The sequence below is a fragment of the Nocardia sp. NPDC055029 genome, from assembly GCF_053608525.1.
On the sequence record NZ_JBSGVQ010000007.1, the window covers coordinates 112309 to 166909 of the forward strand.

General features: G+C 69.2%; 57 protein-coding genes (2 of these 57 running past the window's edge). 26 read left to right on the forward strand and 31 right to left on the reverse strand.

Annotation, left to right across the window (positions count from 1 at the left end; translation table 11 throughout):
• A protein-coding gene (locus ACWF9G_RS09210; protein WP_452514672.1) for a multicopper oxidase family protein crosses the window boundary here: on the reverse strand, window positions 1–346 show its start. 1139 nt of this gene lie to the left of the window's left edge; 346 of the gene's 1485 nt are visible here — the first part of the coding sequence; it begins with the start codon at window positions 344–346; its stop codon lies beyond the left edge, outside the window.
• A 158-nt stretch (window positions 347–504) separates the two neighbouring features.
• Here ACWF9G_RS09210 and ACWF9G_RS09215 point away from each other — a divergent pair, with 158 nt between their 5' ends.
• The 4 genes from ACWF9G_RS09215 to ACWF9G_RS09230 all read left to right on the forward strand — a co-directional run bounded on the left by ACWF9G_RS09215 (window position 505) and on the right by ACWF9G_RS09230 (window position 4179).
• A complete protein-coding gene (locus tag ACWF9G_RS09215; protein WP_452514673.1) occupies window positions 505–1650 on the forward strand; it encodes a sensor histidine kinase in 1146 nt (381 codons plus the stop codon).
• Window positions 1647–2285, forward strand: coding sequence for a response regulator transcription factor (locus tag ACWF9G_RS09220; RefSeq protein WP_452514674.1), 639 nt, complete (start codon window positions 1647–1649; stop codon window positions 2283–2285). The genes ACWF9G_RS09215 and ACWF9G_RS09220 overlap by 4 nt, the downstream gene beginning before the upstream one ends.
• Window positions 2286–2380: 95 nt before the next feature.
• Window positions 2381–3010 (forward strand): NAD(P)-dependent oxidoreductase, encoded by a 630-nt coding sequence (locus ACWF9G_RS09225; RefSeq protein WP_379308266.1) that lies wholly within the window; start codon window positions 2381–2383, stop codon window positions 3008–3010.
• A 122-nt stretch (window positions 3011–3132) separates the two neighbouring features.
• Window positions 3133–4179 (forward strand): alpha/beta hydrolase, encoded by a 1047-nt coding sequence (locus tag ACWF9G_RS09230; protein ID WP_379308265.1) that lies wholly within the window; start codon window positions 3133–3135, stop codon window positions 4177–4179.
• Here the strand turns inward: ACWF9G_RS09230 and ACWF9G_RS09235 are convergent, their stop codons facing one another.
• From ACWF9G_RS09235 to ACWF9G_RS09245, 3 genes are read right to left on the reverse strand one after another with little or no spacing between them, the layout of a single operon-like run.
• Window positions 4180–5061: an amidohydrolase family protein gene (locus tag ACWF9G_RS09235; RefSeq protein ID WP_452514675.1), complete on the reverse strand. Its 882-nt coding sequence runs from the start codon at window positions 5059–5061 to the stop codon at window positions 4180–4182. It lies immediately after the preceding gene.
• Window positions 5058–6101, reverse strand: a complete 1044-nt coding sequence (locus ACWF9G_RS09240; RefSeq protein WP_452514676.1) for a nucleoside hydrolase — start codon at window positions 6099–6101, stop codon at window positions 5058–5060. The genes ACWF9G_RS09235 and ACWF9G_RS09240 overlap by 4 nt, the downstream gene beginning before the upstream one ends.
• Before the next feature lie 58 nt (window positions 6102–6159).
• On the reverse strand, window positions 6160–7374 hold the full coding sequence (locus ACWF9G_RS09245) for an FAD-dependent monooxygenase (protein WP_452514677.1): 1215 nt from the start codon (window positions 7372–7374) through the stop codon (window positions 6160–6162).
• 103 nt (window positions 7375–7477) lie between these two features.
• Between ACWF9G_RS09245 and ACWF9G_RS09250 the strand changes: the two genes are divergently transcribed.
• Window positions 7478–8047, forward strand: coding sequence for a TetR/AcrR family transcriptional regulator (locus ACWF9G_RS09250; RefSeq protein ID WP_452514678.1), 570 nt, complete (start codon window positions 7478–7480; stop codon window positions 8045–8047).
• Between the two features lie 34 nt (window positions 8048–8081).
• Here ACWF9G_RS09250 and ACWF9G_RS09255 read toward each other — a convergent pair whose 3' ends face one another.
• Window positions 8082–9461, reverse strand: coding sequence for a CoA transferase (locus tag ACWF9G_RS09255; protein ID WP_452514679.1), 1380 nt, complete (start codon window positions 9459–9461; stop codon window positions 8082–8084).
• 16 nt (window positions 9462–9477) lie between these two features.
• Between ACWF9G_RS09255 and ACWF9G_RS09260 the strand changes: the two genes are divergently transcribed.
• Window positions 9478–10230, forward strand: coding sequence for a thioesterase II family protein (locus ACWF9G_RS09260; RefSeq protein ID WP_452514680.1), 753 nt, complete (start codon window positions 9478–9480; stop codon window positions 10228–10230).
• On the opposite strand, the gene ACWF9G_RS09265 is transcribed toward ACWF9G_RS09260, so the two are convergent.
• Entirely contained in the window at window positions 10211–10591 is a 381-nt protein-coding gene (locus ACWF9G_RS09265; protein WP_452514681.1) for a DUF2784 domain-containing protein, read from the reverse strand. The two genes, ACWF9G_RS09260 and ACWF9G_RS09265, sit on opposite strands and share 20 nt — an antisense overlap.
• 74 nt (window positions 10592–10665) lie before the next feature.
• Window positions 10666–12096: an SDR family NAD(P)-dependent oxidoreductase gene (locus ACWF9G_RS09270; protein WP_452514682.1), complete on the reverse strand. Its 1431-nt coding sequence runs from the start codon at window positions 12094–12096 to the stop codon at window positions 10666–10668.
• 46 nt (window positions 12097–12142) lie between these two features.
• Here ACWF9G_RS09270 and ACWF9G_RS09275 point away from each other — a divergent pair, with 46 nt between their 5' ends.
• Window positions 12143–12883 carry a TetR/AcrR family transcriptional regulator gene (locus tag ACWF9G_RS09275; RefSeq protein WP_452514683.1) on the forward strand — a complete coding sequence of 247 codons (741 nt, stop codon included), beginning with the start codon at window positions 12143–12145 and terminating at the stop codon, window positions 12881–12883.
• Here the strand turns inward: ACWF9G_RS09275 and ACWF9G_RS09280 are convergent.
• A complete protein-coding gene (locus ACWF9G_RS09280; RefSeq protein WP_379308255.1) occupies window positions 12880–13239 on the reverse strand; it encodes a hypothetical protein in 360 nt (119 codons plus the stop codon). The two genes, ACWF9G_RS09275 and ACWF9G_RS09280, sit on opposite strands and share 4 nt — an antisense overlap.
• Window positions 13240–13492: 253 nt before the next feature.
• On the opposite strand from ACWF9G_RS09280, the gene ACWF9G_RS09285 reads away from it, so the two are divergent.
• Complete coding sequence (locus ACWF9G_RS09285; RefSeq protein ID WP_452514684.1) at window positions 13493–14194, forward strand: hypothetical protein; 702 nt, start codon at window positions 13493–13495, stop codon at window positions 14192–14194.
• 3 nt (window positions 14195–14197) lie between these two features.
• Here the strand turns inward: ACWF9G_RS09285 and ligD are convergent, their stop codons facing one another.
• From ligD to ACWF9G_RS09300, 3 genes are all read right to left on the reverse strand, one after another.
• On the reverse strand, window positions 14198–15199 hold the full coding sequence (gene ligD, locus ACWF9G_RS09290) for a non-homologous end-joining DNA ligase (RefSeq protein WP_452514685.1): 1002 nt from the start codon (window positions 15197–15199) through the stop codon (window positions 14198–14200).
• Window positions 15196–16275, reverse strand: coding sequence for an ATP-dependent DNA ligase (locus tag ACWF9G_RS09295; protein WP_452514686.1), 1080 nt, complete (start codon window positions 16273–16275; stop codon window positions 15196–15198). Before ACWF9G_RS09295 ends, ligD begins: the two co-directional genes overlap by 4 nt.
• 125 nt (window positions 16276–16400) lie before the next feature.
• Window positions 16401–16793, reverse strand: coding sequence for a cold shock domain-containing protein (locus ACWF9G_RS09300; RefSeq protein ID WP_379308251.1), 393 nt, complete (start codon window positions 16791–16793; stop codon window positions 16401–16403).
• Window positions 16794–17069: 276 nt separating this feature from the next.
• On the opposite strand from ACWF9G_RS09300, the gene ACWF9G_RS09305 reads away from it, so the two are divergent.
• The gene (locus ACWF9G_RS09305) at window positions 17070–18536 is read left to right on the forward strand and encodes a condensation domain-containing protein (protein ID WP_452514687.1); all 1467 of its coding nucleotides are present in this window, start codon (window positions 17070–17072) and stop codon (window positions 18534–18536) included.
• On the opposite strand, the gene ACWF9G_RS09310 is transcribed toward ACWF9G_RS09305, so the two are convergent.
• The 6 genes from ACWF9G_RS09310 to ACWF9G_RS09335 form a co-directional block, all read right to left on the reverse strand.
• Complete coding sequence (locus ACWF9G_RS09310; RefSeq protein WP_452514688.1) at window positions 18537–19856, reverse strand: pyridoxal-phosphate dependent enzyme; 1320 nt, start codon at window positions 19854–19856, stop codon at window positions 18537–18539.
• Window positions 19856–21268: a decarboxylase gene (locus ACWF9G_RS09315; RefSeq protein ID WP_452514689.1), complete on the reverse strand. Its 1413-nt coding sequence runs from the start codon at window positions 21266–21268 to the stop codon at window positions 19856–19858. The genes ACWF9G_RS09310 and ACWF9G_RS09315 overlap by 1 nt, the downstream gene beginning before the upstream one ends.
• Window positions 21265–22518 carry a heavy-metal-associated domain-containing protein gene (locus tag ACWF9G_RS09320; RefSeq protein ID WP_452514690.1) on the reverse strand — a complete coding sequence of 418 codons (1254 nt, stop codon included), beginning with the start codon at window positions 22516–22518 and terminating at the stop codon, window positions 21265–21267. Before ACWF9G_RS09320 ends, ACWF9G_RS09315 begins: the two co-directional genes overlap by 4 nt.
• Before the next feature lie 31 nt (window positions 22519–22549).
• On the reverse strand, window positions 22550–23827 hold the full coding sequence (locus ACWF9G_RS09325; RefSeq protein ID WP_452514691.1) for an aminotransferase class V-fold PLP-dependent enzyme: 1278 nt from the start codon (window positions 23825–23827) through the stop codon (window positions 22550–22552).
• A gap of 73 nt (window positions 23828–23900) precedes the next feature.
• Entirely contained in the window at window positions 23901–24335 is a 435-nt protein-coding gene (locus ACWF9G_RS09330) for a CBS domain-containing protein (protein ID WP_379308288.1), read from the reverse strand.
• 88 nt (window positions 24336–24423) lie between these two features.
• A complete protein-coding gene (locus tag ACWF9G_RS09335) occupies window positions 24424–24657 on the reverse strand; it encodes a hypothetical protein (RefSeq protein WP_379308245.1) in 234 nt (77 codons plus the stop codon).
• A gap of 363 nt (window positions 24658–25020) precedes the next feature.
• Between ACWF9G_RS09335 and ACWF9G_RS09340 the strand changes: the two genes are divergently transcribed.
• Window positions 25021–25245 carry a DUF397 domain-containing protein gene (locus tag ACWF9G_RS09340; RefSeq protein WP_379308287.1) on the forward strand — a complete coding sequence of 75 codons (225 nt, stop codon included), beginning with the start codon at window positions 25021–25023 and terminating at the stop codon, window positions 25243–25245.
• Between the two features lie 18 nt (window positions 25246–25263).
• On the forward strand, window positions 25264–26148 hold the full coding sequence (locus tag ACWF9G_RS09345; RefSeq protein ID WP_452514692.1) for a helix-turn-helix domain-containing protein: 885 nt from the start codon (window positions 25264–25266) through the stop codon (window positions 26146–26148).
• Between the two features lie 12 nt (window positions 26149–26160).
• On the opposite strand, the gene ACWF9G_RS09350 is transcribed toward ACWF9G_RS09345, so the two are convergent.
• The 4 genes from ACWF9G_RS09350 to ACWF9G_RS09365 all read right to left on the reverse strand — a co-directional run bounded on the left by ACWF9G_RS09350 (window position 26161) and on the right by ACWF9G_RS09365 (window position 28288).
• Window positions 26161–26418, reverse strand: a complete 258-nt coding sequence (locus tag ACWF9G_RS09350; RefSeq protein ID WP_189028143.1) for a hypothetical protein — start codon at window positions 26416–26418, stop codon at window positions 26161–26163.
• A gap of 348 nt (window positions 26419–26766) precedes the next feature.
• Complete coding sequence (locus ACWF9G_RS09355) at window positions 26767–27423, reverse strand: NAD(P)H-binding protein (protein ID WP_452514693.1); 657 nt, start codon at window positions 27421–27423, stop codon at window positions 26767–26769.
• A gap of 33 nt (window positions 27424–27456) precedes the next feature.
• The gene (locus ACWF9G_RS09360) at window positions 27457–27951 is read right to left on the reverse strand and encodes a DUF2599 domain-containing protein (RefSeq protein WP_452514694.1); all 495 of its coding nucleotides are present in this window, start codon (window positions 27949–27951) and stop codon (window positions 27457–27459) included.
• Window positions 27952–28039: 88 nt separating this feature from the next.
• Window positions 28040–28288 carry a hypothetical protein gene (locus tag ACWF9G_RS09365; RefSeq protein ID WP_452514695.1) on the reverse strand — a complete coding sequence of 83 codons (249 nt, stop codon included), beginning with the start codon at window positions 28286–28288 and terminating at the stop codon, window positions 28040–28042.
• A gap of 3 nt (window positions 28289–28291) precedes the next feature.
• On the opposite strand from ACWF9G_RS09365, the gene ACWF9G_RS09370 reads away from it, so the two are divergent.
• The 4 genes from ACWF9G_RS09370 to ACWF9G_RS09385 all read left to right on the forward strand — a co-directional run bounded on the left by ACWF9G_RS09370 (window position 28292) and on the right by ACWF9G_RS09385 (window position 32750).
• Window positions 28292–28480 carry a hypothetical protein gene (locus ACWF9G_RS09370; RefSeq protein WP_452514696.1) on the forward strand — a complete coding sequence of 63 codons (189 nt, stop codon included), beginning with the start codon at window positions 28292–28294 and terminating at the stop codon, window positions 28478–28480.
• Window positions 28481–28570: 90 nt separating this feature from the next.
• On the forward strand, window positions 28571–29800 hold the full coding sequence (locus ACWF9G_RS09375) for a lipase family protein (protein WP_452514697.1): 1230 nt from the start codon (window positions 28571–28573) through the stop codon (window positions 29798–29800).
• A gap of 236 nt (window positions 29801–30036) precedes the next feature.
• A complete protein-coding gene (locus ACWF9G_RS09380) occupies window positions 30037–31398 on the forward strand; it encodes a lipase family protein (protein ID WP_452514698.1) in 1362 nt (453 codons plus the stop codon).
• Between the two features lie 164 nt (window positions 31399–31562).
• Window positions 31563–32750 carry an esterase/lipase family protein gene (locus ACWF9G_RS09385; RefSeq protein ID WP_452514699.1) on the forward strand — a complete coding sequence of 396 codons (1188 nt, stop codon included), beginning with the start codon at window positions 31563–31565 and terminating at the stop codon, window positions 32748–32750.
• A gap of 63 nt (window positions 32751–32813) precedes the next feature.
• On the opposite strand, the gene ACWF9G_RS09390 is transcribed toward ACWF9G_RS09385, so the two are convergent.
• Complete coding sequence (locus ACWF9G_RS09390; protein ID WP_379308236.1) at window positions 32814–34037, reverse strand: PucR family transcriptional regulator; 1224 nt, start codon at window positions 34035–34037, stop codon at window positions 32814–32816.
• A gap of 210 nt (window positions 34038–34247) precedes the next feature.
• Between ACWF9G_RS09390 and ACWF9G_RS09395 the strand changes: the two genes are divergently transcribed.
• Window positions 34248–34724, forward strand: a complete 477-nt coding sequence (locus ACWF9G_RS09395; protein WP_379308235.1) for an HAD-IIIC family phosphatase — start codon at window positions 34248–34250, stop codon at window positions 34722–34724.
• 102 nt (window positions 34725–34826) lie between these two features.
• Here the strand turns inward: ACWF9G_RS09395 and ACWF9G_RS09400 are convergent, their stop codons facing one another.
• Complete coding sequence (locus tag ACWF9G_RS09400; RefSeq protein WP_452514700.1) at window positions 34827–35708, reverse strand: sigma-70 family RNA polymerase sigma factor; 882 nt, start codon at window positions 35706–35708, stop codon at window positions 34827–34829.
• 81 nt (window positions 35709–35789) lie between these two features.
• Between ACWF9G_RS09400 and ACWF9G_RS09405 the strand changes: the two genes are divergently transcribed.
• Window positions 35790–36134: a DoxX family protein gene (locus tag ACWF9G_RS09405; RefSeq protein WP_452514701.1), complete on the forward strand. Its 345-nt coding sequence runs from the start codon at window positions 35790–35792 to the stop codon at window positions 36132–36134.
• Between the two features lie 36 nt (window positions 36135–36170).
• Here the strand turns inward: ACWF9G_RS09405 and ACWF9G_RS09410 are convergent, their stop codons facing one another.
• Window positions 36171–37760, reverse strand: coding sequence for a GMC family oxidoreductase (locus ACWF9G_RS09410; protein WP_452514702.1), 1590 nt, complete (start codon window positions 37758–37760; stop codon window positions 36171–36173).
• A 153-nt stretch (window positions 37761–37913) separates the two neighbouring features.
• The gene (locus ACWF9G_RS09415) at window positions 37914–39404 is read right to left on the reverse strand and encodes an FAD-dependent oxidoreductase (RefSeq protein ID WP_452514703.1); all 1491 of its coding nucleotides are present in this window, start codon (window positions 39402–39404) and stop codon (window positions 37914–37916) included.
• 182 nt (window positions 39405–39586) lie between these two features.
• Here ACWF9G_RS09415 and ACWF9G_RS09420 point away from each other — a divergent pair, with 182 nt between their 5' ends.
• Complete coding sequence (locus ACWF9G_RS09420; RefSeq protein WP_452514704.1) at window positions 39587–40078, forward strand: glutathione peroxidase; 492 nt, start codon at window positions 39587–39589, stop codon at window positions 40076–40078.
• A gap of 206 nt (window positions 40079–40284) precedes the next feature.
• On the opposite strand, the gene ACWF9G_RS09425 is transcribed toward ACWF9G_RS09420, so the two are convergent.
• A complete protein-coding gene (locus tag ACWF9G_RS09425) occupies window positions 40285–41703 on the reverse strand; it encodes an MFS transporter (RefSeq protein ID WP_452514705.1) in 1419 nt (472 codons plus the stop codon).
• Window positions 41704–41839: 136 nt separating this feature from the next.
• Between ACWF9G_RS09425 and ACWF9G_RS09430 the strand changes: the two genes are divergently transcribed.
• Both ACWF9G_RS09430 and ACWF9G_RS09435 read left to right on the forward strand, forming a co-directional pair.
• Window positions 41840–42580 carry an SDR family oxidoreductase gene (locus ACWF9G_RS09430; RefSeq protein ID WP_452514706.1) on the forward strand — a complete coding sequence of 247 codons (741 nt, stop codon included), beginning with the start codon at window positions 41840–41842 and terminating at the stop codon, window positions 42578–42580.
• Between the two features lie 84 nt (window positions 42581–42664).
• Complete coding sequence (locus ACWF9G_RS09435; protein ID WP_452514707.1) at window positions 42665–43495, forward strand: SAM-dependent methyltransferase; 831 nt, start codon at window positions 42665–42667, stop codon at window positions 43493–43495.
• Window positions 43496–43514: 19 nt separating this feature from the next.
• Here the strand turns inward: ACWF9G_RS09435 and ACWF9G_RS09440 are convergent, their stop codons facing one another.
• The 3 genes from ACWF9G_RS09440 to ACWF9G_RS09450 form a co-directional block, all read right to left on the reverse strand.
• Window positions 43515–44249 (reverse strand): Crp/Fnr family transcriptional regulator, encoded by a 735-nt coding sequence (locus ACWF9G_RS09440; protein WP_452514708.1) that lies wholly within the window; start codon window positions 44247–44249, stop codon window positions 43515–43517.
• 103 nt (window positions 44250–44352) lie between these two features.
• Complete coding sequence (locus ACWF9G_RS09445; protein ID WP_452514709.1) at window positions 44353–45573, reverse strand: globin domain-containing protein; 1221 nt, start codon at window positions 45571–45573, stop codon at window positions 44353–44355.
• Entirely contained in the window at window positions 45573–46043 is a 471-nt protein-coding gene (locus tag ACWF9G_RS09450) for an RrF2 family transcriptional regulator (protein WP_452514710.1), read from the reverse strand. Before ACWF9G_RS09450 ends, ACWF9G_RS09445 begins: the two co-directional genes overlap by 1 nt.
• A gap of 843 nt (window positions 46044–46886) precedes the next feature.
• On the opposite strand from ACWF9G_RS09450, the gene ACWF9G_RS09455 reads away from it, so the two are divergent.
• Complete coding sequence (locus ACWF9G_RS09455; RefSeq protein WP_452514711.1) at window positions 46887–47531, forward strand: TetR/AcrR family transcriptional regulator; 645 nt, start codon at window positions 46887–46889, stop codon at window positions 47529–47531.
• A gap of 72 nt (window positions 47532–47603) precedes the next feature.
• On the opposite strand, the gene ACWF9G_RS09460 is transcribed toward ACWF9G_RS09455, so the two are convergent.
• A complete protein-coding gene (locus ACWF9G_RS09460) occupies window positions 47604–49631 on the reverse strand; it encodes a PHA/PHB synthase family protein (protein ID WP_452514712.1) in 2028 nt (675 codons plus the stop codon).
• Between ACWF9G_RS09460 and ACWF9G_RS09465 the strand changes: the two genes are divergently transcribed.
• Both ACWF9G_RS09465 and phaZ read left to right on the forward strand, forming a co-directional pair.
• On the forward strand, window positions 49619–50827 hold the full coding sequence (locus tag ACWF9G_RS09465; RefSeq protein ID WP_452514713.1) for a PucR family transcriptional regulator: 1209 nt from the start codon (window positions 49619–49621) through the stop codon (window positions 50825–50827). The genes ACWF9G_RS09460 and ACWF9G_RS09465 overlap by 13 nt on opposite strands.
• 28 nt (window positions 50828–50855) lie before the next feature.
• A complete protein-coding gene (gene phaZ, locus ACWF9G_RS09470; RefSeq protein ID WP_452514714.1) occupies window positions 50856–51683 on the forward strand; it encodes a poly(3-hydroxyalkanoate) depolymerase in 828 nt (275 codons plus the stop codon).
• A 76-nt stretch (window positions 51684–51759) separates the two neighbouring features.
• Here the strand turns inward: phaZ and ACWF9G_RS09475 are convergent, their stop codons facing one another.
• Window positions 51760–52353, reverse strand: a complete 594-nt coding sequence (locus tag ACWF9G_RS09475) for a TetR family transcriptional regulator (protein WP_452514715.1) — start codon at window positions 52351–52353, stop codon at window positions 51760–51762.
• A gap of 151 nt (window positions 52354–52504) precedes the next feature.
• On the opposite strand from ACWF9G_RS09475, the gene ACWF9G_RS09480 reads away from it, so the two are divergent.
• The 3 genes in view from ACWF9G_RS09480 to fabG are tightly spaced (at most 29 nt apart) and all read left to right on the forward strand, a layout consistent with a single transcriptional unit that may run on beyond the window.
• Window positions 52505–53725, forward strand: a complete 1221-nt coding sequence (locus ACWF9G_RS09480) for an acetyl-CoA C-acetyltransferase (RefSeq protein ID WP_379308649.1) — start codon at window positions 52505–52507, stop codon at window positions 53723–53725.
• Entirely contained in the window at window positions 53722–54477 is a 756-nt protein-coding gene (locus ACWF9G_RS09485) for an SDR family oxidoreductase (RefSeq protein WP_379308650.1), read from the forward strand. The genes ACWF9G_RS09480 and ACWF9G_RS09485 overlap by 4 nt, the downstream gene beginning before the upstream one ends.
• A 29-nt stretch (window positions 54478–54506) precedes the next feature.
• Window positions 54507–54601 carry the 5' portion of a 3-oxoacyl-ACP reductase FabG gene (gene fabG / locus ACWF9G_RS09490; RefSeq protein WP_452514716.1) on the forward strand. It continues 664 nt past the right edge of the window, so only the first 95 of its 759 coding nucleotides appear in the window; the start codon lies at window positions 54507–54509; its stop codon lies off the right edge, out of view.

Consider the following 54601-nt stretch of genomic DNA (forward strand, 5'->3'; position numbering starts at 1 on the left):
GCATCCCGTGCCAATGCACCGAGGTCGGCTCCGGGAGATCGTTGACGACGGTGACCGCGACCTCCTCGCCTCGCCGGGCCCGGAGGGTGGGGCCGAGCACCGACCCGCTGTAACCCCAGGTCGGTGTGCGGGTGCCCGGCAGCATCTCGGTGCTCCCGGTCCGCACGCGCACGCTGAACCGCCGGACACCGTCGGCGCCGACGGTCGACGGTGCCGGCGGCGGAATCGGCAGCGGACGCGTTGCCGTCCCTGCCGAACCCGGCGCCGGGGGCCGGATCGAACACCCGGCCGCATAGGCGACCGGGACGAGGGCGAGGCCGGTGAGGAATCCTCGTCGCGAGACCACATGTGCTCCTTGTCTGTGCGGGAACCTCCAGCGTCGACCGGCCGCGACCTCGGCAACTCCGCCCAGCGGCCGGACCCCGCCGGACCGAATCCGGCCGCGCGGCCCTTGCGGACGCGCCGATCGCGTGCTAGCCGTGCTCCGTCACCTACCGTGGGTGCGTGATCGACATCAGCGCACACCGGGATCCACGGCGGCTCCTGCGCTGGCTGCCGCTGGTGCTGATCCCGGTATTGCTGCTGGCCAGCACCTACCCGGGGCAGTACCGGGTGCCTGCGCACTACTGGGTGCTCGCCGTCACCGCGGGTGTGGTGTTCCTCGCCGGAGCTCGGTGGCCGCTGGCGGTGTCGATCGTGCTGTCCGCGCTCGCGGTGCCGATGCTGCGCACACCGGCCTGGGGCGTGTCGGGCCTGGTGCCCTATCTCGGTGCGGTGGCGCTGGTCGATGTCGTCGCGCGCACGCATCGGCGCGGCATCGTGTGGGTGGCGACGGGGTGCTGGGCGGCGGCCGTCGTCCTCGGGCGGGTCGGCCTGCACGACACGTCCATCGGCCGGGCGTCCACCGTCGTCGAGGCCGTGGCGTATGTGGGGCTGCCGCTGCTGCTCGGGCTGTACCTCCGTGGTCAGCGAGACCTCACGGAGAACCTGCGGATGCGCGCGGCCGAGGCCGAAGCGCGAACCCGCGTCGACGAACGCGCGGCCATGGCGCGGGAACTGCACGATGTGGTCGCCCACCACATGGCCTCGATCATTCTGCGCATCTCGGTCGCCGGACATGTTGTGCGGGAAGCAGATCCGCGCATCGTCGCCGTTCTCGACGATGTCCGCGGCACCGCGGCCGACGCGCTGGCCGACATTCGCCGCTTCCTCGCGGCGCTGCGTGATCCCGCGCTCGGGACGGTCTCGCTGGTCGAAGCCGACGCGGTCGTCAGCGAGGTCACCGCCGCGCTCACCCGGGCCCGCGCCGCCGGATTCACCGTCGAGGCCGACATCGGCACCGAACTCGCCACGCTCGACGCGATGAGCAGACTCACGCTGTTGCGGCTGGTCCAGGAATCGCTGACCAATGTCATGAAACACGCGGATCGCGGTGTGCCCGTGCGATTCCGGATCGGCAAGCGCGACGACGGCATCGGCATCGAGGTGGTCAGCGGCGGCCGCGACACCCCGGCACCGCCGGGACACGGCATCGTCGGGATGCGCGAACGGGTCGCCCTCGCCGGCGGTAACCTCTCCGTCGGCGCCGACGCCGGGCACTGGGTGGTGCGAGCCTGGCTGCCCGTAGCGGTGCGGGGAGCCGACGCGTGATCACGGTGCTGCTGGTGGACGACCAGCGTCTGGTGCGGGCAGGCCTGCGGATGCTCATCGAGGACACCACCGACCTCGCCGTCGTCGGTGAGGCGGCCGACGGCGTGGAGGCGGTGCGGCAGTTCGCCGAACTCGCGCCCGACCTCGTCGTCATGGACCTGCGCATGCCCGGCGTCGACGGCGTCGCGGCCACCCGGCGGATCCTCGCCCTGTCGCCGCGCGCGAAGGTGCTCGTGCTCACCACCTTCGACGACGACGATCACCTGTTCCCCGCCCTCGCCGCCGGAGCCGCAGGGTATTTCGTCAAGGACACCGACCCCGAGGTCCTGCTCGACGCCATCCGCCGCACAGTCGACGGCGACCTGCTGTTCTCGCCTATCCTCCTGCGCCGCCTGGTGAACCGGGCCATCGAAGCCCGATCGGCTCCCGACCCGGTCCCCGCACCCGATCTGACCGCTCGCGAGTTCGACGTCCTGCGCCTGGTCGGCGAAGGGCACGGCAACCAAGAGATCGCCGACCGCCTCCATCTCGGCGTGAGCACCGTCAAGACCCACATCGCGAACCTGCTCGAGAAGACCGGCACCGACAACCGGGTCCGCCTCGCCGTCTACGCCTCCAAGCTCACCGGCCACTGATATCTCAACAGTGAGATACATCATGATTAACTAACTCAATATTGAGATATATTCGACGTGTCAGTGAGTCGGGTTGTCGCACAGGAGGATTGATCATGCGGATCGCGGTGTTCGGAGCGGGTGGCGCCGTCGGCGGCAGGGTGGTGGCCGAAGCGGTGGCGCGTGGGCACGAGGTGACCGCGGTGGTGCGGCGGGCTGTGGAGATGCCGGACGGCGTGCAGGTGCGCATCGGTGACGCGGGGTCCGCCGACGACGTCGAAAAGCTGAGTGCCGGTCACGATCTCGTGATCGCGGCGACGCGGCCCGCGGCCGGGCGCGAGACCGAACTGCCGGTGGTCGCGGCGGCGATGCTCGACGGTGTGGCCCGCAGTGGTGTGCGGCTGCTCGTCGTGGGCGGTGCGGCGACGCTGGCGGTGCCAGGCGCCGGGGCATTGCTGCACGAAACCCCGGACTTCCCCGCCGAACTCGCCGCGATCGCGCAGGCCTGCGCCGAACAACTCGCCGCGTGCCGAGCCGATGTGGAGGCCGACTGGACCTATCTGAGTCCGCCCGCCGAGCTGGTTCCGGGTGAACGCAGCGGGAGCTACCGGGTCGGCGCCGACGAACTGCTGGTCGACGTCGACGGAGTGTCGACCATCTCGATGGAGGATTTCGCGGTAGCCCTGCTCGACGAGGCGGAGCGCCCGGTTCACCGACGTGCGCGCTTCACGGTGGCGGCGTCCTAATTCGCCCAGGTGTCATTGTTTCTGGTGACGAATCGGTAAGGAACCGGTAACGGTGATGTGATCTCTGCCGATACTGGGACCGACCGCACTGAGTGGTCGGTTTTCAGTAGGAGGCTCGATCGATGAGGTGCCGCGGCGCGGTCTCGGCGTTGGTGGCGGTGCTCGTCGCCGTGGGTTCGACAGTGCTCGGCGCGGGCGGCGTCGGTGCGCAGGCGCCGGAATCCGGTGCCGTGGTGACGAATCGGGCGGTCGCTGTCGACGGGTCGCGGGCCGAGGTGACCTCGGTCGACGGGCGCCAGGTGACGGTGCGGATCTTCTCGGCGGCCATGGCGCGCGAGGTCTGGGTGAAGGTGCAGCGACCCGTGGACACCTCGGTGCCGCGGCCGTCGCTGTATCTGGTGAACGGCGCCGGTGGCGGCGAGGACACCGCGACCTGGGAACAGAACACCGATGTCGTGGACTTCCTGGCAGCCAAGGACGTCAATGTCGTCATGCCGGTGGGCGGTGCGTGGAGCTACTACACCGACTGGCGCGAACCGGATCCCAGGCTGGGCGTGAACAAGTGGCGCACCTTCTTCCTCGACGAGCTGCCCGCGCTCGTCGACACGATGTTCGAGACGACCGGACGGAACGCGATCGCCGCGAACTCCATGACGGTCACCTCGGTGCTGCAGCTCGCGATCGCGAAACCGGGCCTGTTCCAGTCGGTCGCGGCCTACAGCGGCTGCGCGCAGATCAGCGACCCGGTGGGCAGGCAGTTCGTGAACGTCGTCGTCGGCACCGGTGGCGGCGACGCGTCGAACATGTACGGCCCGCCCGGTGACCCGGAGTGGGTCGCCAACGATCCCGTCGTCAATGCCGAGGGTCTGCGCGGCACCAAGCTCTACATCTCCAACGGCAACGGCCTGCCCGGCGAGCACGACACGCTTGGCGACCCGCACCTGGTCACGTGGGGGCCGGTCGGCCTGGCCAACCAGATCGTGGTCGGCGGCGTGATCGAGGCCGCGACCGGCTGGTGCACCAAGAACCTGCAGGACCGGCTCGCCGAGCTCGACATTCCCGCCACCTTCGACGTGTCGACCCAGGGCACCCATTCGTGGGGCTACTGGCAGAAGGCGTTCAAGAACTCCTGGCCGCTGCTGGCCGAGGGGATGGCGATTCCCGCCTGATCAGCGCAGGTCGAACAGCGCGACCGCGTTGTCGTGGCACACCTTGCGCAGCCAGTCCGGCCCGAGATCCAGCCGCTCGAGCGCCTGGACGGCCTCGGCGTACGGGTAGGGGATGTTGGGGAAGTCGCTGCCGAACAGAATGCGATCGGCGAAGCGGCGCAGCCGTTCCCGCTCGGCGGGCGGGAACGGCGCCCCGCCTTCGCTGAAGTCGGTCCACACCATCGTCGTGTCGAGGTGGAGCCGCGGGTACCGCTCGGCCAGGTCGAGGAACTCGCTGTACTCGGGGGTGCCCATATGCGCGATGATCAGCCGCAGCGCCGGAAAGCGGCGCAGCAGTTCGGCAATGGGCGCCGGGCCGGTGAATTCGCCGGGGGCCGGCCCGGATCCGCAGTGGATGAGCACGGGCACACCGGTCTCGGCCAGGATCGCCCACACGGGGTCGAGCAGTGGGTCCAGCGGTGAGAACGCGCCGACCTGAATGTGCACCTTGAAGACTCGCGCGCCGCCTTCGATCGCGGCGCGGACGTACCCGGGCGCCTCCGGTTCGGGGTAGAACGTGGCGGTGTGCAGGCAGTCGGGTGTGCGGGCGGCGAACTCGGCGGTCCACTCGTTGAGCCAGGCGGCCATCTGCGGCTTGTGCGGGTACACCAGCGAGGTGAACGCGCGGACGCCGAAGTCGCGCAAGGTCTTCAGCCGGACCTGTTCGTCGTCGCGGTAGGTGATCGGCCACGGACGGCCGGTCAGCGGGCCGACCTGGTCGAAGTACGCCCACACCTTCTGCATGACCTGGTCGGGCATGAAGTGGGTGTGCACGTCGACGATCGCGGGCAGCTCGAGGCGGCGGCGGAAGTCGGCGAGATAGGCGGCGGTATCGACGGTCACGAGGGCGGCTCCGGGTACAGGCGACGGGCGAAGGCGCCGACGCGGGTGACGAGACGTTCGAAGAAGACGGCGGGGTCGGTGCCGATCACGATGTCGGCGTTGGGTTCCCTGCCCCACATGCCCGCCCAGTCGGCGACGGTGGTCGCCCGGGTGATGGTGCCCGCCAGTTCGACGTCGACGGTGGCGGGGCGGGTCAGCACCAGAGCCGGGTCCAGCGCGACCGCCGCCGCGAACGGATCATGCATGTGCGCGAGGTAGCCCAGGTCGTACAGATGGTGGAAGTCGAAGTAGAACCGCACCGCGTCGACGAGATACCGGATGATCGGATTGCTTGCCGTCGAACGCCATTCGGGGGCATCGCCTGCGGCGACCCGTTCGATCGGCGTGCTGTGCGCGGCCTCGGCCAGCCGGGCCAGGTGCTCGGGCCGCATCTCGATGGACTCGGTGATGTCGAGCGCGCACACCAGCGGTCTGCGATCCGGCGCGGCCGCGGAGAACGCGTCGAACACCTCCTTGGCCGCCTCGGGGTCGACGTGGATGTTCCACTCGTTGGTCGGCGTGGTGTTGCCCGGATGGTTGAACGCGCCGCCCATGATCACCAGGCGTCGCAGCAGCCGGGGCAGTTCGGGTTCGATGCGCAGGGCCAGCGCGAGATTGGTCAGCGGGCCGGTGCACAGGCCGATCGCCGAGCCGGGGTTCGCGCGAGCCAGGTCCACCCACATCTGCGCCGCCGACCGGTCCGACAGCGGACGTGTCGAGACAGGCAGCTCGGCATAACCGAGGCCCTGCGGGCCGTGCGTGTCCTCGGTGGTGCGCAGTGGCACGGCCAGCGGTCCGTCCGCGCCCGCGGCCACCTCGATCTCGTCGGCGTCGGCAAGATCGAGCAGGGCGAGGGTGCTCGCGGCCACCCGCGCGGTCGGCACATTGCCCGCGGTCGCGGCGATCCCGATGATCCGCGCCTCCGGTGACGCCAGCAGATACAGCAACGCCAGCGAATCGTCGATTCCGGTATCGACATCGAGGATGATCTGCTGTGCCACAGGTCGAGCGTAACCGCGGCGGTAGGCCCGGATCCCGCGGGAGGTCCGGGCCGGGCGATCAGTAGGTCGGCAGGGTGAACTCCTCGGTGTGGCCGAAGAAGATCTTCTTCGTGATCGGCCGCATCGGACGCGACATCATCATCCGCACATTCACCTTCGACAGGCTGGTCATCAGCTTGGTGCGCGGAAGCATCATCGCGATACCGCCGCCGGGAATCTCTTTGGCCTTGGCCAGGAACGGCGTGATCGCGTCCTGATAGCGCCGCAGGGCACCGTGCGGGTCCGCCGGCGTGGCGGCGATCTCGGCCGCGAGCACGTAGGCGCCGACCACGGCCATCGCGGTGCCCATGCCGGTCATGGGGGAGCCGCAGTAGCCCGCGTCGCCGACCAGCGTGACACGGCCGACGGCCAGGTCGGGCACGTCGACGCGGGCCAGCTCGTCGAAGTAGAAGTCGGCGGTGGTCTCCATGGCGGCGAGAACCGCGGGCGCATGCCACCCGGCCTCGCCGATGGCCCGGCGGATCAGGGCACGCTGGGCGTCGGGGTCGCGACGCAGCGCGGGGTCGGCGTCGGTGCGGATGGTGATGATCGCCTTGGCGGTCGCCGGGTCGCCGTCGGGGCGGATACCGAGCATGGCGCCGGGTACCAGGCGCATGCCGAACCAGCCGGGCTCCACGTTGGGCGGGGTCGGCATCGTGAAGAACGCGCCGTAACCGCCGAGATTGGTGCTGAACTGCTCCTCCGGGCCGAAGACGAGCCTGCGCGTCGCCGAGTGCACGCCGTCGGCGCCGATCACCAGGTCGAAACGTTCGGTGCGGCCCGAGGCGAAGGTGACCGCGACGCCGGTGTCGTCCTGCTCGATCTGGTCGATCCACTCGCCGTAGCGGTAGTCGAGGTGGCCGTCGTCGGCGGTCGCCAGCGCGTCGAGCAGGACCTGGTTGAGGTCGCCACGGGTGATCTCGATCTCGGCGACCGCGCCTTGGCCGTCGAAATCCTCCATCGCCATGCGGGCGTAGACGCGGCCGTCACCGTCGATGTAGGACATGCCGCGCTCGTCGAGCTGATACTTGCGGATGCCCTCCATCAGGCCCATCCGCTCGGCCGCTTCCCGGCTCGGTCCACGCAGATCCACGGCCTGGCCGCCGGGGCGGGGGACAGCGGCCCGCTCGACGACAGTGGTGCGAATGCCGCTGCGCAGCAGCTGAAGTGCGACCGCGTTGCCCGCGATACCGCCGCCGGAGACCAGAACGTGCAGGGGGCTGGTGGTGGTCATGGTGTTTCCCGTCTGGAGAACGAATGTCTTAGACATATGTCTAACACACGGGTTGCACGTATGTCTAGTACAAATGTCTAAGACGGTCGGGTAGTCTCGGGGCATGGGCAATCGAGAAGACCTACTGGCGGGGGCGCGCAAGGTCATCCTGGAACGCGGCGTGGCCAAGGCGACCGCGCGCGATATCGCTACGGCCGCGGGGGTGAGTCTGGCCGCGATCGGCTATCACTTCGGGTCCAAGGAACGGCTGGTCACCGAGGCGCTGAGCGAGGCGCTCGGCAATGCGATCGGTGACGCGATGGAGGAGTTGATCGACGCGGGCGCAGGTACATCGCCGCTGGCCGGCCTGACCCGGCTCTGGAACGGAATGCCCGCGGTGTTCGCCGACAACCACGAGGCGATGCTGGCCAGTCTGGAGAACATCGTGCGGATCGTGCGCTCCGACGAGGCACGTGCCCAGCTCGGTGACCAGTTGTCGCGTGCCTATACCGATCTCGCGGCGAATCTGCGCGCGGCGCATCCGGAACTCGACGAGGCACAGGCCGACGCGATCAGCCGGCTGTACTTTGTCCTCGCGCAGGGCCTGGGTGTGCTGTGGTTGCTGAATCCGGGCGAGGTGGTCGCCGACGGTGATCAGCTGGCGGAGGCGGTGCGCGCGCTCGCGGGGCGCTGAGACCGTCTGCCCGGTAGGGGATCCGCGCGACAGGTCAGGTGCGTGTGTCCGGTAGCTCGGTCCAGAACGGCTGCGCGGACCCGTACGGCGGTGCGGGCCAGCGGAAGTCGTCGTACTCGGCGAATGCCGGTGCGGCAGTGACGAGTTCGCCGTGGGTGACGGTCGCCAGCGGATCGGGCGCCGCCGCGGCGGCGTGATCAGGGGCGCGATCACCTCCCAGGAGCCAGGAAGCGGTGCGGGCCAACGAGACTCGCACGTCGCGACCGGCCCCGTCGTCGGCGCGCGCGAGCAGTGCGTCCAGGACGCCCGCGGCGAGGAGATACCCGGAACCGTGGTCGAGCGCCTGCGCGGGCAACGCACCCGGACGATCCGGTGCACCTTCGAGCAGCGAAATACCCGACGCCGCTTGGACGATGCTGTCGAAACCCCGCCTGCCTGCCCACGGGCCTGCGGTGCCCCACGCCGAGACGGACGCGTCGATGAGATCAGGGCGCGTCACCCGCACGCCCGCCGCGGCGAGCGCACCCGGCCGGTAGCCCGTCACCAGCACGTCGGCGGCGGACAGGAGGTCCTCGAATGTCGCGAGGTCGGTGCGCAGGTCGAGCAGGGTCGACCGTTTGCCCTGACAGGTATCGGCGAACTGCCAGTCGATTTCGAGGAGCTGCGGCGGATCCACGCGGAGCACATCGGCGCCGAGCAGCGCGAGGGTGCGGGTCGCGACAGGCCCCGCCAGGACCCTGGTCAGGTCGAGCACCCGGATGCCGCGCAACGGGTGCTCGGCGGTGGGGCGCCACGTGGTCCCCGGTGGGAGCTCGCCCGGGTCGCGTCGATCGACCGTGACCAGCGGACCTGCCGCCGCCGCCCGGCCCAGGGGACTGTCCGCCCATTCGGCCTCGGTGCGCACGCGCACGGCGATCGCACCCGCGGCGGCCGCCACGTCCTCGACCTCGGCCGCGGGCACGGCGGCCGATCGGGCGGCGAATTGCGCGGCGTCGGCAGACGGGGGCAGGCCGAGGGCATGGATCAGGCGGTCGCGATGGTGCGGATAGTTGGCATGGGTGCGCACCCACCCGTCGGCGGTGCGGAAGAAGCCGGACAATTCGGCGAAGATCGACGGCGCGCTGCCACCGCGGCGAAACAGCCGCTCGCTGGAGAACGCCGCGCCGATCCGGGCCGGATCGAGGGCAGCGGGCCTGGTCGGCAGGCCATGCGCTGCACGGATCCGGTTCGCGGCCGTGCTGACCGCCGCCACCGAGCCCGCGGCCAAGGCCCACACCGGTAGCGTGGCCGCGAGCCGGTCACCCGGATCCGGCTCGTCGGCCCCGGCCAATGCCGCGAGTCCGAGCCCGGTCTCGTAGGCGTGCACGAGTTGCTGCGCGGTGGTCACCTCGACCAGCCTAACCGCGGCGATCATGGTGAAGGAGGGTGAGGTGGGCGTGAATACGGCTGCGACGGAATGGGTTCGGATACTGCGACCGGATCAGGCGCCGCGCAGGCAACTGGTCTGCCTGCCGCCGGGCGGTGGCTCGGCCGCCTTCTACCGCGAACTGGCTCGGCACATCGGACCGGGGGTCGACGTCGCCGCCGTGCAATACCCGGGCCGCCAGGATCGGCTCGGCGATCCGATGATCACCGACCTGCACCAGCTCGCCGACCGGATCGCCGCGGACCTGCTGCGGCAGCCGGGCCGGCCGCGCGCGCTGTTCGGGCACAGTATGGGCGCGACCGTGGCTTACGAGACCGCACGGCGGCTCGCCACGGCGGGTCAGCCGGTGGATCAGCTCATCGTCTCCGGCCGTCCCGCACCGGCATTCGTCGAGAACGGGCGACTGCACCAGGGCTCCGACGCCGCACTCATCGACGATCTCGAGCGTCTGGCCACCGACCCCGCGCCGGTGCGGTTGCTGCGCACCGAGCCGGGCCTGGCCGATCTGGTGCTGCCCGCCGTGCGCGCCGACTACCAGGCCGTCGAGACCTACCGGTACCAGCCGGGAGCCCAGCTGAGCTGCCCGGTCGTCGCACTGGTCAGTACCGAGGACCCGACGACGACTCTCGCGCAGGCCGAACAGTGGCGCACGGTCACCGACGGGCCGTTCAGCATCCGCACGTTCCCCGGTGGGCACTTCTACCTCGACGAACAGCCCGCCGAGGTGGCGCGGGAGATCACACGGCACCTGAACTGAACCGGCGGTGCCGCTGGTGCAGGCGCACATAGCCGATCCAGGACACGAGCACCGCCGCCGCCGCGATTGCCCGTATCAATCCCAGCGCGCTGTCGGGATAGATCACCCCGGTCAGATAGTGGTCGATGAAACCGCTCGCAGGCAGCTCGGCGATCGCGGCCTGCCTGCGCGCCCAGTTCTCGGCATGGGTCAGCGGGCAGTCGAAGCCGATCAGGATCGTGGCGAATCCCCACGACGCGGCCAGCAGGTGCAGGCCGATCGTGCGTGGCCACCGCCACGCGAGGAAACCGCCGGCGACCACGTACGCGATGAACGCGACGTGGGTGACGGCGATGATATCGGCCAACACCCGGAACGGCACCTATTCAGAATAGGTATCCGATCGGCGACCGGAATCATGATCAACATTCCGGTTCGGCATCGCTTGGGTCGCGGCTACCAGGGGGAGGGCTGGTAGTCCTTGAGGAAGCAGCCGTACAGGTCGACGCCGTTCTCACCCTGCACAATCGGGTCGTACACGCGGGCGGCGCCATCGACCAGGTCCAGCGGCGCGTGGAAGCCCTCTTCGGCCAGGCGCACCTTCGTGTAGTGCGGGCGCTCGTCGGTGATCCAGCCGGTGTCGACCGCGGTCATCAGAATCGAGTCGGCCTCGAACATCTCCAGCGCGCTGGTGCGGGTCAGCATGTTCAGCGCGGCCTTGGCCATATTCGTGTGCGGGTGGCCAGGCCCCTTGTAGCCGCGGCTGAACTGGCCTTCCATCGCCGAGACATTCACCACGTACTTGCGGCGGCCCGCCGCGGCGGCCATCGCCGGACGCAACCGCGACACCAGGATGAACGGCGCGACCGAATTGCACAGCTGCACTTCCAGCAGCTCGGTGGCGTCCACCTCGGCGACGGTCTGCACCCAGCTGTTGGTGTGCGCGAGATCCGGGACGAGGCCGCCCGCGTCGATCGCCACGCCCGCCGCGATCCGCTCCGGGGTGGCCGAGCCCGCGACCAGCGCCAGCTCGGCGACATCGGCGGCCGACAGCGACGGCGTCAGCGAGGCGGTCAGCGCGGTGGGGTGGGCCTGCATCGTCTTGCCGAAGGTGACCATCTCCGGCAGAACGCCTGCGGGCAGCGGCGCGGTCTCGGCGTCGACCAGGGCGCTGTAGGCGCCTGCCGAGCGGCGCACGGTCTGGGCGGCGTTGTTGATCAGGATGTCGAGCGGGCCCTGCGCGGCGACGTCCTCGGCCAACGCGACGACCTGCGCCGGATCACGCAGATCGATGCCGACGATGCGCAGCCGGTGCAGCCAGTCGGCGCTGTCCTCCATCGCGGCGAAGCGGCGGATCGCGTCGTTGGGGAAGCGGGTGGTGATCGTGGTGTGCGCGCCGTCGCGCAGCAGCCGCAGCGCGATGTACATGCCGATCTTGGCGCGGCCACCGGTGAGCAGGGCGCGCTTGCCGGTCAGGTCGGTGCGGGCGTCGCGCTTGGCGTGGCTCGCGGCCGCGCACTCGGGGCACAGCTGGTGGTAGAACGCGTCGACCTGGGTGTAGCGCTGCTTGCAGATGTAGCAGGGACGCGCACGCAGCAGCGTGCCGGCGCTCGCACCGGTGGTGGCCGAGCTGATCGGGATGCCCGCGGTCTCGTCGTCGATGCGCTGGGGCGAGCCGGTGGCCGTTGCCGCGATGACCGCGCGGTCGGCGGTGGCGACCTGCTCCCTTGCCTCGACGCGTCGGCGCTGCTTGAGCTTTTTGAACATGTGCCCGACGGCGCGCTGCACCGCGATCGAATCGGGGTGTTCCTTCTCCAGCTGCCCGGCTCGTTCCAATACCCGCAGACAGGTCGCCAACTCGTCCGGATCGATCATGTTCTCGGTCATCGGGGAGTGCGGCATTCCTTCGTGCGGGAGCGGGGGACGACACTTATTGTCGCATTGGCCGCTCGACGGACCCGCTGGGTATCGTGGTGCACCGCTGCCGCAACCGCGCGGCGGCCACCGAACCCGACGGAGCAGCCCGATTTCCCCGCTCGACACCGACACCGCAGACGCGCCGCGCAGGCGCAGGCTCGAACCCGACGAGCGACGCGCGCAGATCCTGGCCTGTGCCATCGACATGTTCGGTGAACGGCCCTACGCGGCGGTGTCGACCGCGGAACTGGCCCAGCGCGCCGGTGTCGCCCGCGGGCTGATCAACCACTATTTCGGCAACAAGCGCGACCTGTACCTGGCGGTCGTGCGCCGGATGGTGACGCTGCCGCGCCCGGATAAGGTGTCCATCCCCGAGGGCACGCCGGGCGAACGGGTCGACGCGATCGTCACGTGGCTGCTCGACACCATCGCCGAGCACGGCACCACCTGGGTGAAGGTCACCAGTCACGAGGGTGTCGGTGACGATCCCGAGGTGCAGCAGATCCTCGACCAGGCCGACGACGCCGCCGCCGAACGCATGCTGGTGATGATCGGGCGCCCCGATGTGGCCGACAGCGCACAATTGCGCGCGCTGGTCCTCGCCTACGCGGGGCTGGTGAAGGTGGCCGGGCGCGAATGGATCACCCGCGGCACGCTGACCAGGGATCAGGTGCACCGTCTGCTCGCCGACACCCTGCTCACCGTCATCACCGAGACGATGCCGAGCGTGGAACCGCGGCCGGGCGTGGCCGGCTAGGAACCGAGCCTGCGCTGGGCGGGATGGGGGACCGCGATCTCCCTGGCGCCGTAGCGCTGCGGGTCGATATGTCCCGGCGCGTGCCCGCTGCGCCCGTAGAGCTGCTCGATCCGCTCCTCCCGGTGGTGCTCGAACAGCAGCGCCGCGGCGCCACCGAGGAGGAATACCCCCGTGGCGACGCCCGCGAGCACCGCGTACCCGGCATACCCCGATCCCGCGGCGACAAGGGTGCAGGCGAGGCTGATGACGCCGATCGCGCACGCGATGATGCCGGGAACGTTGTAGTCGTCGGCGAGCAGGTCGCCGGCTTGGGCATGCCAGCCGGGCTCGTCTGCCGAGATGGTGCTGCCGGGCATGGGGTCCTCCTCGCGAGCTCGAAATGCGCGCACTGGTACCTGTGACCAGCATGGACCCGAAGCGGGGGACGAGGCAAAGGGTTTGCCGGTTCGTTACCGGTATCCATCCCCCTTGATCCGGTGCGGACCGCACAGGAGCGCATTTGCCGTTTGCGCTGACCGACGGGCTCGAAGTCCCTATCCTCGTCCAAACCCGGCGTTGCAAGTTTGTTATGTTTCCGCGCCGGGGGGATCGGAGAGGGACCCGGGGTTGATGGCACGGTACGACGAATGGGACGACGACCCCGAGGAGGAAACCGAGGATCGGCGCTGGAACGGCCAGCGCTGGCCGCACGCGACGCCGGCGGACGGTGGCCAGGGTCATGGCCGCGGTGACCAGCCGCGGGTGAACCCGTACGCGATGATCGCGCTCGCCGCCGCGCTGGTGCTGCTGTTCCCGATCGCGATCGTGTTCGGGCTGCTGTCGTTCGGGCATCCGCGGGGGCGGGGAATGGCGCTGTTCGCGCTGCTGCTGGGAATCGCGGAGGTGGCCGCTGTCGCGGCGGTCGGGCTCGTCGCCTTCGGCGGGCTGGAGATCGAGGTGCCGACGCTGGCCCAGACGACGACAACGGCCTCGGTGACAACGACGACGCTGCCTTCACAGGGCGCGCCGACGGCGACCGGGACCGTTCCGGTGGTGAGCCCGTCGGGCGGCGTCGTCGAGAAGGGCACACCCTGTTCGGCCGACCGGGCGGGACTGCTCGGGGTGGCGGCAGACGGTGCGACCCTGCTGTGCCTGCAGGCCGACGGCAACTACACCTGGTCGGGCCCGTTCAAGGTGTCCGGGTCCTACTACACCGCGGGTGAGCGCTGCGATCCGACGGTCGACAAATCGGGGCGCACCTCCGACAACCACGCGCTGGTCTGCGAGGGCAAGGCAGGCACCGGCAGCTGGGTGCCCTGGACCGAGGAATAGGTCTCAGTCGGCCTTCTTGGCCCGGCTCGGTTGCACCCGCGGCGGCTCGTTCGGCATCTTCGGATACTGCGGCGGCCACGGTGCGTCCATCAGACCGTCGGCCATGTCGCGTTCCGACATCGCCAGCAGCGGTTCGATCGATTGCGGCGTGCGATCGGCCCACGGGTCGCCCAGTTCGGCGAGCCGGGCAGGGACGGTCGCGAGGGTGAGCTCGTCGGGGACGACGGTGTCGAGTTCAGACCAGGTGATCGGAGTCGAGACCTGCCCGCCGACCTTGGGACGAACCGACCAGGCGCCGAACACCGTCTTGTGCGGCGCGTTCTGGTTGAAGTCGACGAACACGCGAGAGCCGCGTTCCTCCTTCCACCACTGCGCGGTGATCTCCTCGGGATGCCTGCGCTCGAGTTCCCGTGCCAGCGCCACGGCGGCCGCGCGCACCTGGTAGCCGTCCCAGCGGGGCTCGAGTGTGGCGTAGATATGCAGCCCGCGCGAACCCGAGGTCTTGATCCGGCAGTCGATGCCGAGTTCGCTCAGCAGGTCGCGGGTGAGCACGGCCGCGCGGCGCAGATCGTCGAAACCGATGCCGGGCGAGGGATCGAGGTCGATCCGCAGCTCGTCGGCGATCGTCAGATCGGGCACGTGATTGGGCCAGACGTGGAAGCCGAGGCAGCCCTGATTGACCGCCCACAGGATGTGCGCGAGGTCGTGCGCGACCAGCGCGTCGCTGGTGGTGCCGTTGGGGGTGGACACTTCGACGGTCTGCAGCCACTCCGGCGCCGACTTGGGGACCCGCTTCTGGAACCACGATTTGCCCGAAGCGCCGTCGGGATAGCGTTCCAGCAGCAGCGGCCTGCCCCCGATCACGCCGAGCAGCGGGCCGGCCACGGCCTGGTAGTAGCGGACCAGCTCGAGTTTCGTCTCGCCGCGCTTGCTGAAATAGACCTTGTCCGGGTCGCTGATCGACAGTGTGCGGCCGTCGGCCTCGACGTCGACGGCCGCGCTCATCGCTGCGCTCCGAAGATCGCGTCCAGCTCGGCCGGGGCGACCTCGTCGAGCTGGGCGTAGGTGCACGAGTCGGGGGTGCGGTCGGCGCGGAATCGGACCAGCCGCCCGCCGTGACGGAAGCGTCCCGATTGGACGTGCTCGTAGCGCACCTCGGCGACCAGCTCCGGCCGCAACGGTTCCCACGAGAGGTCCTTGCCGCCGGTCCAGCGACTCACCCCGCCGGGCATCTTGCCGTCCGCGCCGGCCTGGGCGACCGCGTCGGCCCAGTTGCGCCACGGATGATTGTCGAGCGCGTTCTCCCGCAGCGGCGCCAGCTCGCCGAGCAGTTCGCGCCGCCGGGCCGCGGTGAAGCTCGAGGCGACCCCGACATGGTTCAGGTTGCCCTTGTCGTCGAACAGGCCGAGCAGCAGCGACCCGACCCCTTCGCCGTCCTTGTGCAGCCGGTACCCGGCGACCACGCAGTCGGCGGTGCGTTCGTGCTTGATCTTGAGCATCACCCGCTTGTCCTGCAGGTAGGGCAGATCGTCGGCCTTGGCCATCACCCCGTCGAAGCCCGCGCCCTCGAAGCGGGTGAACCAGTCCTGCGCGACATCGGGATCGTGGGTGATCGGCGTCAGGTGGATCCGCCCCGGCGCGGCATCGAGCAGGGCGTCGAGTTCGCGCCTGCGCTCGGTGAACGGCTCCTTCGTCAGGTCGCGATCGCCGAGGGCGAGCAGATCGAATGCCACGAAACTGGCCGGTGTCTCCACGGCCAGCTTGTTCACCCGCGACGCCGCCGGATGCAGCCGCTGCTGCAAGGTGTCGAAATCCAGGCCCTGATCGGTGACGACCACGATCTCCCCGTCGATGACACAGCGCTGCGGCAGTGCGGCTTTCAGCAGCTCGGCCAGTTCGGGGAAGTACCGGGTGAGCGGGCGGTCGTTGCGGGAACCCAATTCGATCTCGTCGCCGTCGCGGAACACGATGCAGCGGAATCCGTCCCACTTCGGTTCGTAGGCGAGCCCTGGTTCGCGGGGCAGCGACGGCGTCGACTTGGCCAGCATCGGGCGCACGGGCGGCATCACCGGTAGATCCATCCGATCCTCCTCGCGAGTGGGTTCACCCGTGTCGACGGCGCGAGCGCACCCGATTCATCGGTGCGGGTTCGATCGTAGGGCGGCCCACCGACATCGCGCGGATATCGAGCGCGGCGGTGTCGCGGTCAGCTGTCGAGCCAGCCGTGCTCGTCGGCGAAGAGGGTGAAGCGGTCGCGGATGGTGATGATCTCGGCCGCGGTCAGCGCGGGCGAGGCTTCCAGCAGCAGTTCGGTGATCTGCCTGCGCAGCTCGTCGGCGCCGAGGCGATCGCCTGCCGCGCGGTCCTTGCGCGATTTCGGCGGCGGCGCGGCATGGCCCACCGCGGTCAGATTGATCGCCTTGGGGCCACGATCGCCCTCGGTGACGTCGAATTCGAACAGCCTGCCCTGGCGCAACTCGTCCTCGTCGAGCCCGATGTCGTTGACGTGGACGAACACATCGGGCCCGCCGTCGTCGGGCCGGATGAACCCGAAACCCCGTGACCCGTCGAACGACACCAATTTCCCGATGGACACCAACCAGCTCCTCGCTCCGCTTCCCGAGGCCACTCTAACGCGGCTTTTGGGCGTTTTTCCCGGAAAGTGGACAGACGCGACATCTCCGACGCCGGCCCGCGGCCGGACCGACCGGGCATGGTCACAATCCGGCAACTGTTCGTTCACATCGCCTCGTTAGCGTTCCGAATCTGTTCGGTACGGGAGTGGAGGTTGTGACGAGTGTTCGACCCCGGGTCGGGGATGAGGTCGGGGGGAAACGATGCCGGGCGCGGCATCCTGACGGCACCGTCGCGTGCCGTGTCCGAGCCGGTGTGTTTCCGGCCGCCCGCGCAGCCGGTAGCAGTGCTGGCGCCGCGACCACGCCCGGCGCACGTGCCGCTGGCGCCCGCCCAGGAACGGATGTGGCACGCCGCCCGGCTCGGCCGGTCCGCGGACTGGAACGTCGCCCGCGCCATCCGGCTGCGCGGTGCCGCCATCGATGTGACCGCGCTGCGGTCCGCGCTCGAATGCCTGGTCGCCCGGCACGAACCGCTGCGGACCACCTACCCGGCGACCGATCGTGGCCCTGCCCAGCGGGTCGTCGAGCCTGCTGACGTCGAGCTCGACGTGACCGAATGCGCTGTCACCGACGCCGAACTCGACACCGCGGTGGCCGCACTGGCCGCACGCCCCTTCGATCTCACCCGCGACCTGCCGGTGCGGGCGCGGCTGTTCGTGCTCGGCCCCGACGATGTCGTGCTCGCGCTGGTCGTGCACCACATCTCAGTCGACGGCCGGTCGATGGGCCCGCTGATCCGCGACCTCGTCACCGCCTATCCGGCCTGCCGCGGCGGCGGTGTCCCGGAGTGGTCGCCGCTGCCGGTCAGTTACACCGACTACACGCTGTGGAAGCACGCCCAGCTGGGCGAGTTCACCGACGAGTGGAGCCGCGCGACCCATCAGCTGCGGTACTGGGCCAACGCGCTGGCCGGTCGTCCCGCGCTACTCGATCTGCCTGCGCGGGAACAACAGTCACCGCCGATCGACCCGGCCGCAGGCGCGCTGCTGCCGATTTCGTTCGACCCGCAGACCCACGCCGGTCTGCTGCGGCTGGCCCAGGACGGACGGGCCAGCCTGTTCATGGTCTTGCAGGCCGCTTTCGCGGTGACCGTCGGTGCGTTCGCGCGCAGCGCCGATGTCACGGTCGCCACCGCGGTGTCGGGCCGCGACCACCGCCTGCTCGACGACCTCGTCGGCAACTTCTCCGACGACGTGCTGATGCGGGTGCGCCTGGACCGCGCGGGCGATGTCGACGAGCTGATCGACCAGGTGCGCCGCGTCGCGCTCGCCGCCTACGCACACCCCGACACGCCCAACCCCCGCCTGAAGCGCTGCCTCCTCCAGGACGCCGCGCTGCCCCTGTTCCAGGCGACGCTGATCCTGCAGCGCGGCCCTGCCGCGCGCAGCACTGCCGAACCCGCTCCCGCGCCAGGCATCTCGATCACCGAGGTGCCGACCGGCGTGGTCAGGGCCAAGCACGATCTCGAGTTCGGCCTGACCGATCACTACGATCCGCACGGCGCCCCCGCGGGGATCGACGGCTCGTTCATCTACCCGATCGCCCGGTTCGACGAGCAGACAGCGCAACGGTTCGTCGCCCGGTTCCTGGCAGTCGTCGGCTTGCTCGCCGACGGCTATCGCGGCCCGCTGCCTGCCCTGCTGGCGACCGCGGGACGGCGCAGCCCGCTCTCGACCGCCCGCCGGGCAGCGCGCGTGCTGGTGTGATCAGCCGCCGCGTTCGAGCGGGTAGCCCGCGTCGCGCCAGGCGACGATGCCACCCGCGAGGCTGAACGCGTCATAGCCCGCGCGGTGGGCCAGTGCGGCGAAGCGCAGCGAGGTCTCACCCACCGGGCACACGAACACGACCGGTCGTGATCGGGGAAACGGCACGCCCTGGGCGAGCATCTCGTCGAGCTGGTCGTCGCGGATATTGAGCGCGCCGGGCACGTGCCCGACCCGATAGGCCATGGCGCCACGGGTATCCACGACGGTGGGACGCCCGGTGCGGTCGAGCTCCGCCAGCGCGGCGGGGGTGAGCGTCGGGGCGGCGGCGGTGTCGTCGGGGCCGGGTGCGGCCGGTGCGGCGGACTTGCCGAACAGGTCGGGCCTGCGCTTGGCGAAGTAGGACAGGTACGGCTCCAGCCGGTCGCAGACGATGAGGACCGCGACCAGCGGCCGGTCGGCCGGGCGGGGCGCGTCGGACAGGGTGCGCAGGGCGGCGGCGTAGCCGGCGCCGCTGGTCGGCCCGGCCAGTACGCCGTAGCCGCGCACCAGCTCGAGGGTGGCCTCGATGGCGGCAGCGGAGTCGATGGTGACGATGTCGTCGTAGAAATCGGGCCGGAACAGGCCGACATCCCACATCTCGCGTTCGGAGCGGATGCCGGGGATGAAGTCGAACCGGTCCGACACCACCCCGATCGTGCGCAGCGCAGGATGCCGGGCGAGCAGCGCGGTGGCGGTGCCACGGGTGGAGCCGCTGGTGCCGAGGCCACCGACGAGATAGTCCAGGTGCGCGATCCCCGCCTCGGCGAGATCGGTGGCGATCTCGGTACCGGTACCGTCGAGATGCGCCTCGACATTGCGGTCGTTGGTGTACTGCGACGGATGGAACCACCGGCCGGGGGCCTGACCCGTGGTCTGCGCGATGACCGCCGAGACATCGTCGGCCGCATGGGGATCGGGGCATTCGGACAGGCCGGGCAGTTCCACGATCTCGGTGCCGAGCAGCTGCAGCAGCTGCCTGACCTCGGTCACCCTGATCCGGTTGGTGACCGCGCGCAGCGGAATGTCGTGCAGCGCGCCGAGCACCCGCAACGCCTTGGCGGTGTTGCCGCTGGAGGCTTCGATGAACGACTGCCCGTCCGTGGCGATCCGCTCCAGGTCGGCGCGGATCATCGCCCAGGCGACCCGGTCCTTGACCGAGCCGAACGGATTGTGCGACTCCAGTTTCGCGTACAGGTCGACGTCGGCGAGCCCGTGGACCGCCGGGTCGAGGCGCAGCAGGGGAGTGTTGCCGATCAGCTCGGTGATGTGGGTGTAGACCATCACCGCACCTCGGGCCGATAGTCCGCGTCGGGGCACAGGTCGAACTCGCCGTCCCGGTGCAGCACAGCGACTTTCGCCGGCGCCGGGTGCATGCTGGCCCGTGCCGCGGACAGGTCCATGTGATAGGCGGCCGTATTGGCGAACGCGACCGGATCGCCCGGTGCGGGCACTCCGGCGAGCCGCACCTGCCGTTGCGTGATCAGATCCCGCTCCAAGCACAGGTGACCGGCGAAATACACCCCGACGGCGGCGGATACCGCAGGTTCGGCGAGCACGATCGGATCGATGAGCACCTCCTGGTCGGCGGCGGTGACCGTGTCGCGGCTCAGGTCCAGATGCACCAGCGTCGCCCCGTTGCCCGCGCGTTTGACGAATTCGACCTGGGCGAGGGTGATCCCGGCCTGGTCGACCAGCGCCTTGCCGGGTTCGAGCCACAGCTCGAGCAGGTTGTCGGCGAGCACCCTGCTCAACGCCCGCCCGCCGTGCCCCGGCAGGGGCGCGCCGAGCAGATCGGCCAGGATCCCGGCGGCGGATTCGGTATTGGCGTACTTGTGGAACACCGGTCCGCCGTGGATCGCGCCGTCGGCCACGTGATAGCCGAAAGTATTGCTGCCCCAGTGCACTGCGCGGCCATGGCCGAGGAGTCCGGCGCGCAGCGCGTGATCGTAGGCGTCGTAGCCCGCGGCGTCGGCGGTGAAGACCTGCCGCAGCCCGCCGCCGATGTCGAGCACCGTCGGCGTCAGATCGTGCCCGTACGCGCGCTCGACCAGGTCGAGGCACTCGGCGACCGCCTGGACGCGTTCCGCCGTGGCCGCGGTATCGAGGTGGAACGCGAAACCCAGCAGCCGCAGCCGATCCCGGTGTCGGGTCAGCAGGTCGAACGCTGCCCCGGCGTCACCGAGGTCGATCCCGAACCGGCTCGGCGAGCTACCGGGGAACCCCGAGATGCGCAGCAGCACAGGCACACTGGTGCCCGGCTCGACCAGCCCGGCCAGGGTCTCCAGTTCCCACAGATTGTCGACATTGATCGTCACGCCCGCCGCGAGGGCGGACCGCAGCATCGCCGCGCCCTTGGGTCCGGTCACCTCGATCCGGTCGGCGGGAAACCCGGCGGCCTGCGCGGACAGCAGTTCCCGCGCGGAGGCCACGTCGACCGCGATGCCCGCCGCGGCGGCGGTGCCCGCGAACGCCGCGGAACGATTCACCTTGTGCGCGTAGCAGATCCGGTACCTGGTGGCTGCTCCGTCGAGTACGCCGCGCAATGCGGCCAGATTCGCGGTGAACACCTGCGGGAACACCAGATGCACCGGCGACCCGAACCGGTGCAGGGCCGCGCGCACGGCAGCCCGGTCGTCGAGGAACGCCGCGACCAACGGATGGAGCGCGGCGGGAACAGCCGGCGGCGGCGTCATCCCACCGCCGCGCCCGGCGCCTGCGCCTGCACGTCGTCTACCGGGTTGTAGCCGCCGTCGCGTAGGGCCTCGAACACGCGGAACCGATTGCGCGGACTGCGGATTCGGGCGATCACCCGCTTGGACTCCAGGTCGATCTCGACGACCGGGATGTCCATCGATTCGAGTAGCGCGGTGATCGTGCGGACACAGTGCTTGCAGCTCATGTCGGGGACATAGAAGACGCCGTCGTCCCCGAGCGGCGCACCGTCCGGTTCCCGCTCGGCGGTGTCCTCGACAACCTCCACCGTGCCCGCCAGCGCGGCGAACGTCTCGACGAACCGATCGACCACCGTCGCCAGGACGTGCACCGCCGCACCGTCGACCGCCTGCGGTGCGGCCGCCAGGCAGGCGGGCCGGGATTCGGCGGGCAGCAGCGCGTACTGGCGCGAGATCAGATCCAGATCGTCGTGGTACTTGGCGACGGCCGCCTCGACGTCGAGTCCCTCCTCGGTGGTGGCGCGGCGCATCACCGCGCGCGCGTCGCCGATGGTGGCGTCCTTCATCGCCCGCAGGACCGTGATGGAGTCGGGGGTGTAGCGCACGCTGCCGTCCGGCTGGGTGGCCAGCCGCACCGGGATCATCCCGCGCCGGAAGGTCGAGGCCTGCAACTCCCAGAACCAGCGGGTCGCCACAGCGGCGAAGATGCCGGAATCGCGCATCCCCCTGGCGAATTCGACGACGTTCCGATAGGGTGTGTCGGCTGCGATGAGCCCGTGCTGGGTCAACGCGCGCCCGGTGGCCTCCACCCCGACCCGGAAGATCTCGTGCGGATCGTGATCGGTGGTGGTGGCGGCCAGCACCGCGAGATCGGGTTCGGTCAGGGCGGCCGACCGCTCGACCAGACCCGACGCCGCCAGCGAACGCCACAGCGCCAGCACGGTTTCCCTGGCCACCACCGCGAGCTCGGGACCGGCGCCGCCGGTGCGGAAGTACCCGGTGTTGGGTATGCCCGCGCTGTCGGTCCAGGTGATGCGATGGGTCGCGCTGGTCACCTGCTCCGGACGGCACGGACGCAGGAAGCGTTCCAGATACATCCGCTGGGACTGCGTCAGCGAGCTGCCCGGCTCAGGCTGTAATGCGGTGGCGCGAACAGTGATCCGGACCGCTGACGGGGCTTCGGCGACGGTGAAGAGCCCGGGGGCCGCCAGGCGGGCCAATACCCGGGACGCGGCGCGGCGGTCGTAGTGCGGCGCTGCAGGTATGCCCATCGGTGCTCCTCGGGTCGGGGTCAGGAAGTGTTCATCGCCCCTGGCCGGCGATACCGGCCACGCAGGCGACGAACCGATCGATCTCGTCGAGGGTGTTGTAGAGGTGGGTGCTCACCCGCACCGACCCGGCGTCGGGATCGGCCGACGGCACACAATGCGCCCCCGTGCGGACCAGAAAACCGGACTCGGCCAGCACGAACCCGAGATCGGTCGCGCCGATCCCGTCGAGGGTGAACGAGACGATCCCGTACCCCACCGCACAGCGCGCGTGCGCGGGTCCCGGTAGGAAGTCCAGTCCGGGAATCGGGCGCAAGCCTTCGATCAGCCGCAGCGTGAGCTCACGGTTGTGCGCGGCGACGGCCGTCGGATCGAGCTCGTCGAGCAGATCGAAAGCCGGTGCCAGGGAAAGGATCCCGGGAATGTTCTGGGTACCGCCCTCGAGCAGCTGCGGCATCCCGGAACCGACGAGGCCGTCCTCGCCGACTGCGATACCGGAGTGTCCGCCGGGCAGGAACGGCCGCAGCCGGGCGTGTACGCGCCGTCGGCAGTACAGCAGGCCGATGCCCGGCGCCCCGAACATCTTGTGCCCCGCGAACACCGCGAAATCGGCGCCGAGGTCGATCACGTCGACCGGCAGGTGCCCACCGCTCTGCGAGCAGTCGAAGCACAGCAGGATCTCGGGATCGATGCGCCCGCGCAGTTCCTCGAGCGTGGTCAGCCCGCCGTACACGTGATGCAGGTGGCTGGTGGTGATCAACCGGGTGCGCGGCCCCACCTGGGCGAGGATGTCGTCGATGTCGGCCTCGCCGGCCGCGGTACTGCGATAGGGGCGCAGCACGATGCGGCGCCCGAACCGGGCCATGGTGTCGCGCAGGTGATGCCAGGGCAGCACATTGGCGGCGTGATCGGCGGGGTTGTAGAGGATCTCGTCGCCGGAGTCCAAGGTGGCCAGACCCCAGCTGTGCGCGATCGTCCCGAGCGCGGCGGTCGCCCCGCTGGTGAACACGATCTCGTCCGGGTACTGCGCGCCGAGAAATCCGGCGGCACGCGTGCGGATCGCCGCGATCCGCGCGGTCAGCGCCGTCGCCCAGCTGTAGGTGCCACGGCCCGCGTTCGCGGTGTGCTCGCGGTGATAGGCGGTGACGGCCGCGATGACGGTGTCGGGCTTCTGCGTCGTGGCCGCGCTGTCGAGGTACACCACCGCGGGGTCGGCCAGCGCGGGGAAGCGGTCGCGGATCGTCGCGGGCACCGGGGTCGGCGCGTGCCGGGTCGCCGCGACGGCGGCAGGCTCGGGCCGGAGGGGGTGCACCCGATCAACGATACGCACATTTCTGGTACGGCTGACGAAGATTTTTCGCGGACAACGCTTTTCGCGTCGCGGCTCAGTACTTGCCCTGCAGATAGTCGACGAGGTGGCTGCGCTCGGTGGCGAGCTCGGTGATCTCGCTCTTCACCACGTCACCGATGCTGACGATGCCGACCAGCCGATCCGCCTCGACCACCGGCATGTGCCGGATCCGGTGCTCGGTCATGTCCGCGCGCAGCGAGGAGGTGTGATCGTCGGGCCCGCAGGTACGCACCCGGTCGGTCATGATCTCGGTGACCGGCCGGTCGAGCAGCGGGGCGCCGTGCCGGTCGAGGTGGCGCACCACGTCGCGCTCGGAGACGATGCCGCTGATGGCCGCGCCGTCGGGGGAGACCACCACCGCACCGATATTGCACTCGGCCAGCACCGTGAGCAGTGCGCGCACCGTCGTCTGCGGCGGCACCGTAGTGACTGCCGTTCCTTTGTTGCGCAGGATGTCCGCTATCCGCATATGCCGCTCACCCATGTCCGCGCCGATGTTCATCTCCAGGATGCCCCTGGTGACCTCGCCGTGACCAGCACGAAGACGTTACAACCGGCTATTCGTCGTCCAGGCCCGCCGACAGATAGGCCGCGGCGGCCAGCCATTGGCGGCATTGCGGCCCGTGGACGTCGTGCTGACGCAGCATCTCGCGGGCCTGGCGGTAGGTGAGCCCGTGTGGCTCGTCGCTACATGAATCGGACGGTGCTCCTGTCGCGCCGAGGTATCGCGGGACCTCGAGACCGGCGGTTCCGGCCGAGACCCGGCGGGGTGTTCGAAACGGCGTGCTCATCCGAGGCCCCTCGCATCCGGCAACGGAAGGTGGATCCGGCTGGTGTTGCCGACCTACCTTCCGGTGATCTTGCGGCTGAGTCTACGGCTGCTTCGTTTGCAGATGCAAGAACATCTGGACGGTTGATCCGGGCGTGTCGGGCGACTGAAGGGCTTGCGGCGCTTGCGAATTCAGGGGGCTGGACGTCACCTATCGAGACGCCGCCCAGGTCGTGTCGTCGGGTAAGTACCGACCGGTGCGCGGGTATCCGGCGCGTGTTAATGTCCCGATCGCACAGTACATCTGCAAGAACGTTTGTGCGTGCATCTGCAACTTTCGTAGCGATGGGCATCATTCGAGAACGAGGAGTGTGGCGTGTCCGGAATGGACCATGATCAGCGGGAACGCCCGGCCGACGGCGCCTGGCGTAAGAGCACCTACAGCAACCCCAGCGGCAACTGTGTCGAGGTGGCCGAAGCGGCCGACGGTTCGGTCGCCGTGCGCAACTCGCGCGACCCGCACGGGTCGGTCATCTTCTACACCCGGCCCGAGATCGACGCGTTCATCCGCGGCGCGAAGGCCGGAGAGTTCGACTACTTGACCAAGTGATCGGTAACATCGACAGCCATGACGGCTGAACCCGACGAGATCGGTCGCGTGCAACCGGTTGTCGACCGTGGCCCTACCGTGCTGCGCATCGCTCTCGGTGGCCAGTTGCGCAAACTGCGCGAGAGCAAAGGCATCACCCGCGAAGCGGCCGGTGACGCGATTCGTGGTTCCCACGCGAAGATCAGCCGGCTGGAACTGGGACGCACCGGATTCAAGGAACGCGATATCCGGGACCTGCTGACGCTCTACGGTGTCCACGACACCGTGGAGCGCGAGTCCTTCTTCGAACTCGCCAGGCAGGCAAGTGAACCCGGCTGGTGGCATCGCTACAGCGATCTGCTGCCCTCGTGGTTCAGCACCTACCTCGGGCTCGAGCAGGCGGCCAGTCAGATCCGGACCTACGAGGCCCAGCTGGTGCCCGGCCTGTTGCAGACGCCGGAATACACCAGGGCCATCGTCACCCTCGGGTTCGACGACGCCGATACCGAGCGTCGCGTGCAGGTCCGTCAGCGCCGCCAGGACGTCCTGCACCGGCCCGAGCCGCCGGTGGTGTGGGCGGTGATCGACGAGGCCGTGCTGCACCGCCCGATCGGCGGGCGCGAGGTACACCGCGCACAGCTGCGGTACCTGGCCGAGCTGTCGGCACTGCCGAATGTGATCGTGCAGGTGCTGCCGTACTCCGCCGGCGGGCACGCCGCCGCGGGCAGCTCCTTCAGCATTCTGCGCTTCGCCGAGCCCGAACTGCCCGACATCGTCTATCTCGAGCAGCTCACCAGTGCGCTCTACCTCGAGCGCAGGCAGGACCTGGCGCTGTACAAGTCCGTGATGGACCAGCTCAGCGTCCAGGCCGAACAGCCCGACCGCTCGCGCGCGATCCTGCTGGAGTACGCCGACCGGGCCTGAGGCCGGAACTGCTCAGTATTTGATACAGCCCGCGGCGATGCGCCAGAAGGTGTCGGGGGTCAGCGTCTGCAGATCCCAGTCGTCGGCGAATTCGTGCGCGGTGGTCACGATGCGGTCGATATCGAAATCGTTGCGGGTCGCGGCGCCGGTGGACTCCACGGCATCGATGACATAGGCGACCGCGGTTTCCCTGGAGCACCCTGCGGTGTCGGGGTGGGTCGTGGTCGCTGCGCGATCAGCGAGGCCGGAACGGCCGTTGGTGTTGTTCATGTGAACGCCCCTGTGTTTAGGCAGTGGCAAACCCAAGGCAAATATAGCCCCAGGTGTGCCGCTCGCGGCCTCCCCTGATTATCCCCTGAATTGTATTGCGGCCCTGAGTTTAGGACGGGGACACTTTCAGATGCAAGCACATCTGCACGATCGATTCCGTCTCGATGCAGCGTTTTTCCCGGCTTCTGAGCGGCGAATCCGCGTTTGCGCCACCGTGTTCGCGACCCGCGGGGCATAGACAACCTCGTGACCGGCGGTTCGCCCCCATCGCCCTGTAAAAACGGGGGTACCGCCCGTCCGCCCGAATCGGCCATCTGGCCGAAAGCAGTTGTAATAGTTAATTTTCGGCTAATGAATCGAGGCAACGGACGGCGCGATGGGCTCCGAACCGGAGACCAACTCGAGGGTGTGCCGAAAAGTGTTGTCCGCGACCAAGATCGACGCGAGCGCCGCGGCGACATCGGCGCGCGGTACCGGGCCGCGCGGAATCGGCGGCGGTCCGAGCGTGACCAGACCGTTGCCTTCGGCGTCGGTGAGCATGCCGGGCCGCAGGATCGTCCAGTCGAGCGCGCGGTCGCGCAGATCGTCCTCGGCGCGAGTCTTGGCATCGAGGTAGGCGGCCCACACCTCGTCGGTCCCCGGCGCGGGCGGCGCGCCGGCGCCCATCGTCGAGATCTGCACGAATCGCCGGACCCCGGTCCGCTCGGCGGCGTCGGCGAGCTGGACCGAACCGTTGAGGTCGACGGTGTACTTGCGCGCGGCCCCGCTGCCAGGGCCTGCGCCCGCGGCGAACACCACCGCGTCGGAGCCGGCGACGGCGGCGGCGAGGTCGTCTGGAGTGTCGCGTTCCATGTCGTAGATGACCGGGACGCCGCCGGTCGCGGCGATGTCGGCGGCCTGACCCGGGTCCCGGATCAGGGCGTAGACCTGGTCACCGCGACGGGTGAGCAGCTGGGTCAGCAGCAGGGCGATCTTGCCGTGTCCACCGGCGACGACAATGCGCATGCGAGGTGCTCCTTTCGGACGGGACGGCGGCCGTCAGCGTTCCGGGCCGCCGGGATTGCAGTTGGCCGACACCGTGGCCGAATAGCCGACGTCGGGTCGCCACGGTTCGAGGTTCCAGCTCGGTTTGTCGGGCGCCACCATCCTGGCCCACACCCAGTGGCAGAGGAATTGGTCGCGCATCCCCGGCGCGTCGGCGTCGGCGTCGAGGGCGAGGACCTCCTGCCAGGCGAGCTCGTCGGTGCCGGGGGTCGAGGTCTTCCTGCCCGCGACGGTGGGGACGACGAGCAGCCGGGCGCCGTCGATGGTCTCGGTCCAGGTCACGTGGTCGATGAGCGGCAGGCCGGCATAGGGATCGACGGTGGTGGTCGGCGGCGCGATGGTGGCAGGCGGCTTGCTAGTGGGTCGCGGTGTCGTGGCCATCGTCGTCGGGGCCGGTGTGGCCGCGTCGTCGGAGTCGGCCGACCCGCAGCCGGTCAGGGCGGCCAGCGCGATCGCGGCGAACGCGGCACCGCTGCGCCACCGTGTCACGGACGCCCCTTCCGTTGTCCCGGACCGTGCGGCCGAGACGCGGCCGCCCGGCCAGCCTAGTGCGGCGGGCCGGGCGGTGCAGGTGGGCTCAGTGCCAGAGCGATCGGCAGGGGAGTCTGCGCAGTTCGGGGCCGACCCGGCCGTCGACGGTCACCAGCAGGCCCGCCTGCACCGCCGCTGTCGTGAACTCCCAAGCCTCGGACGGGGTCGCGGCGTATTCCAGGATCAGGGCGTCTTGCGGTGTCGGGCCGTCGAAGTAGACCGTGATCCGGCGGGTCGGTATCTCGGTCCGCTCGATGCGATGGGGGGTGGCGATGTTCTCGTCGATGGGAATCATGGCGTGCTCCTTTTCGCCCCGGCACTCGTGAGCGCCTTCCTACTCGACGGTAGGGCCCAGACCATCGAGGAGAACATGTTCTGGATTCCGCTGGAGATCTCACAGCCCGCCCGGCGCCGCGGCAGTACGCCGGCCAAGCGGGTGCGCCGACGGCTTGCCTCCGGTCACAACCTCTCCGCAGGGCTGTTGTGAGCTCCGCCGATGTCTCTCGGATGCGGTTCCGACGAGCCACGGTACCGGCCAGTATCGGTGCCGACGGCAGCGACACGGGAGGACAGCCGCATGATCCGGTTTGCCGCGGCACGACAGTTCCGGCCGCGCAGAACACTGCTGGCGGTGGCCGCGGCATTGATGCTGGCCACCGTGCCCGCCGCCGCGAGCCACAGCGCACCGCTCTACCCGGCCGCCGATCCCGACCCCTTCTACGCCGAGCCCGCCGACCTGTCGGGTACCCAGCCCGGTGACGTGCTGGCGGTGCGGCCGATGCCGCCGCTGGCGATGTTCCCCGACACCAGGATCACGCTGGTGCGATTCCGGTCGACCAACTCCGCGGGCGAACCGATCGCGGCCACGACCACGGTCCTGCAGCCGACGAGCCACCGCCGCGACGCCCCGGTGCTGTCCTACCAGCACATCATCAACGGTCTCGGCGTGCGCTGTTCGGTATCCAAGGTGCTCTACACCGAGGACCCGAATCTGATGGTGCGCGAGGCGATCGCCTGGAACGTGGCACTGCGGCGCGGCTGGACGATGGCGCTGCCGGACCACCTCGGCCCCCACTTCGCCTACGGCGCAGCCAAATTGGGCGGTCAGGTGACCCTCGACGGAATAAGGGCCGTGCGCAAGGTCGACGAACTGCAGGTCTCGGGGAGCCGGGTCGCGATGGCGGGTTACTCCGGTGGCGGCATGGCGACGGCGTGGGCGGCGGCGCTGCAGCCCACCTACGCGCCCGATGTCGAGATCGCCGGCGCCGCGATGGGCGGCGTGCCGATGAATCTGGTGTCGATGCTCGAGGGCCTCGGCTTCGGTTCGCATCCGGTCTTCGGGCTCGCGCTGGCGGCCGGAATCGGCCTGGAACGTGAGTACCCGCACCGTTTTCCGATCAGCGAGCAGATGAACGCCAGCGGCCTGGCCGCCCGCGCCGCCATCGCCGACGCCTGCACCAACGACATCCTCGGGGCGGGCGCGGGGCGGGGCATTCTCGACTTCGCCGCGACGACGTCGATGGTCGACGATCCGGAGGCCCGCGCCGTGGTGGAGGAGAACAGCCTCGAGCTCTACCCCGGGACACCGACGATGCCTGTCTTCGAATGGCATTCACCCATCGACGGACTCATCCCGGTCGACGCGATCACCACCACCGTGCACCGCTGGTGCGCGGCGGGGACACCGGTGGTCACCGAGTCGACACCCACCCCGGACCACCTGACCGCAGCTGTGCTCGGACTACCTTCCGCGCTGAGATGGCTCGATGCGCGGCTGCAGGGGGAACCGGCGCCCAGCACCTGCTGAGCCCGGTGTCGATCGGCCCGGATCCGCTTGCCCCGACGCGGATCCGGGTCGCTCGTTGTTGCGATCGTGCCGCATTGCGTCACGACTCGGGCACGACGCCGATTCCGCCGGGTGGTTCCGGCGTACCGTCAGTGATCTGACGAGGGGCGCACTGGGGGAGGTTCGGCGGAATTCGAAGCACCGCATCGCCGCACGTCACGACGAATCCGACGTTGCCACCCGAAGGCGTGTGTGCCATGCGATCTGTGCGTGTGTTGGTCTGCTCGATGCTCCTGCTCTGTTCGTTCGCCGTCGGCACCGCGGCGGCCGAACCGCCACCGACGACGGAATTCCCGGTGCCGCATCCCGGTACGCCGGGATTCCTGCCCGATCTGCAACGCTGGATCGATCAGGTGCTGCCGTCGCCGATCCAGCCCACCGGCGATCCCGATGCCGAACTCGCCGCCCTGCACGCCGCGGTCATGCCCTCGGCGGTCGGCGACCCGATGTTCGACCACTGGCCCGACGGCCTGGCCGAGCTGGCGCCGGGCGACATCATCGAGACCCGCGATGTCATCGCCACCGCTGCCCCGCTCACCCTCGTGCCGATCCGGTCGGCCACCCTGCTCAAGTTCCGCACCGACGACTCGCACGGCCGCCCGTCCTTCGCGACGGCGACCCTGCTCGTGCCCGCCACCGACTGGACCGGTCCCGGTGATCGCCCGGTGCTGGTCAACAACCTGCCGATCGACGCGCTGGGGCGCGACTGCACGCCGGGATACACCCTGGCGCACGGCCTCAATCTGCATTCGAGCACGACCGAATTCATCCCGCCGACCACGCAATTGGCGGCGCTGCGCGGCTACGCGGTGCTGGTGCCCGATCACGAGGGCCCCTGGATGGCCTATGCCGAGCCGTATGTCGCCGGGCACGCGGTGCTCGACGCGATCCGCGCCGTCCGCGGGATCGACCCGGTGACATTCGGTGCCAGCAGATTCGCGATGACCGGCTATTCCGGCGGCGCCATCGCCACCCACGGCGCGGCCAAGCTGATCGATTCCTACGCACCGGAACTCGCCGATGTGATCGTCGGCGCGGCACTCGGTGGCGTTCCCGCCGATTTCGAGATTCTCTCGCGCAGCATGAATGCCAACCTCGCTTCCGGCATTTTTATGGCGGCGACGTTCGCGATCGGCCGGGAACGCCCGGAAATCCTGGCCGCGATGAACAATCTCGCGCGCTGGGTGGCGACCTCGGTGATGAAGGACCAGTGCGTCAGCGTGTTCGCCATTCCCGGCGTACTGCACCTGCCGATCGATGTCGGCGCCAACATCACCGACCCGCTGCGTTCGGAATTGGCCACCACGATCTACGAGATCACCCGGATGTCCGGGATGCGCTCGGCCACTCCGCTCTACATCTACAACGGTGAGCAGGAGTTCTGGATCCCCGCCGCCGGCGCGCGCAATCTCTACAACGAGCAGTGCGCACTCGGCGCGAACGCGGTGTACCGCAGCGTGTTCGGGGAACATGTGATCGGTGCGGTCACCGGTTATCCGGAGGCGATGCTGTGGCTGGACGAGCGCTTGCAGGGGGTCGCCGCGCGCAGCGAATGCTGACGGCAAAATTCCTGTGCCGCTTCATGGCGGTTTTCGACAACCGGTGGTGATCTTTCCAGAAACCAGGAGACGTTGGAAAAGGGGCGATTTCGGCGCCTTATGTTCAGTGCGGTTTCGACAAAGCCATTCGTATTTCTCGAATCGCACAGGAAGATACGCCAACAATGAAATCTCCCAGTCGCAGACGGACGCTACAGACGGCGGTGCTGACCGGCGTCGGCGCGCTCGCCGTCGCGCTCACCGGTCCCGGGGCGGGTGCGTCCCCGGTGCAGGCGCCGACCGAGCAGGCCCTCGCCGATCTGATCTCCGAGGGCCGCCAGGTCGCCGGCCCCGGTAGCGGTTCCGCCTGCACCTCCGGCAGCGGCGCCGGTTCGGGCAACGGATCGGGGAACTGCTACGGCGGCTCCGGTTCGAGTTCCGGTTCCTCCGGCGGAAAGTCCACCGACACAGTCGGTTACGGACCCGCCCAGACCTCGTTCCTCGGCGCCTTCGCCTACGGCCTTGCCAACGGCGACGCCACCCCGCCCGGTGCCAACGACTGGGCCTGCAAGCCGACCGCCGAGAAGCCTCGCCCGGTCGTGCTGCTGCACGGCACCTGGATGAACGCCTACAACGGGTACGCGTTCATGGGCCAGCCGATCAAGGACGCGGGCCTGTGCACGTTCACCTTCAACTACGGCCGCTCCGGCCTGGTCGAAGGCGGCGGTCTCGGTTCGGTCCTGCCCGGCGTCATGGGCACCGGCTACATCCAGGACTCCGCCGATCAGCTCGCCGTCTTCGTCGACCGGGTGCTCGCGGCCACCGGCGCCGACGAGGTCGACATCGTCGCCCACTCCCAGGGCGGCGCGATGGCCAACTGGTACACCAAGTTCGACGGCGGCGCTGCCAAGGTGAAGAACCTGGTCACCTACGGCGCCACCCACCACGGCACCAGCCTCGACGGCATCGGTGCCCTCGGCCGCGCGATCAACAACCTCGGCATCGACATCCTCGGTCTCATCGAGATCTTCGTCGGGCACGCCGGCATCCAGCAGACCATCGGCTCGGATTTCGTCAACCAGCTCAACGCCAACGGTGACACCGTCGCCGGCGTCGACTACACGGTCGTCGGCACCCGCTACGACGAGGTCACCAACCCCTACGACCTGACCTTCCTGAAGCCGGGTCCCGGCGCCACGGTCGACAACATCACCCTGCAGGAGGGCTGCGAACAGGACGTTTCCGACCACCTGACGATGATGTACTCCCCGCGGGCGCTCTCGATCGCGCTGCGGGCCATCGACCCGGCGGGCAACCACGAGCTCGTGTGCACCTTCAACCCCTGGCTGATCGGGGGTAGTGGCTCGCTGTGAGAAACCACGAAGGCGCTGTCCGCACTCGGCGGGCAGCGCCTTCGGCGTTTCCGGGGGAGCAGGTCAGGCGGCGGAACGGTAGCTGCGCGCGACGAGCGCGGAACGCAGGTACCACAGACCCGACGGCTGGGTGGGATCGAAACCGGTGAGCTGGCCGATCCGCTTGAGCCGGTAGTCGACGGTGTTGGTGTGCACGTGCAGGACTCGCGCGGTGCGCTGGCGGTTGAGATTGTTGGCGATGTGGCGCTGCAGGGTTTCCAGCAGCTCGGGGTATTGATCGAGCGGGTCGAGCAGCGAACCGAGGAACTCCCGGCCGGGGCCGGGGCGGGTCAGCTGGTACTCGAGGGCCAGCTCGTCGAAGCGGTACAGCCCCGAGGTCACCTCGAGTCGCTGCACCATGTCGAGCAGTTCGTGGGACTGGTCGGCGGCGTCGGGGACGCCGGTCGTCGAGGTCTCGACCATCGCCGCGGTGATCCCGACCTGGGCGGCCTGGGAGAGCTGGGCGACCAGCGCGGTCAGGCCGTCGCGGTCGAAGGTGTCGGCGGGGATGAGCACCGTGCCGCCGTCGACACTGAGCAGCGACAGCGCCGAATCCCCGCAGCGCTTGGCCAGTTCGGCCTGCACGCGGCGCAACTTGCGGCGGGCGACCACCTTCGCGTCGAGGGCGGGGTTGGCCTCCTCGCGGTGCGGCGGGATCGCCAGCGCGAGCACCGCGTAGGTTTCGGCGATCGCGATCCCGCACTCGCGGGCCATCGTGGAGGTGCTGTGCCCGCCGAGCAGGGCCGAGGTGAGCGTGTGTACCGCGGTGTGGTGCTCGCTGACGACACCGCGCAGTTCCCGCACGTAGGCCAGCGACACCTGGGCGGTGATGGTGTCGAGCATTTCCATCACCATCTTCACGCCGTCGACCAGGTTGTCGTAGTCCTTCACCGACGCGTTGGCCACGACCAGGTCGAGGCCGATCTTGAAGCCCTCGGCGATGGAGTGGTGGATCGTGTCGATCGGCACGCCCTCGCGGGCCCAGCCGCTGGCCGCGTCCTGCAGGCGCTGCAGTTTGTTCGGGATGTCGCGGCCGTCGAGCATGCTGACGGCGAATTCGAGGCAGATCCGGGTGATGGTGGTGACGTCGCCGGTGATGGCGTCGCCGGGCAGTGTGCCGCAGGGGACGACATTGGCGACGAAGTGGCCGACCATCTGCCGGGAGAGGGCACGGACGTCCTTCAGCGGCGACGACATCGGCTGACCCGAGATGGTCAGCGATTGCCGGGGTGGATTATCGACGGACATCTGTGTTCCCTTCGCCCAATTTCGGCTGTGCCCCCGCTGTCCAGCGACTTCACCCTAGCCAACCGGCGCCGATGCCGGAATGGAACGTCGGGTAATGGGTCGCGGACTCATGCTTGCCTGCCTGCTTGGTGAGCGGTCACAAGTCTGGTCCATCGGTATGAGTGGTTGTAGAGTTCTCCGCGCCGGAACGAACCGATAGGGGGCACCACCATGCGACCTGCCGTCCGTTGTCTGGTCTGGGAACTGGACGAAACGCTGTGGGACGGTGTGGTCCACGACGCGACCAGCACCACGCTGCGCCCGCAGGCACTGCGCACGCTCACCAAGCTGAGCGAGCGCGGTGTGCTGCACGCTGTCGCGGCACGGGGTGATCGTTCGCGCACGCTGCGCACGCTCTACCGGCACGGGCTGTACGAGATGTTCTCGGCGGTCGAGGTGGGCTGGGGCCGCAAGTCGGCCTCGATCGTGCGCCTCGCCGACACCCTCGGGCTCGGCCTGGAGGGGATGGCGTTCCTCGACGCCGAGCCGGTGGAACGCGCCGAGGTCTCACGCGCCCTGCCGATGGTGCGCTGCTACGCCGCCCGCAATGTCGACATGCTGCCGCTGCTGGCCGATTTCCGGCACGACCTGCGCTCGGGCCCGGTGCCGACCCCGCCGCTGGGGTTCGCGCGCGTCCCGGCGCTCTGACCCACGCGAGTTCGCCTGCGCGCGCTGCGTTTACGCACTGGCTGCGGTATCGCAACCAGTGCAAAGTTGCACAGTGTGCCAAAACGGCGGTGCCGCACGGGTTCAGGACGGGTCCGGCAGGAGCGCCAGCGTGAGTTCGGCCAGCCGATCCGGGGCGGCGACCACGTCATAGGCCGCGATCCGGCCCGCGCGGACAGTGAACGTGACGGCGAACAACGGCGTGCCCGCCTGTGCCACCACCAGGCCGGGCCGCCCGTCGACGAGGAGCAGCACGGCATCGCGCGACCGCTGCCGCAGCACCAGCGTGCCGTCGGCGACCGCGGCGGCGCCACGGACGAGTGCCGCCATCCCGGGCGGTAGGGCCGCCGGATCGGCCGTGCGCACCACGTCCGGTGCGAGCACGGCCAGCAATTCGCCCAGGTCACCTTCGCGGGCCGCCTTCAGGAACGCCGCCACCGCGACGCGTTGCTCCGCCAGTGCGGCCTGATCGACGCGAGCAGGCGCGTGTACCCGGAGCCGGGCCCGGCTGGCGAGTTTCTTGGTGGTGGCCGGTGTCCGCCCGAGTATCGGCGCGATGTCCGCGAACGGCACGGCGAACAGATCATGCAGGACGAACGCGACCCGCTCCTCCGGCCCGAGCACATCGAGCACGACGAGCAGGGCGCGTCCGACCGAATCCGCCAGCAGCGCTTCGTCCTCGGGATCGGCGCCAGGTCCGGTGGCGCGAGCATCGACGGCCGCCACGTCGGTGGTCTCGGCGCGTTGCGCGCGAACGCGCAGGGCGTCCAGGCAGATCCGGGTCACGACGGTGGTCAGCCAGCCGTCGATATTCGTGATCTCGGCCGCGGCCACCCGGTCCAGCCGCAGCCAGGTCTCCTGCACCGCGTCGTCGGCCTCGGCGGCGGAGCCGAGCATCCGGTACGCGATGCCGCGCAGCCGAGCGCGCCGCTGCTCGAAGGCGAGCGCGAGCGAATCCGCGCGCATCGGTCACCTTTCGGTCGGGCCGTTCGTCACAGACGACGACGGCGACTGCCGTCGATCACCGTAGACCGGAGGAACCATCCGATGCACACCAGCTATGTCGTCGTCACCGTGCTCGCCGCGCTGGCCGCACTCGCCGCCGCCGCGATCGATGTCGTGCGTGCCGACTGGGTACGCGAGAACATGCGCCACTACGGCGTCGCACCGTGGACACTCACCCCGTTGGCCGTGATCAAGGCGGCCGGTGGGCTGGGTCTGCTCGCCGGTCTGGCCTACCGCCCCCTGGCCGTCGCGGCCGCGGCCGGACTGGTGCTGTACTTCGTCGGCGCCGAGCTCACCGTGCTGCGTTCGCGCTGGTACGCCCATCTGGGCTACCCGCTGCCGTATCTGCTGCTGTCGGCCGGGTCGCTGGCGCTGGCCTCGGCGTGAGGTGGTGGCGCGCCACATCGGGGCGCCACCACTGGTTCAGGACTCGGCCAGGATGAAGTCCGCGGCCTGCTCACCGATGAAGATCGCCGGAGCGTTGGTGTGCCCGCGGATGATCAACGGCATCACCGAGGCGTCGGCGACGCGCAGGCCCTCGACACCGCGCACCTTCAGATCCGGGGCGACGACGCTGGCGGCGTCGGTGCCCATCCGGCAGGTGCCGACCGGGTGGTACAGGGTGTGCGAGAACTTCTCGATGGTCAGCGCCATGGTCTCCTCGAGATCCGCGGGCGCCTCCGGCGGGTAGATCAGCGCGCCGAGCGCGCTCTTGAGCGCGGGCTGGCCGACCAGCCCGGCGCACACCCGCAGGCCCGCCATCAGCGCGGCGCGGTCGGCGCCGTCGGCATCGGACAGGTACTGCGGATCGATGACCGGCTTGGCCGTCGGATCGGCCGAAGCCAGGCCGATCCGGCCACGGCTGCGCGGGCGCAGCAGGATGGCGCCGACGACGACGCCGTGTTCGGTCGGCTCCACCAGACCCTCGTGATAGAACGGCGCAGGCGCGTAGATCAGCTCCAGATCGGGGTGCTCGAGCTCGGGCTCGCTGCGCACGAACCCGTACGCCTCACCGACATTGGAGGTAAGCATGCCGCGATGCCGGATGAAGTAGTTGAGCAGCTCGAGCGGCTTCTCCGCCGTGAACAGCGAGTCCGACTCGACGCTGTAGCCGAGCGCGGCGATCAGGTGGTCCTGCAGATTCGCGCCGACCTCGGGGGAGTGGGCGACGACCTCGATGCCGTGCCCCTTCAGCTCCTCCTCGTCGCCGATGCCCGAAAGCTGCAGCAGCTGCGGGCTGTTCACCGCGCCACCACACAGGATGACCTCGCGGTCGGCGGTCACGGTGTGGGTCTGCCCGTCGTGCAGGTATTCCACGCCGGTGGCCTTGGTGCCGTCGAACAGCACCCGGGTGGCCAGCGATTCGGCCCGCACGGTCAGGTTCGCGCGCTTCATCGCAGGCCGCAGGTAGGCATCGGCGGTGCTCCAGCGCCTGCCGTCGCGCTGGGTGACCATCGTCTGCGCGAAACCCTTGGGCGCGGGCCGGTTCGGCGACTCGAGCTCGAGGCCCGCCTGGCGCACCGCCTCGAGGAACGCGTGCGTCGACGCGCGCGGGCTGCGCTGGCGCTGCACGTGCAGCGGACCCTTCGAGCCCTCGTCGGGGAACTGCGCGTCCTGCACGTTCTCGATCTTGCGGAACTGCTCGACGGCGGCCGCGAAGTTCCACTGCTCACCCGCGAGGAGCCCCCACTCCTCGTAGTCGGCGCGGAAGCCGCGCACCCACATCATCGCGTTCATCGACGACGAGCCGCCGAAGGTCTTGCCGCGCGGCCAGTAGATCTGGCGGTCGCCGAGGCCGGGCTGGGGTTCGGTCAGATAGTCCCAGTCACGTTCGGTGCGGAACAGCTTCGAGAACGCCGCCGGAATATGGGCGTACTTGTCGTCGTCGGCCGGACCGGCCTCCAACAGGACAACCGTGGTGCCCGGGTCGGCGCTGAGCCGATTCGCGAGCACCGCCCCCGCTGACCCAGAGCCGACGATCACGTAATCCGCGGACGTCCCACCTGCTTGCACTGTCCAACTCCGATCCTGCGCTGCATCTGTCGTAGCCAACTGGTCGCGCCCGCGCACGGACTGAAAAGTCCGCGAGCACAGCCGGACTCGTCGTCCGGCCCGAGCGCTGCAAGCAGCGTACTGACAGTGCGGCTCCGGTGGGTGCCGCGCGCCTCAGTCGGTTCCCGCCGCTGCGGCGGCCTTGCCGGCCCGGCGACCGTAGAAACTGCCGTCGCCGAGCGAGGCGCCGCTGACGTAGCCGTACGCGCACAGCCCTGACGTGCAACGACCCGCCGCGTACAGGCCCTCGATCGGCTCACCGCTGACATGCAGCACCCGTGAGTCCAGATCGGTGCGCAGGCCGCCGAGGGTGAATCCGGCGGTGAGCCCGCGCAGGTCGAAGCCCGCCAGCGGGGGCGTGACCGGGCGAACCCACTCCGGTTTCTTGCCGAGCAGCGGGTCGCTGCCGTTCTCGGCATGCCGGTTGTAGGTGGCGATGGTGGTCTGCAGAGTCTGTTCGGGCAGGCCCATCTCGGACTCGAGCTCGGCCACGGTTTCGGCGACCCATTTCGGCGGGACACGGAAGAACGGGGTGGAGCTCTCGGTCGTGAGGGCTTCCTCGAGCGAGGCCTCGTCGATGACGAGGAAGGCCTGGTTGTCGTTCTGCAGCAGCGTCGCCTGACCGATCCGGCCAGGGTAGGTGTCCTCGGTGACATACCGCTGGCCGCGTCCGTTGACGAGGATGCCGCGCGCCATCAGCTGCGGATCGCCGAAGATGGCGACCTCGCTGGCGTCCATGTGCGCCAGCTCGGCGCCGAGCGCGTGCGCCACCCGGATGCCGATGCCGTCGTGCTCCTCGATGGCAGCGCCGGGCCTGCCGCTCAGGCGCGGGGTGTAGCGGTCGATCATCTCGGTGTCGTAGGCGAAGCTGCCGGTCGCCAGGACGACACCGCGCGCGGCCCGCACGGCGACGGGCTTGCCGTAATTGGTCGCCAAGAGGCCGACAACGCGGTCCTCGTCGTCGACGATGAGCCTGCGGATACGGGTGTCGTACTCGACGGCGACGCCGAGTTCGGCGACGGTGTCGGCCAGGGGCTTCATCAGCATGTAGCCACCGCCCCGTTCACCGGTCTTCTTGTCCGCCATCTGCGGCACGTGGCCGCGGGGCGCCGGCTTCGCGACATCGAGGAACGGCGCGGCGTTCTCACCGCCGGAGTACATCAGCCCCTCGTCGTGCGGCGGCTCCCAGCCGGGCTCACCCCAGAACGACTCCTTGAACGGCACACCGCACTCGACGAGCCAGTTGTAGTGCTCGACGCTGCCCGCGCAGTAGTCCTCGATCTTGGCCTCGTCGACGCCGGGCCCGAGCGCGGCGGTGAGGAACGCGGCCATGTTCTCCGGGGTGTCGTCGAACCCGAGCGCCTGCTGCAGCGGGGTGCCGCCGCCGAGGTAGACGAAACCGCCCGCCAGTGCGGCGGCGCCGCCCCAGCCGCCGGTCCGTTCCAGAATGAGCACCTTCGCGCCCGCCCTGGCGGCCTCGATCGCGGCGCACACGCCGGCGATGCCGTAACCGGCCACCACCACGTCGGCCTCGAAATCCCAGTGCGTCACGGCGTTCGCGCGCAGCGGGCGGACGGTGTCGATCCGGTGGGGCTGTTCGGTCACGTGTTCCTCCGGTGCTCGGGTACGTGGGCGTTGCCGCCTATACACCCGAAATGGTGCCGCCTACCGCCCGACAAAACAAGAACGTGTTATAGAAGTTCCCGCCCAGCGGGACACTTGCGCCCCGGTCGGGCTCCGGTACGGTGGCCATCGAACCGACATAGACGAGATCTGGTGGTGTTGTGATGAGCGCGAACGTTCGAGACATTGCGGTGCAGACCCTGAGCGGGGCCGACACCACGCTGGGCGAGCTGGCGGGTGACCGGGCGGTGCTGCTGGTCAACGTGGCCTCCAAGTGCGGGCTGACCCCGCAGTACACCGGCCTGGTCGAGCTGCAGAAGACCTACGGTGAGCGTGGCTTCACGGTGGTCGGTGTCCCCTGCAACCAGTTCATGGGACAGGAGCCCGGCACCGCCGAGGAGATCCAGGAATTCTGCGCGGTCACCTACGGCGTCGACTTCCCGCTGCTGGCCAAGGTCGACGTCAACGGCGACGACCGCCACCCGCTCTACACCAGCCTGGTCGAGACCCCGGCCGCCGACGGCAGCGCGGGCGATGTGCAGTGGAACTTCGAGAAGTTCCTGATCGGCCGCGACGGCACGGTCGCCGGCCGCTTCCGCCCGACCGTCACCCCGGACGCGAGCGAGATCGTCACCGCGATCGAAGCCCAGCTCTGAGCTACGGCGCGTTCGCCGGCAGCGCGTACTGCGCGGCGGCCTGCTGCCGCGCACCCGCGGCCGCGGGGCCGCTGACGAACGCGCCGTACCTGCGTTAACTGACAGAGCAGCGCACCACCGTGGGTGCGCTGCCCGCTCGGCGCTCGGCGCACCGTGCGCCGGGGACCCGGTCGGGCCCGGCGACCGGATGATCGGAACCCGGTGCATCAGGGTCGCGTGCGGTGCACGGCGATGGCGGCCAGCGCTGCCGCCGCGAGGGAGGTCCCCGCACCCATCAGATGGACGACCACCAACGCGCCGCTCGCCGACGTTGCGGCGAGAGCGAAGAACACCGAGCCGAATGTCGCGATCCCCACGACGACACCCATCTGCACACTCGTCACGAGAATGCCGCTGGCGTCGGCGGCGAGCGCCATCGGGACCGTCGACAGCGCCCTGGTCATCAACGGGCTGAACGCCAGGCCGCTGCCGAGACCGAGCGCAGCGAAGGCGAACAGCGCCGCCGGACCGAGGCCGGCGCCGTCACGCAATAGCACGGCCAGCCAGCCGAGCGCCGCCGCGCCGAGCACCAGGCCGAGCGGAATCATCCTGGCGTGCCACTGTTTCGGGATGCGTTCCCAGTACAGCCCGGCCGCGGCGAACATGATGCCCATCGGCAGGAACTGCGTCCCGGCGTGCAGCGCGCTGTAGCCCAGCTCGCCCTGCAGATGGATCGCCATCGCGAACAACCAGCCGCCGAAACTCGCCATGATCAGCAGCAGGGTCGCCGCGGTCACCAGCAGGCCGGGCGCGGCGAGTACCCGAGGCGAGAACAGCGGCTCACCACCGCTCGCCGCGACCCGGCGCTCGATGCAGGCGAACACCACCAGTCCGAGGACCCCGGCACCGAGGCACACCCAAGCCCACGCGGGAAAGCCCAGTTCACGGCCGAGGACCAGTGGAACGACCAGCAACAACACGGTGACCGTCAGCGTCGCCAGACCGGGAACATCCAGCCTGCGGTCGGTCCGCGCCGCGGTAACCGGAAGAACCCCCGGCGCGACAACCAGCAGGGCAAGGCCGAGTGGCACATTCACCAGGAACACCCCACGCCAGCTGCTGCCCGCCAGGTCGGCATCGACGATCAGCCCGCCCAGGATCTGACCGGCCACCACGCCGCCGGAGATGATCGCCGCGTAGATGCTCAACGCCCTGGCTCGCGCCGGACCGGTGAAGGTGCGCTGGATCAGCGTCATCACCTGCGGCACCATCGCCGCCGCGCCCGCACCCTGGGCGAACCGGAACACGATGAGCGACAGCTCGTCCCAGGCCAGCCCGCACGCCAGCGACGCGACGGTGAACACCGCGAGCCCCGCGACGAAGGTGCGCCGCTGAGTGAAACGATCGCCCAGACGTGCGCCGCTGATCAGCAAGACCGCGTACGCGATGACATACCCCGCCACGATCAACTGCAGCGCCGCACCGCCGGTCCCGAGGCTCGCGCGGATCGACGGAATGGCGACATTGACGATGGACGCGTCGAGCACCGCCATGAACTGCCCGGTGAGGAGGACGACGAGCACGGCCGCCGAACGCCTGCCCGCCGGTACTGGGTGCGCCGGTGCGGGCGCGATGGTCTGTGACATGCCCTGATCGTGTGCCGCCGCGCCGGTGGTGACCAGGAGTCCGCTGACACGGGTACCGCCACTACCTGCCTGATGTCACACTCCGCCCGCGTCTTTCGTCGTCCCGTCGACCAGTACACCGTCAAAGGAGAAACGAATGCGGATCGCAGTGATCGGGGCGAGCGGACGGATCGGCCGCGAGGTGGTCGACGTCCTGAAGAACAACGGCGACGACATCGTCGAGATCACCCGCACGGCAGGCATCGACGTGCTGACCGGCCACGGTCTCGCCGCCGCGCTCACCGACGTCGAGCTGGTGGTGGACGCGGTGAACGCCGAAACCACCGACACCGCGGCGGTGACCGAGTTCTTCCACACGATCGCCCGCAACGTCGGGCAGGCCGCGGCGGCGGCAGGCGTGCGGCGCATCGCGGTGGTCTCGATCATCGGCATCGACGCCTTCACCGCGGGCCACTACGCGGGCAAACTCGCCCACGAGCGCGCCTACCAGGAGGGACCGGTTCCCGTGCGCATTCTGCGTGCGGCCCAGTTCCACGAGTTCACCGAGATGATGCTCGACTGGACCACGGTCGGCGACCGGGCCGAAATACCCGCGTACCGAGCGCAATTGGTGGCCGCGCGTACGGTCGCCGAGCACCTGGCCGACCTCGTCCGCACCGACGGACCCGCCGTGGTCGAGATCGCGGGCCCGCAGCAGTGGCGGCTCGTCGACGCGGTGGCGCGGGTCGCCGCCCGGCGCGGCGCGCCGGCCCAGGTGGTCGAAGTGCTCGACCCGACCGACCCGGATCACCACCTGCAGGCCGAGGGCGCGTTGCTGCCCGGACCTGGTGCCGTCATCGCGGGCCCGACCTTCGAGGAGTGGCTCGAACGACGGTAGGCGGAGCCGGGTTAGCCTCTGTGCCAACGGAATAGATGCTCTACGCTGAATTCGTACAGACGGTCCGAAGCCTGGAGGCGCCCGATGTCGCAATCCTCTGCCGCCTACCCCAGCGCCGTTCCGGTCGGGGTGGACACCACGCGCGCGAGCATCGCGCGCGTCTACGATGCCGCGCTCAACGGCAAAGACAACTACGAGGTGGATCGCGAGGTGCTGGCCCAGGTCCGCACCGTCGCACCGCAGGTCAACGATCTGGCCTGGGCCAACCGCGATTTCCTCATCCGCGCGTGCCGGTTCCTGGCCAAGTCGGGGATCGACCAGTTCCTCGATCTCGGCTCCGGCCTGCCCACCGCGGAGAACACCCACCAGGTGGTCCAGCGGGTCAACCCGCAGTCGCGGGTGGTCTACGTCGACAACGATCCGTCGGTGCTGGTGCACGCGCGGGCTTTGCTGGCAGGCAACAGCCGCACCCGGATCGCCGAGGCCGACATCTTCCGCCCGCTCGAGGTGCTCGGCAACGAGACGGTCCGCACCGAACTCGACTTCACCCGCCCGCTGGCGCTGTTCCACATCGGCACCCTGCACCACTACCTGGGTGAGGACGGCCCCGCGCTGATGCAGACCTACATCGACGCACTGCCGTCGGGTTCGTTCGTGGCGATCGCCCACTTCCACGACCCGCAGACGCCCGAATACAGCGAACTGGCCCGCAAGATGGAAGAGAAGTTCATCCACAGCCCGATGGGCAGCGGCCGCTTCCGGACCAGAGACGAGATCCAGGCCATGTTCGGCGATCTGGAGATGGTCGAACCCGGCCTGGTCCGCTGCGACGACTGGTGGCCCGACGGCCCGCACCTCACCCCGCTCAACGACGTCCGCCACTGCATCGTCGGCGGGATCGGCCGCAAGCGCTAGCGCCGAAACGGTTCGGCATTCAGTGCGCCGACTCGAGTCGGCGCAGTCGTTCGGCATCGACGATGCTGATGGCTTCGTCGTCGATGCTGATCAGATCGTGGCGCTCGAACTCCTTGAGTGTCTTGGTCAACGACGGGCGGTGCACCCCGAGCATGGCGGCGATGGTGCGCTGGGCGAGCTGGACCGAACCGTCGACGGCCTCGTCGAGCAGCAGCTGGGCGACCTGGGTGCGCAGCGGGCGGCCGAGCATGTTGATCAATCGTCCCTGACCGGCCGAAACCCGCTGGGCGACACTGGAAAACCAGCGACGGGCGGTCGCGGGATCGTTGGCGAGCAGCGCCTCGAAGGCGGAAGCGGGCAGGAACAGGCAGCTCGCGTCGATGCGTGTGCGCGCGGTGTAGGCCAGTGGCATCCCCAGCAGCAGCGCGATGTCACCGTCGACGTCGCCGGGGCCGAGCACATCGACGACCGCACGATCCCGCCCGGAACCCACCGACAATTCGACCTGGCCTTGCTTCACCATCCACACCCCGTCGGCGGGTGCACCCGCGGAGAACACCAGCGTCCCGGCCGCGAGAGGTCCGACCTCGACCCGGTCGGCGAGTTCGGAGAGCTCGCCGAGACTCAGCGGCGCGGTCGGCCCGCGGCCGACGCACCGCGCGATCCAGGCCGCATGACGCAACTGGTCGTCACCGAACGACTCCTCACCCATCGCGTGGACCAGGTGGGAGAACGCCCGGTGGCTGTGGATCATCGCTGACTCCTGGACGTAGGCGAACCTGTCATCCGCTGACAATTATCCTCGCGCGGACGACGGAATGCGATGCCTCAGCGGTCGTCGGCCAGGGCGGTTTCGCTCAACGACGCCAGTCGGTGGGGGTGAACTGTTCGATGTGCACCCGCTCGGCGGGTATGCCCGCCACGGTCAGTTGCGCGCGCACCGCATCGAGGAAACCCTCGCCACCGCACACGTAGATCTCGGCGTCGTCGGGCAAGGCAATCGCCGAAAGATCCAGCCGGCCCCAATGCGCGCCGTCGGTCTCCTCGGCGTACCAGAAGGCGACCTCGGCCCGGTCGAGACGGTCGACGAGGGCGAGCACCCGCGCGCGCAGGGGATGGGTGCCTGCGTTGCGATCGGCGTGCAGCACCTGGACCGGCCTACCCGGATCACGGGCCGCGAGATGTTCGAGGATGCCCACCATCGGGGTCACGCCGACGCCTGCTGAGATCAGCACCAGCGGTGTGGCGGCGTCGGGGTCGATCGTCAGATCGCCGAAGGGCAGCGAGATCTCGAGTTCGTCGCCGGTCGCGACCCGATCGTGCAGCCAGGTCGACACCTCACCGGCCGGGCATCCAGGCATCGCGGCGACCCGCTTGACCGCGAACGCCAGCGTGCCGTCCCCACCCGCCTCGATCAGGCTGTACTGGCGCAGCTGACGCGCGCCGTCGGGCAGCCGAACACCCACCGAGATATATTGCCCCGCAACGAATCCGGGAAGCGTTTCGGCCGGGTCTACGGCACGAACGCGGAAGACGGCGACACCCGCCGGATCGTCGCTGCGCTCGGTCACCGTCACGGCGCGGAACACCTGACCCGGCTGCACCCCGGACTCGATATAGAGCTGCTTCTCCAGATCGATCAGCGCATCGGCCATCAGCCAGTACACCCGATCCCACGCCTCGGCGACCGGAGCGGTGACGACATCGGCGCCGAGGACCTCCACGATCGCGGCGAACAGGTTGTCGTGCACCACCTGGTACTGCTCGGCGGTGATACCGAGCGAGGCGTGCTTGTGCCCGATCCTGGCCAGCATCGCCGACGGATGCGGCAGAGCGGGGTCGACGAGGTAGGTCGCGAAGGTGGCGATCGAGGCGGCGAGCGCGCGTGGCTGGCTGCCTTGGGCCTGGTTGCCGCGGTTGAACAGATCGCGCAGCAATGCGGGATGGTTGCCGAAGAGGGTCCGGTAGAAGACGGAGGTGATTTCGTCGACGGCGGCGGCGATCGCCGGGAGTGTCGCGCGCACGATCTCGGCCTGGACCGGAGCGAGTTCGGGTTGCGAGCGGGTGGGTGCGGTCATCAGGGCTCCTCGGCATCAGCGGGCGCGCGACGCGATGTCTGCGCGCGCAACGGCAGCAGCTGCCCGGTCGAACCGGCGACGAGATCGGCCACCGTGAACCGGTCGAGCTCGCGGTAGAACGCCTCGGCGGCCTGCGCCAGGACATGGCGCAGGCGGCCCCCCGCGATCATCGGCGACGACGGCGGCCCCGCGCACTCGAGGACCTCGGGACGTTGTTCCAGTTGCCGGATCAACGTCCCGAGCGTCGTCGAGCGCGCGGTATCGGTGAGCACCAGCCCGCCGCCGCGGCCACGGGTCGTCGCGATCACGCCGATCTCGACGAGCCGGGCCACCACGGTGGACACGGTGCGTTCGGAGGCACCGACCTGGTGGGCGATCGCCTTGATCGTCACCCGGTCGCCCGCCTGGTCGGCAGCGGCCAGGCGCATCACGGCGCGCATCCCGATATCGGTCGACGCGGTCAGCTGCATGGCATCGACGCTACCGCCCGGCGAACCCGGTATTCGCCCTGATCAGCGGTGTCTTCGATTACGCATGGCGCTGCGTAATTGCCGTCACAGCGCGTCATCGAGGTAGCTGAGCAGCCACGGTTCCCACCGGGTCGAAGGCGGGTGACGGGGGCTTTGATGCAGAATGTGGAGGTGATCGATAGACCGAAGCCGAAGTTCGAGGCACTGGCCGTTGTGGGATCGACGGGTGCCGCGACGCCTGTCAGCGGTTAGTTCGATGCCGGACCAGGAAGCCGGGACAGGTTCGCGAAGCGACCTGGCGGAAGTCGATTCGATGCGCTGGAGCGGCTGCGGCGGAAGTGAGACGAGATGAAGGCCTCCGAAGGTGGTTCTGGCGAGGCCGAGGGCCGGGCGTCGAACGTCGTCCGGTTGCCGAAGCGGCCGCGGCGAGGTCGAGACGATGTCGGCGAAGCCCGGCGTCGGCCTTGGCCCCCGGAGGCTGTCTACGATCCGGCACCCACCCGTCCGGTGACCCGAGCGGAGTTGCAGAGCGCATCAGGTTCGTGGCCGGTCGACGCCGTGGCGCAGGCGGGCGAGAACGCCGAGCATGAACACAATGTCATCGACCTCGGCGCCTCGCGTCGGAGACGTGCCGGTACGGATGATGTGCCCAGGGGTGCTCGGCCGAGGGTGATGCCGCGCAGAATCGGATCTGGCGAGCGCAAACAGGGCGGCGACGCCGATGCCTCACCGCCGGACAGATCTGGACGGTAGCCGCTTCAGCGCCTCGATCATCTCGGCGACGCCGGGGGGCCTCGAAACCTTCCCACGGGTTCCCGGGTTTCGTTGATACGATTTCGAATCGTGTTCGATAATTCCGTGGTTCCGAAGGCCTCGGCCCGTCCGGCGCCGGTGCAACGCCGCGGCGTCGAGCGTGTGCAGGCGATCCTGGAAGCGGCGGAGGCGCTGCTCCGTGAGCAAGGCTACGAAGCTGCGACGTTGAAGGCGATCGCCGAACGGACGGGCATCCCGCTGGCATCGATCTACCACTACTTCGCCGATCGCAACCACGTCGACGTCGAGTTGGCGCGCCGCCACTCGGAGGAGTTGAACATCCGTATCACCGCTGGGCTCGAGCAGCGGGTAGCGAAGAATCTGGGCCAGGCCATCGACACGATCGTCGACCTGTTGCTCGCGTACTACCGGGAGTTCCCGAGCTTCGTCGAACTCTGGTATGTCGGGCGTTCCCCGGCGATCGGCGAGGTCGCCGCGGCCTTCGACGAAGCGCAAGCCGAGCGGTTCCGGCGCCATCTGATCAACCGTGGCTTCCTCGCGGACGACACCCCGCAGCTCGCCGTCGACCTCGCGTTCGAAGCCGGTAACCGGCTGTTCGACGTGGCATTTCGACGGTCGGTGTCCGGCGACGAGCCCACCATCTCCGAATTGAAACGCCTTGTCACCGCCTACCTCGCAACGTACTCGCCGCAGATCGTGAAGGGAGGCCGATGAAAACCGCATCGGCCCAACCTGAGACCACCGACGTCGACGCGATCACCGTGACGATGACCGCGCGCCTGACGCTCAGTCGGCCATGACGTAACTGCCCGGGGCGACACCGAGCGGGCGGAAGTCGGCGTTACCCAGCGTGGCCGACGCCGGCTTCGTGTGTCCAGAGCGGTCGCCGAGCCACGCGGCGTAGTCCGGCCACCAGGACCCCTGTACGGTCGCCGCGGCGCTGCGCCAGTCCGCGGGGTCGAGCGAATTGCTCTCCGACACTTGGTAACTGGACTTGCGGTTACCGGGTGGGTTGACGAGCGCGGCGATGTGGCCGTTGGTCGACAGGACGAAACGCACCTTGCCGCCGAGTAGTTGGGCGCTGCGGTAGCAGTTGGTCCAGGGGCAGATGTGGTCGGCCGAGCCGGCAACGACATAGGAGTCGACCGTGATCTCGCCCAGGTCGATGGGTGTGCCGAGCACGGTGACCGCGCCGGCGGTGGCGAGCTTGTTGTGCAGGGCGATGTCGATGAAGTCGCGGTGCAGTGCGGCTGGCATCCGGGTGGTGTCGGCGTTCCAGAACAGAATGTCGAACCTGGGTGGGGTCTTGCCCTGCAGATAGTTGTTGACCCAGTAGTTCCATACCAGATCGGCTGGGCGCAGCCAGGCGAAGACTTCCGCGAGCGTGCGCCCGTCCAGGTACCCCTTGCTGTGCGACCGGGCGATCGCGGCACGCGCGATACCTTCGTCGATGAGCGAGGCGGCGACGCCTGCCCGGTTCTGGTCGATCATGGTGACGAGCAGGTTGAGGCTGGCCAGTTCGGCGATGCTGCCGGTCTGGGCGTGGTGTGCCGCCGCCATGCAAGCGATCAGGCCACCCGAGCAGGCGGCCATGGCGTGCACGGCGCCGACGCCAATGATCCGGTCGACCACGCCGAACGCGTCGATGACGGCTTCGGCGTAGGCATCGGTGCCCCAATCACGGTGGCGTTCATCGGGATTGCGCCAGGAGATCATGAACACCTGCTGGCCTTGCCGGACCAGGTACTCGACGAGGCTGCGGCCAGGAGCCAGGTCGAGGACGTAGTACTTGTTGATGGTGGGCGGAACGATCAGGAGCGGTACCTCGCGCACGGTCTCGGTCTGCGGCAGGTACTGGATCAGCTCGAACATCTCTGTCCGGTACACGACGGCTCCCGGCGTGATCCCGAGGTCGACGCCCACCTTGAAGGCGTCGGGCTCGACCATCGCCGGGATCCGCGGCGAGCTGGCGAAGTCGCGCAGCAGGTTGCGTGGGCCCGAGACGGTATTGGAGCCGTTGCTGGCGAAGAACGTCTTCCAGGCGACGGGGCTGATCAGCGGATTATTGCTCGGGGCAACGGCTTCGAGGATGTTCGACAGGACGAACTTCATCCGCTCGGCGTCGCGCCACTCCATCGGCGCGTCCTCGACGAGCCCTTCGGCCAGCTCGTTCGTGGCCAGATAGGCCTGCACGATGCGCTTCAACAGCGGGTTGTTCGACCATTCCGGGTCGGTGAAGCGCCGGTCCTTCGGTGGCGGTGCGAGCTCGGAGGTGCCTTTGACGATGCGGCCGAGTTCGTCGACGAGCTTGCCGACCCGTGTCTTGACCCGGTCGGGGCGTTTGGCGAGAGCGTCGAGGAAGCGAACTCCCGAATTGCCGGGCAGCCACCGGTGAGCGGGACCCAGCGCGGCGTCGATCAGCAGGTGATCGAAGGGAACAACGAACTCCGGGTTGTCACTGGTCGTGCTGGGATTGATGATGGCGACTCCACTCTTGTCGGCCGCGCGGGCACAGTCCGCGCAGCATGCACTGGCCGGTCCGCGTCGATCTGGTAGCCAGATCTCGTTGGTGCGGTGGTCGACGACCGAGTGGTGGGTCTGCTGTTCGCAATCCGGTGGCGAACGCACGATGACCCGCATCTCAGTGCGGCCACCGTGCCGAACGCGTACTAGAACAGTCGCGCATCGCGCCGGTTCAGCCAATGTCGGCGCCGACAACGCATCACCGGAGAACGTGTCGGCGCCCACAGTCTGTTCGCTCGATGCGGCACCGGCCGTTACCTCGTGGATAACCTGTCGAGGTGCCTCCTTCACGTCTCGCTCCGCCGGTGGCGAAACTGGCCGCTGACCTGCTCGATCAGATCGATCAACTGGCAGACCAGCTGCTCGACCGGATCGCCGAGCAGATCGAGATCTACCGCGTGGGGAGCATTGTCGGCCGCGGCGAGTTGCGAACATCGCTGATAGTCAACATGAATCAGATCCTGCCCCGGTTGAGCGGCGAACCGGGGGCCGAGCTTTCGGCGCCCCGGCATATCGGACGCACCAGGGCCATGCAGGATATGCCGCTGCCGGAGGTGCTGCGCGCCTATCGCCTCGGCTTCGCGTTCTTGTGGGAGCGGTTGCTCGCCGCGGCCCGTGACTCGGGCCAGAAGTCGGTGGATGCGCTGCTCGACACCGCGACGACGGTCTGGGAACTGGCCGACGACTTTTCTCTCGCCCTGACCGAGTCCTACCGGGAGGCGATGAGTGAACGGATGATCGCGGCCGACCGCAGGCGATCCGGCATCATCTCGGCGATCCTGGACGGGCCCGCTTCCGGTTCGCTGAGCGCCTGGGAGGTCGCGAAGCTGCTCGACCTGCCCTACGAAGGCACCTTCCTGGTGCTCGTCGCGGAGGTGACGGGTTCGAACTCCTCGGCGCTGCCGCGACTCGAGGACCGCCTCCGGCAGCTCGACGTCGGTTCGGCATGGCGCTCCCAACCGCAGCACGAGATCGGGGTGCTCTCCCTGGGACGCCGTGACCCGGGGGAGGTGCTCGCCTCGGTCGCGCAGGTGGCGCTCGGACGTGTCGGCGTGAGCCCGCTGTTCCACCGGCTCGACGGTGCGGCCAGGGCGTTGCGGCTGGCCCAGGTAGCCCTGGAGACCTCGGCGCCCGGCACGAAGGGTATCCGGAGCCTCGACGACGACCCGCACATCGATCTCCTTGTGCGCGACCGGGATACCACCCGCCGGTTCGTGGTGCGCGTGTTGCACGGCGTGCTCGCCCTGCCCGACCACGAACGGACGACGCTGCTGGCCACCGCGACGGCATGGATCGACTCGCGTGGCTCGGCCGCCGAGGCGGGCAGGTTGCTCTACTGCCATGAGAACACGGTCCGGCACCGCATCCGTCGCGTCGAAGAACATCTGGGTGGCTCGCTCGACGACCCGCGGTTGCTGAGCGACCTCACCATAGCGCTGCAGGCCATCCGCGCGTTCCCGGAGCTCGGCAACCGGCTCGACACCTGAGCGTCGTCCCCAACCTGAAGGAGGCCACGTGGCCGAGGCCGACATCGTTCGGGAATTGTGGATCAGCGGACGGCGCCTGCGCGTGGCGGTGCGCGCGGGTCGGGGCCGCCCGCTGCTGATGTGCAACGGGATCGGCGCGAGGCTGGAGCTGTTGGCGCCCTTCCTCGACCGGCTCGACCCGGCGATCCCGGTGATCCGGTTCGATGTGCCCGGCATCGGCGGTTCCGAATTGCCGCGCATGCCTTACAATTTCGCGACTCTGGCCTGTCTGCTCGGCGAGGTCCTCGACGAACTGGGGTACGGGGAGACGGACGTGCTCGGCATCTCGTGGGGCGGCGGCCTCGCTCAGCAGTTCGCCTTCCAGCATCCCCGGCGGTGCCGGCGCCTGGTGCTCGTCGCCACCGCGACCGGCTCGCTGATGATTCCGGCGCATCCCCGGGTGCTGAGCAAGATGATCACGCCGCGCCGCTACCGCGATCCCGCCTACACGGCGGCGATCGCTCCGATGATCTACGGAGGACGCCTGCGCGCGGAACCGGACCTCGCCGAGGAGATCCTGCACAGCCATGCCGGCCGCGCTTCCGGCCTCGGCTACGCGCTGCAGCTGCTCGCGGGCGCGGGCTGGTCCAGCCTGCCGTTCCTACCCCTGATCAGGCAGCCCACACTGATTCTCGCCGGCGACGACGACCCGATCGTGCCGGTGATCAACGCGAAGATCATGCACCGGCTGATGCCCCGGTCGACCCTGCACATCTACCCGGACGGTCATCTCGGCCTCGTCACCCGTGCCCAGGAGCTGGGGCCGCGAGTTGCCGAGTTCCTCCGTCCGGTGCGAGTGGTGGCACCACCGAGATAATCTTCGCAACAACTGTTGTTTCGCCACCTCGACACGCGACAGCGGTGATCGAACTGATCGCGCTGGTGCGGGCCAGTCAGCGGGCGCCGACGATGCGCAACGCCATCTCGGCGTAGGCCGTGGCGATGTCTTCCGGCGACCAGTCGCCCTCGTCGCGGTACCAGCGTGCGATATCGATGCCGAGCGAGAGCAGGGCCGTGGCTGCGATCCGCGCGTCCGGGGTGTCGAAGACGCCTTTCTTGATCCCGCGCTCGACCAGTTCGCGAATGGTCTGATCGATCCGGTGGCGGATACCGCGGATCTCGGTGCGGTGTTCGGGGCTCAGCGAGTTCAGTTCGTAGTTCACGATCCGGGCGCCAGTGTGCCCGCGGGCGTGGTGCACGGCGAAATCGTGAATGACAGTGCGCAGCGCGATCGCCGGATCGTCGGACGACGCGGCCGCCTTCAGAATCAGCTCGAGTGTCTCATCGTGGCCCGATCGCGAAATCAGGTAGAGCAGTTCTTCTTTGGATTTGTGATGCACATAGACCGCGGCCGGGCTCACGCCTGCGGCCGCGGCGATGTCGCGCGTCGTCGTCCCGTTGAAACCCTTCTCGGCGAACGCTGCGATCGCGGCTTCCAGCAGGCGTGCGCGGGTCGCGTCGCTGCGGGATTCGGTGGTGTCGGTCATGGGATCGCCATTATCTCGCCTCGGTAGAACGGCACCTGTCATGGGCGGTGTGATGTGGCTAACAGGCGCCTGTGGTCGGTTGTCTCTTGACGGTAATCGGGGCCGCCTGCACTATCTCACTAAGCAAGCGCTTATTCACCAAGGAGATGTGATGCCGGAAGCTGTGATCGTCGCCGCTGCCCGTTCCCCGATCGGTCGCGCGGGCAAGGGCTCGCTCAAGGACATGCGTCCCGACGACCTGTCCGTCCAGATGGTGCGGGCCGCGCTGGCTCAGGTGCCGAATCTCGACCCGACCCAGATCGAGGACCTCGTCCTCGGCTGTGGGCAGCCGGCGGGTGAGTCGGGCTTCAACATGGCCCGGGCGGTCGCCGTGCTGGCCGGGCTCGACACCGTTCCCGGTACCACCGTCAACCGCTACTGTTCGTCGAGCCTGCAGACCACCCGCATGGCGCTGCACGCCATCAAGGCAGGTGAGGGCGACGTCTTCATCTCGGCGGGCGTCGAGACGGTGAGCCGCTTCGTCAAGGGCAACGCCGACGGCCTGCCCGACACCCAGAACCCGATCTTCGGCGAGGCGGTCGCCCGCACCGCCGAGCGAGCCGGCGGTGGCGCCCCATCCTGGGCCGACCCGCGCCGCAACGGCGTACTGCCCGATGTCTACATCGCCATGGGCCAGACCGCGGAGAACGTCGCCCAGCTCACCGGGATCACCCGCGCGGAGCAGGACGCGTTCGGTGTCCGCTCGCAGAATCTGGCCGAGAAGGCCATCGCCAACGGCTTCTGGGCCACCGACATCACCCCGGTCACGCTGCCCGACGGCACCGTGGTCAGCGCCGACGACGGCCCACGCGCCGGTGTCACGCTGGAGGCGGTGAGCCAGCTGAAGCCGGTGTTCCGGCCCGACGGCACCGTCACCGCGGGCAACTGCTGCGCGCTCAATGACGGCGCGGCCGCCCTGATCATCATGTCCGACACCAAGGCAAGGGAACTCGGCCTGACCCCGCTCGCGCGCGTCGTCAGCACCGGTGTCTCCGGCCTGTCGCCGGAGATCATGGGCCTCGGCCCGATCGAGGCCTCCAAGCAGGCACTGCGCCGCGCCGGTCTCACCATCGACGACATCGACCTCGTCGAGATCAACGAGGCCTTCGCCGTGCAGGTACTCGGCTCCGCCCGCGAACTCGGCATCCCCGAGGACAAGCTCAACATCAACGGTGGCGCCATCGCGGTGGGTCACCCGTTCGGCATGACCGGCGCCCGCATCACCAGCACGCTGATCAACTCGCTGCGCTTCCACGACAAGCAGTTCGGGCTCGAGACGATGTGCGTCGGCGGCGGTCAGGGTATGGCCATGGTGCTGGAGCGGCTGTCGTGACCGGCCGTTTCGCGGGCAAGACCGCGATCGTCACCGGCGCCAGCCGCGGCATCGGCCTCGGCATCGCACAGCGGCTGGTCGACGACGGCGCGAAAGTCGTCGTCACCGCCCGCAAAAAGGACGCTCTCGATGACGCTGTGCAGCAGCTCGGCGGCGCCGAACACGCGCTCGGTGTGGCAGGACCCGCCGACGACATCGACCACCAGGCCGACACGGTGGCCCGGGCGATAGACGCATTCGGCAGCGTCGATCTGCTGGTCAACAACACCGGCATCAACCCGGTGTACGGCCCGATGATCGAGATGGATCTGCAGGCGGCCCGCAAGATCATCGAGGTCAACTGCCTGGCCGCGCTGTCGTGGACCCAGCAGGTGCACAAGGCGTGGATGGCGGAGCACGGTGGCGCGGTGGTCAACGTGTCGTCGGTGGCCGGGATCAAGCCCGCGCCCGGGATCGGCTTCTACGGCGCCAGCAAGGCCATGCTCACCTACATCACCCAGGAACTGGCCGTGGAACTCGGCCCCGACATCCGGGTGAACGCGGTCGCGCCTGCTGTGGTGAAGACGAAGTTCGCCACCGCTCTCTACGAGGGCAAGGAGAAGGAGCTCGCCGAAACCTACCCGCTCAAGCGCCTCGGTGTGCCCGAGGACATCGCCGGCGCGGTGGCGTTCCTGCTGTCCGACGACGCGTCCTGGGTCACCGGCCAACTGCTGGTTCTCGACGGCGGCGTCACGCTGACCGGCGGCGTCTGACCACCACATCCAACTTTCAGGAGACAACAATGAGTACCCCCACCAAGACCGCCATCGTCACCGGCGCCGCCCGTGGCATCGGCGCGGGCGTCGCGCGCAGGCTTGCCGCCGACGGCATGGCCGT

What these genes read in the sequence shown, in the direction of transcription:
- ACWF9G_RS09480 (WP_379308649.1), top strand. Translation starts at nt 52,505, where the DNA reads ATGCCGGAAGCTGTGATCGTCGCCGCTGCCCGTTCCCCGATCGGTCGC.
- ACWF9G_RS09440 (WP_452514708.1), bottom strand. Translation starts at nt 44,249, where the DNA reads ATGATCCACAGCCACCGGGCGTTCTCCCACCTGGTCCACGCGATGGGT.
- ACWF9G_RS09245 (WP_452514677.1), bottom strand. Translation starts at nt 7,374, where the DNA reads ATGACCACCACCAGCCCCCTGCACGTTCTGGTCTCCGGCGGCGGTATC.
- ACWF9G_RS09380 (WP_452514698.1), top strand. Translation starts at nt 30,037, where the DNA reads ATGCGATCTGTGCGTGTGTTGGTCTGCTCGATGCTCCTGCTCTGTTCG.
- ACWF9G_RS09390 (WP_379308236.1), bottom strand. Translation starts at nt 34,037, where the DNA reads ATGTCCGTCGATAATCCACCCCGGCAATCGCTGACCATCTCGGGTCAG.
- ACWF9G_RS09340 (WP_379308287.1), top strand. Translation starts at nt 25,021, where the DNA reads ATGGACCATGATCAGCGGGAACGCCCGGCCGACGGCGCCTGGCGTAAG.
- ACWF9G_RS09330 (WP_379308288.1), bottom strand. Translation starts at nt 24,335, where the DNA reads ATGCGGATAGCGGACATCCTGCGCAACAAAGGAACGGCAGTCACTACG.
- ACWF9G_RS09425 (WP_452514705.1), bottom strand. Translation starts at nt 41,703, where the DNA reads ATGTCACAGACCATCGCGCCCGCACCGGCGCACCCAGTACCGGCGGGC.
- ACWF9G_RS09285 (WP_452514684.1), top strand. Translation starts at nt 13,493, where the DNA reads ATGGCACGGTACGACGAATGGGACGACGACCCCGAGGAGGAAACCGAG.
- ACWF9G_RS09270 (WP_452514682.1), bottom strand. Translation starts at nt 12,096, where the DNA reads ATGACCGAGAACATGATCGATCCGGACGAGTTGGCGACCTGTCTGCGG.
- ACWF9G_RS09310 (WP_452514688.1), bottom strand. Translation starts at nt 19,856, where the DNA reads ATGGTCTACACCCACATCACCGAGCTGATCGGCAACACTCCCCTGCTG.
- ACWF9G_RS09400 (WP_452514700.1), bottom strand. Translation starts at nt 35,708, where the DNA reads ATGCGCGCGGATTCGCTCGCGCTCGCCTTCGAGCAGCGGCGCGCTCGG.
- ACWF9G_RS09450 (WP_452514710.1), bottom strand. Translation starts at nt 46,043, where the DNA reads ATGCAGCTGACCGCGTCGACCGATATCGGGATGCGCGCCGTGATGCGC.
- ACWF9G_RS09405 (WP_452514701.1), top strand. Translation starts at nt 35,790, where the DNA reads ATGCACACCAGCTATGTCGTCGTCACCGTGCTCGCCGCGCTGGCCGCA.
- ACWF9G_RS09395 (WP_379308235.1), top strand. Translation starts at nt 34,248, where the DNA reads ATGCGACCTGCCGTCCGTTGTCTGGTCTGGGAACTGGACGAAACGCTG.
- ACWF9G_RS09350 (WP_189028143.1), bottom strand. Translation starts at nt 26,418, where the DNA reads ATGAACAACACCAACGGCCGTTCCGGCCTCGCTGATCGCGCAGCGACC.
- ACWF9G_RS09250 (WP_452514678.1), top strand. Translation starts at nt 7,478, where the DNA reads ATGGGCAATCGAGAAGACCTACTGGCGGGGGCGCGCAAGGTCATCCTG.
- ACWF9G_RS09435 (WP_452514707.1), top strand. Translation starts at nt 42,665, where the DNA reads ATGTCGCAATCCTCTGCCGCCTACCCCAGCGCCGTTCCGGTCGGGGTG.
- ligD (WP_452514685.1), bottom strand. Translation starts at nt 15,199, where the DNA reads ATGAGCGCGGCCGTCGACGTCGAGGCCGACGGCCGCACACTGTCGATC.
- ACWF9G_RS09385 (WP_452514699.1), top strand. Translation starts at nt 31,563, where the DNA reads ATGAAATCTCCCAGTCGCAGACGGACGCTACAGACGGCGGTGCTGACC.
- ACWF9G_RS09345 (WP_452514692.1), top strand. Translation starts at nt 25,264, where the DNA reads ATGACGGCTGAACCCGACGAGATCGGTCGCGTGCAACCGGTTGTCGAC.
- ACWF9G_RS09315 (WP_452514689.1), bottom strand. Translation starts at nt 21,268, where the DNA reads ATGACGCCGCCGCCGGCTGTTCCCGCCGCGCTCCATCCGTTGGTCGCG.
- ACWF9G_RS09355 (WP_452514693.1), bottom strand. Translation starts at nt 27,423, where the DNA reads ATGCGCATTGTCGTCGCCGGTGGACACGGCAAGATCGCCCTGCTGCTG.
- ACWF9G_RS09475 (WP_452514715.1), bottom strand. Translation starts at nt 52,353, where the DNA reads ATGACCGACACCACCGAATCCCGCAGCGACGCGACCCGCGCACGCCTG.
- ACWF9G_RS09420 (WP_452514704.1), top strand. Translation starts at nt 39,587, where the DNA reads ATGAGCGCGAACGTTCGAGACATTGCGGTGCAGACCCTGAGCGGGGCC.
- ACWF9G_RS09280 (WP_379308255.1), bottom strand. Translation starts at nt 13,239, where the DNA reads ATGCCCGGCAGCACCATCTCGGCAGACGAGCCCGGCTGGCATGCCCAA.
- ACWF9G_RS09430 (WP_452514706.1), top strand. Translation starts at nt 41,840, where the DNA reads ATGCGGATCGCAGTGATCGGGGCGAGCGGACGGATCGGCCGCGAGGTG.
- ACWF9G_RS09335 (WP_379308245.1), bottom strand. Translation starts at nt 24,657, where the DNA reads ATGAGCACGCCGTTTCGAACACCCCGCCGGGTCTCGGCCGGAACCGCC.
- ACWF9G_RS09230 (WP_379308265.1), top strand. Translation starts at nt 3,133, where the DNA reads ATGAGGTGCCGCGGCGCGGTCTCGGCGTTGGTGGCGGTGCTCGTCGCC.
- ACWF9G_RS09295 (WP_452514686.1), bottom strand. Translation starts at nt 16,275, where the DNA reads ATGGATCTACCGGTGATGCCGCCCGTGCGCCCGATGCTGGCCAAGTCG.
- ACWF9G_RS09320 (WP_452514690.1), bottom strand. Translation starts at nt 22,518, where the DNA reads ATGGGCATACCTGCAGCGCCGCACTACGACCGCCGCGCCGCGTCCCGG.
- ACWF9G_RS09255 (WP_452514679.1), bottom strand. Translation starts at nt 9,461, where the DNA reads ATGATCGCCGCGGTTAGGCTGGTCGAGGTGACCACCGCGCAGCAACTC.
- ACWF9G_RS09445 (WP_452514709.1), bottom strand. Translation starts at nt 45,573, where the DNA reads ATGACCGCACCCACCCGCTCGCAACCCGAACTCGCTCCGGTCCAGGCC.
- ACWF9G_RS09375 (WP_452514697.1), top strand. Translation starts at nt 28,571, where the DNA reads ATGATCCGGTTTGCCGCGGCACGACAGTTCCGGCCGCGCAGAACACTG.
- ACWF9G_RS09365 (WP_452514695.1), bottom strand. Translation starts at nt 28,288, where the DNA reads ATGATTCCCATCGACGAGAACATCGCCACCCCCCATCGCATCGAGCGG.
- ACWF9G_RS09225 (WP_379308266.1), top strand. Translation starts at nt 2,381, where the DNA reads ATGCGGATCGCGGTGTTCGGAGCGGGTGGCGCCGTCGGCGGCAGGGTG.